50 protein-coding genes are annotated in these 42,562 nt (G+C 63.2%); 21 read left to right on the top strand and 29 right to left on the bottom strand.

Annotation, left to right across the window (positions count from 1 at the left end; genetic code table 11):
- The first annotated feature begins 242 nt into the window (after nucleotides 1-242).
- Both QZ266_RS05365 and QZ266_RS05360 read left to right on the top strand, forming a co-directional pair.
- Nucleotides 243-767: a hypothetical protein gene (locus tag QZ266_RS05365; protein ID WP_295692316.1), complete on the top strand. Its 525-nt coding sequence runs from the start codon at nucleotides 243-245 to the stop codon at nucleotides 765-767.
- 420 nt (nucleotides 768-1,187) lie between these two features.
- Nucleotides 1,188-1,502 carry a hypothetical protein gene (locus QZ266_RS05360; RefSeq protein WP_295692313.1) on the top strand — a complete coding sequence of 105 codons (315 nt, stop codon included), beginning with the start codon at nucleotides 1,188-1,190 and terminating at the stop codon, nucleotides 1,500-1,502.
- 4 nt (nucleotides 1,503-1,506) lie between these two features.
- Here the strand turns inward: QZ266_RS05360 and QZ266_RS05355 are convergent, their stop codons facing one another.
- From QZ266_RS05355 to QZ266_RS05340, 4 genes are all read right to left on the bottom strand, one after another.
- Nucleotides 1,507-1,854 carry an I78 family peptidase inhibitor gene (locus QZ266_RS05355; protein ID WP_295692310.1) on the bottom strand — a complete coding sequence of 116 codons (348 nt, stop codon included), beginning with the start codon at nucleotides 1,852-1,854 and terminating at the stop codon, nucleotides 1,507-1,509.
- A 13-nt stretch (nucleotides 1,855-1,867) separates the two neighbouring features.
- Entirely contained in the window at nucleotides 1,868-2,203 is a 336-nt protein-coding gene (locus QZ266_RS05350) for an I78 family peptidase inhibitor (RefSeq protein WP_295692308.1), read from the bottom strand.
- On the bottom strand, nucleotides 2,200-2,652 hold the full coding sequence (locus QZ266_RS05345; RefSeq protein WP_295692305.1) for a DNA polymerase III subunit chi: 453 nt from the start codon (nucleotides 2,650-2,652) through the stop codon (nucleotides 2,200-2,202). The genes QZ266_RS05350 and QZ266_RS05345 overlap by 4 nt, the downstream gene beginning before the upstream one ends.
- A gap of 63 nt (nucleotides 2,653-2,715) precedes the next feature.
- The gene (locus QZ266_RS05340) at nucleotides 2,716-4,200 is read right to left on the bottom strand and encodes a leucyl aminopeptidase (protein ID WP_295692302.1); all 1,485 of its coding nucleotides are present in this window, start codon (nucleotides 4,198-4,200) and stop codon (nucleotides 2,716-2,718) included.
- A gap of 143 nt (nucleotides 4,201-4,343) precedes the next feature.
- On the opposite strand from QZ266_RS05340, the gene QZ266_RS05335 reads away from it, so the two are divergent.
- From QZ266_RS05335 to rsmA, 6 genes are all read left to right on the top strand, one after another.
- Nucleotides 4,344-5,465, top strand: a complete 1,122-nt coding sequence (locus QZ266_RS05335; protein ID WP_295692298.1) for an LptF/LptG family permease — start codon at nucleotides 4,344-4,346, stop codon at nucleotides 5,463-5,465.
- Nucleotides 5,462-6,559 carry an LptF/LptG family permease gene (locus tag QZ266_RS05330; protein WP_295692296.1) on the top strand — a complete coding sequence of 366 codons (1,098 nt, stop codon included), beginning with the start codon at nucleotides 5,462-5,464 and terminating at the stop codon, nucleotides 6,557-6,559. Before QZ266_RS05335 ends, QZ266_RS05330 begins: the two co-directional genes overlap by 4 nt.
- 83 nt (nucleotides 6,560-6,642) lie before the next feature.
- Complete coding sequence (locus QZ266_RS05325; protein ID WP_295692294.1) at nucleotides 6,643-8,817, top strand: LPS assembly protein LptD; 2,175 nt, start codon at nucleotides 6,643-6,645, stop codon at nucleotides 8,815-8,817.
- Between the two features lie 88 nt (nucleotides 8,818-8,905).
- A complete protein-coding gene (locus QZ266_RS05320; RefSeq protein ID WP_295692292.1) occupies nucleotides 8,906-10,174 on the top strand; it encodes a peptidylprolyl isomerase in 1,269 nt (422 codons plus the stop codon).
- Nucleotides 10,174-11,196: a 4-hydroxythreonine-4-phosphate dehydrogenase PdxA gene (pdxA, locus tag QZ266_RS05315; RefSeq protein ID WP_295692289.1), complete on the top strand. Its 1,023-nt coding sequence runs from the start codon at nucleotides 10,174-10,176 to the stop codon at nucleotides 11,194-11,196. The genes QZ266_RS05320 and pdxA overlap by 1 nt, the downstream gene beginning before the upstream one ends.
- Complete coding sequence (gene rsmA / locus QZ266_RS05310) at nucleotides 11,193-12,062, top strand: 16S rRNA (adenine(1518)-N(6)/adenine(1519)-N(6))-dimethyltransferase RsmA (protein ID WP_295692287.1); 870 nt, start codon at nucleotides 11,193-11,195, stop codon at nucleotides 12,060-12,062. Before pdxA ends, rsmA begins: the two co-directional genes overlap by 4 nt.
- Nucleotides 12,063-12,074: 12 nt before the next feature.
- On the opposite strand, the gene gmk is transcribed toward rsmA, so the two are convergent.
- The 8 genes from gmk to fabD all read right to left on the bottom strand — a co-directional run bounded on the left by gmk (nucleotide 12,075) and on the right by fabD (nucleotide 18,355).
- The gene (gene gmk, locus QZ266_RS05305) at nucleotides 12,075-12,731 is read right to left on the bottom strand and encodes a guanylate kinase (protein WP_295692284.1); all 657 of its coding nucleotides are present in this window, start codon (nucleotides 12,729-12,731) and stop codon (nucleotides 12,075-12,077) included.
- Complete coding sequence (locus QZ266_RS05300) at nucleotides 12,721-13,602, bottom strand: YicC/YloC family endoribonuclease (RefSeq protein WP_295692281.1); 882 nt, start codon at nucleotides 13,600-13,602, stop codon at nucleotides 12,721-12,723. The genes gmk and QZ266_RS05300 overlap by 11 nt, the downstream gene beginning before the upstream one ends.
- 1 nt (nucleotide 13,603) lies before the next feature.
- Complete coding sequence (mltG, locus tag QZ266_RS05295) at nucleotides 13,604-14,650, bottom strand: endolytic transglycosylase MltG (RefSeq protein WP_295692278.1); 1,047 nt, start codon at nucleotides 14,648-14,650, stop codon at nucleotides 13,604-13,606.
- A gap of 21 nt (nucleotides 14,651-14,671) precedes the next feature.
- Entirely contained in the window at nucleotides 14,672-15,955 is a 1,284-nt protein-coding gene (fabF, locus tag QZ266_RS05290; protein ID WP_295692276.1) for a beta-ketoacyl-ACP synthase II, read from the bottom strand.
- 9 nt (nucleotides 15,956-15,964) lie between these two features.
- Nucleotides 15,965-16,201 carry an acyl carrier protein gene (locus QZ266_RS05285; protein WP_121212052.1) on the bottom strand — a complete coding sequence of 79 codons (237 nt, stop codon included), beginning with the start codon at nucleotides 16,199-16,201 and terminating at the stop codon, nucleotides 15,965-15,967.
- A gap of 159 nt (nucleotides 16,202-16,360) precedes the next feature.
- Nucleotides 16,361-17,098 carry a 3-oxoacyl-[acyl-carrier-protein] reductase gene (gene fabG / locus QZ266_RS05280; RefSeq protein WP_295692273.1) on the bottom strand — a complete coding sequence of 246 codons (738 nt, stop codon included), beginning with the start codon at nucleotides 17,096-17,098 and terminating at the stop codon, nucleotides 16,361-16,363.
- 15 nt (nucleotides 17,099-17,113) lie between these two features.
- The gene (locus QZ266_RS05275) at nucleotides 17,114-17,398 is read right to left on the bottom strand and encodes a hypothetical protein (protein WP_295692271.1); all 285 of its coding nucleotides are present in this window, start codon (nucleotides 17,396-17,398) and stop codon (nucleotides 17,114-17,116) included.
- 3 nt (nucleotides 17,399-17,401) lie between these two features.
- The gene (gene fabD / locus QZ266_RS05270) at nucleotides 17,402-18,355 is read right to left on the bottom strand and encodes an ACP S-malonyltransferase (protein WP_295692269.1); all 954 of its coding nucleotides are present in this window, start codon (nucleotides 18,353-18,355) and stop codon (nucleotides 17,402-17,404) included.
- 241 nt (nucleotides 18,356-18,596) lie between these two features.
- Between fabD and rpsF the strand changes: the two genes are divergently transcribed.
- The 10 genes from rpsF to QZ266_RS05220 all read left to right on the top strand — a co-directional run bounded on the left by rpsF (nucleotide 18,597) and on the right by QZ266_RS05220 (nucleotide 27,615).
- Nucleotides 18,597-18,950 (top strand): 30S ribosomal protein S6, encoded by a 354-nt coding sequence (gene rpsF, locus QZ266_RS05265; protein ID WP_011643152.1) that lies wholly within the window; start codon nucleotides 18,597-18,599, stop codon nucleotides 18,948-18,950.
- 11 nt (nucleotides 18,951-18,961) lie between these two features.
- A complete protein-coding gene (rpsR, locus tag QZ266_RS05260) occupies nucleotides 18,962-19,216 on the top strand; it encodes a 30S ribosomal protein S18 (RefSeq protein WP_011643151.1) in 255 nt (84 codons plus the stop codon).
- A 12-nt stretch (nucleotides 19,217-19,228) separates the two neighbouring features.
- On the top strand, nucleotides 19,229-19,864 hold the full coding sequence (gene rplI / locus QZ266_RS05255; protein WP_295692264.1) for a 50S ribosomal protein L9: 636 nt from the start codon (nucleotides 19,229-19,231) through the stop codon (nucleotides 19,862-19,864).
- Nucleotides 19,865-20,046: 182 nt separating this feature from the next.
- The gene (locus tag QZ266_RS05250; protein ID WP_295692262.1) at nucleotides 20,047-21,531 is read left to right on the top strand and encodes a replicative DNA helicase; all 1,485 of its coding nucleotides are present in this window, start codon (nucleotides 20,047-20,049) and stop codon (nucleotides 21,529-21,531) included.
- On the top strand, nucleotides 21,512-22,624 hold the full coding sequence (gene alr, locus QZ266_RS05245; RefSeq protein WP_295692259.1) for an alanine racemase: 1,113 nt from the start codon (nucleotides 21,512-21,514) through the stop codon (nucleotides 22,622-22,624). Before QZ266_RS05250 ends, alr begins: the two co-directional genes overlap by 20 nt.
- A gap of 127 nt (nucleotides 22,625-22,751) precedes the next feature.
- Nucleotides 22,752-23,315, top strand: a complete 564-nt coding sequence (locus tag QZ266_RS05240; RefSeq protein ID WP_295692257.1) for a hypothetical protein — start codon at nucleotides 22,752-22,754, stop codon at nucleotides 23,313-23,315.
- A gap of 73 nt (nucleotides 23,316-23,388) precedes the next feature.
- Nucleotides 23,389-24,765, top strand: a complete 1,377-nt coding sequence (gene radA, locus QZ266_RS05235; RefSeq protein ID WP_295692253.1) for a DNA repair protein RadA — start codon at nucleotides 23,389-23,391, stop codon at nucleotides 24,763-24,765.
- A gap of 14 nt (nucleotides 24,766-24,779) precedes the next feature.
- Nucleotides 24,780-25,424, top strand: a complete 645-nt coding sequence (locus tag QZ266_RS05230) for a CvpA family protein (protein ID WP_295692251.1) — start codon at nucleotides 24,780-24,782, stop codon at nucleotides 25,422-25,424.
- Nucleotides 25,421-26,902 (top strand): amidophosphoribosyltransferase, encoded by a 1,482-nt coding sequence (purF, locus tag QZ266_RS05225; RefSeq protein ID WP_295692248.1) that lies wholly within the window; start codon nucleotides 25,421-25,423, stop codon nucleotides 26,900-26,902. The genes QZ266_RS05230 and purF overlap by 4 nt, the downstream gene beginning before the upstream one ends.
- A complete protein-coding gene (locus tag QZ266_RS05220; protein WP_295692246.1) occupies nucleotides 26,899-27,615 on the top strand; it encodes an SDR family NAD(P)-dependent oxidoreductase in 717 nt (238 codons plus the stop codon). Before purF ends, QZ266_RS05220 begins: the two co-directional genes overlap by 4 nt.
- 12 nt (nucleotides 27,616-27,627) lie before the next feature.
- Here the strand turns inward: QZ266_RS05220 and der are convergent, their stop codons facing one another.
- The 13 genes from der to QZ266_RS05155 form a co-directional block, all read right to left on the bottom strand.
- Nucleotides 27,628-29,109: a ribosome biogenesis GTPase Der gene (gene der, locus QZ266_RS05215; RefSeq protein ID WP_295692244.1), complete on the bottom strand. Its 1,482-nt coding sequence runs from the start codon at nucleotides 29,107-29,109 to the stop codon at nucleotides 27,628-27,630.
- A 10-nt stretch (nucleotides 29,110-29,119) separates the two neighbouring features.
- The gene (locus QZ266_RS05210; protein WP_295692242.1) at nucleotides 29,120-30,490 is read right to left on the bottom strand and encodes a PQQ-like beta-propeller repeat protein; all 1,371 of its coding nucleotides are present in this window, start codon (nucleotides 30,488-30,490) and stop codon (nucleotides 29,120-29,122) included.
- Nucleotides 30,483-31,286: a tetratricopeptide repeat protein gene (locus QZ266_RS05205; RefSeq protein WP_295692239.1), complete on the bottom strand. Its 804-nt coding sequence runs from the start codon at nucleotides 31,284-31,286 to the stop codon at nucleotides 30,483-30,485. The genes QZ266_RS05210 and QZ266_RS05205 overlap by 8 nt, the downstream gene beginning before the upstream one ends.
- A 72-nt stretch (nucleotides 31,287-31,358) precedes the next feature.
- Nucleotides 31,359-32,186, bottom strand: coding sequence for a 3-methyl-2-oxobutanoate hydroxymethyltransferase (panB, locus tag QZ266_RS05200; protein WP_295692237.1), 828 nt, complete (start codon nucleotides 32,184-32,186; stop codon nucleotides 31,359-31,361).
- 74 nt (nucleotides 32,187-32,260) lie between these two features.
- A complete protein-coding gene (locus QZ266_RS05195) occupies nucleotides 32,261-32,602 on the bottom strand; it encodes a hypothetical protein (RefSeq protein ID WP_295692234.1) in 342 nt (113 codons plus the stop codon).
- Nucleotides 32,599-33,141: a sigma-70 family RNA polymerase sigma factor gene (locus QZ266_RS05190; protein WP_295692232.1), complete on the bottom strand. Its 543-nt coding sequence runs from the start codon at nucleotides 33,139-33,141 to the stop codon at nucleotides 32,599-32,601. Before QZ266_RS05190 ends, QZ266_RS05195 begins: the two co-directional genes overlap by 4 nt.
- A 13-nt stretch (nucleotides 33,142-33,154) precedes the next feature.
- Nucleotides 33,155-33,538 (bottom strand): DUF6249 domain-containing protein, encoded by a 384-nt coding sequence (locus tag QZ266_RS05185; protein WP_295692230.1) that lies wholly within the window; start codon nucleotides 33,536-33,538, stop codon nucleotides 33,155-33,157.
- An 87-nt stretch (nucleotides 33,539-33,625) separates the two neighbouring features.
- Entirely contained in the window at nucleotides 33,626-34,183 is a 558-nt protein-coding gene (locus tag QZ266_RS05180; protein ID WP_295692228.1) for an NnrU family protein, read from the bottom strand.
- Nucleotides 34,184-34,267: 84 nt separating this feature from the next.
- Nucleotides 34,268-34,591, bottom strand: coding sequence for a hypothetical protein (locus tag QZ266_RS05175; protein WP_295692225.1), 324 nt, complete (start codon nucleotides 34,589-34,591; stop codon nucleotides 34,268-34,270).
- Complete coding sequence (locus tag QZ266_RS05170; RefSeq protein WP_295692222.1) at nucleotides 34,588-35,118, bottom strand: sigma-70 family RNA polymerase sigma factor; 531 nt, start codon at nucleotides 35,116-35,118, stop codon at nucleotides 34,588-34,590. The genes QZ266_RS05175 and QZ266_RS05170 overlap by 4 nt, the downstream gene beginning before the upstream one ends.
- A 9-nt stretch (nucleotides 35,119-35,127) precedes the next feature.
- Nucleotides 35,128-35,544 (bottom strand): hypothetical protein, encoded by a 417-nt coding sequence (locus QZ266_RS05165; protein ID WP_295692219.1) that lies wholly within the window; start codon nucleotides 35,542-35,544, stop codon nucleotides 35,128-35,130.
- Between the two features lie 133 nt (nucleotides 35,545-35,677).
- Nucleotides 35,678-36,538, bottom strand: coding sequence for a GyrI-like domain-containing protein (locus QZ266_RS05160; protein WP_295692217.1), 861 nt, complete (start codon nucleotides 36,536-36,538; stop codon nucleotides 35,678-35,680).
- A 113-nt stretch (nucleotides 36,539-36,651) separates the two neighbouring features.
- Nucleotides 36,652-38,136 carry an alpha/beta fold hydrolase gene (locus QZ266_RS05155; protein ID WP_295692215.1) on the bottom strand — a complete coding sequence of 495 codons (1,485 nt, stop codon included), beginning with the start codon at nucleotides 38,134-38,136 and terminating at the stop codon, nucleotides 36,652-36,654.
- A gap of 146 nt (nucleotides 38,137-38,282) precedes the next feature.
- Between QZ266_RS05155 and QZ266_RS05150 the strand changes: the two genes are divergently transcribed.
- Together QZ266_RS05150 and QZ266_RS05145 are read left to right on the top strand one after the other, a co-directional pair.
- On the top strand, nucleotides 38,283-39,863 hold the full coding sequence (locus QZ266_RS05150) for a LytTR family DNA-binding domain-containing protein (RefSeq protein ID WP_295692213.1): 1,581 nt from the start codon (nucleotides 38,283-38,285) through the stop codon (nucleotides 39,861-39,863).
- Between the two features lie 64 nt (nucleotides 39,864-39,927).
- Nucleotides 39,928-40,263 carry a hypothetical protein gene (locus QZ266_RS05145; protein ID WP_295692210.1) on the top strand — a complete coding sequence of 112 codons (336 nt, stop codon included), beginning with the start codon at nucleotides 39,928-39,930 and terminating at the stop codon, nucleotides 40,261-40,263.
- 15 nt (nucleotides 40,264-40,278) lie between these two features.
- Here QZ266_RS05145 and QZ266_RS05140 read toward each other — a convergent pair whose 3' ends face one another.
- The gene (locus tag QZ266_RS05140; RefSeq protein WP_295692208.1) at nucleotides 40,279-40,497 is read right to left on the bottom strand and encodes a SlyX family protein; all 219 of its coding nucleotides are present in this window, start codon (nucleotides 40,495-40,497) and stop codon (nucleotides 40,279-40,281) included.
- A gap of 96 nt (nucleotides 40,498-40,593) precedes the next feature.
- On the opposite strand from QZ266_RS05140, the gene QZ266_RS05135 reads away from it, so the two are divergent.
- On the top strand, nucleotides 40,594-41,073 hold the full coding sequence (locus QZ266_RS05135) for a glutathione peroxidase (RefSeq protein WP_295692206.1): 480 nt from the start codon (nucleotides 40,594-40,596) through the stop codon (nucleotides 41,071-41,073).
- On the opposite strand, the gene QZ266_RS05130 is transcribed toward QZ266_RS05135, so the two are convergent.
- From QZ266_RS05130 to QZ266_RS05120, 3 genes are all read right to left on the bottom strand, one after another.
- The gene (locus QZ266_RS05130; protein ID WP_295692204.1) at nucleotides 41,070-41,336 is read right to left on the bottom strand and encodes a hypothetical protein; all 267 of its coding nucleotides are present in this window, start codon (nucleotides 41,334-41,336) and stop codon (nucleotides 41,070-41,072) included. The two genes, QZ266_RS05135 and QZ266_RS05130, sit on opposite strands and share 4 nt — an antisense overlap.
- Before the next feature lie 127 nt (nucleotides 41,337-41,463).
- Complete coding sequence (locus QZ266_RS05125; protein WP_295692202.1) at nucleotides 41,464-41,673, bottom strand: cold-shock protein; 210 nt, start codon at nucleotides 41,671-41,673, stop codon at nucleotides 41,464-41,466.
- Between the two features lie 263 nt (nucleotides 41,674-41,936).
- A partial coding sequence (locus QZ266_RS05120; RefSeq protein ID WP_295692199.1) for an NAD(P)H-dependent oxidoreductase occupies nucleotides 41,937-42,562 on the bottom strand: 626 nt, incomplete at its 5' end.

The following is a 42,562-nucleotide window of genomic DNA, read 5'->3' as shown; positions in this document are numbered from 1 at the left end:
GCCGCGCCCGGCCTCTACCAGAAAGACCCCAAGACCGCGACCGACCTCCAGATCAAGCGCGCCAAGGCGGTGGAGTTGCTGGACACGGCCGAAATGAGCTGGCTGGAAGCGGAAGAGAAGCTGGAAGCGGCGCAGGCGGGGGCGTAGGTGAACTTAGGAGATCGTTCTCGCCTGGAGCGGCGAACTAGATCGAGACTCCATTAGCGACCTATAATGATTCCAATGCAGACTTGGACTTGTTGATGCCATTCCTTTTCGCATTCTGGCTTGCCCTGACCGCAGATGAGCCAGCCCACCCAGCGTGGCTTTTCGGGCAACTCCGGCAGTCCTATTGGACGATCGCCCAGGACGTAGAGTGGGGAACCGACCGCTCCGACACTTTCGTTGTTCTCTGGACCGAGCTTGAGTTGCAGCTACTGGCAGACGCGAACGCCTCAAACCGTCCCGAACGAGATGCTGAACTCGCCATTATGGCCGGCGAGTTTGGATTCTTGATGGAAAGCGATCATGCCGGCTACACGCTTCCCGGATTGAGATGCGCGGATGTCACTGCAGTTTCCGACATCCCCAGGCGCGATAGCTTCGGATTATCAGACGTGGATTGGAGCGGTGACCTGGCCTCGCTGCAGCGGGCACACGCGCTTGAGCTGACCACATACGCCTCTCGCTACAATGCCAAGCTTGTCGCAGACGAAAGTCACCCTCTTTCCGGACAGTGCCAAGCGATCTCGGAAAGCGATCTCGCAAGCTCATTCGAACGAGGATAGGCCGCGTTCTAGTCCGCCATTCCGCACCCAAGCCCGCTTTCCCATCCCTGATGGATAGCCGTGCGCATGCCCGAACTGGCGACCTGCCTGACCAAAGGGCCTTCTAACGCAGCGCATTCAGCCAGGATGGCAATCATGCGATGTGTAGCACCCTGTCAGTTGCCCGACAAAACCTCAACCTTTCCAAACCCCTCCGCGCACCCGGTCGCGTTAACTAACCATTTGTACTTCTGCTCATATAATATGAGCTCCTTAGAACAAGGTGGATGGATCAATGAGATCCGCAGGCGCGCTGCCGGGCGTCATCTACCAGAAGGATGACTGGCCGGCGGTAGATAAGCTGGCTGATATGGCCAAGGCCGGACCGTCATGGTCCGGCGCTTTTCCTGCACGGGTGACAATCCGTGGCGGAGGCCTGTCATGAAGATCGATGCGGTTCCGTCGACGCGCCCGCTTCCGGCTCGCAAGACCGGCTCGCCCCCGTCACCAAAACAACCCGCCCCACATGCCGATGACAGCTTCCACAGTCCGGACGAGATCCGGGTGGATGTCGTTCTGCCGTCCGATCCGGATTCGCATGAGGCACCCGACCAGCCCGAAGCGCCGGACGGGGATTTGCTCAATCGTGAGGCTGCGCTCGCGACTGCGCATGAACTCGGCGCCTGGCTGGCTGTGCATACACGCTCATTGACCAGCCATCACGCGGCTCGCCTGCAGCATCTTTTCATCGCCTAGGCGATCAACCGCAGGCCAAGCTTTCGACCATGTCATTCTCATCCACGCGGATGGTCAGACGGTCCGGGCGATAATCCATCGTCACAACCGAATTGGGACCAACGACCCGATAATTCTCCGGCATCGCGGTGCGCGGTACGCTGACACGCGGCCGACCGACGAAATGCTGCACATCCTCCATGCCGCATGTCCCGGTGATCGGTGCGCGAACCTCGCCGCCATCCACATCCTCGGCCGCGCCCAGGGGCGGCAGGCCTCCGGCACCGCCAGGCTGGGGGCTCGGTTCAGGGCCTCGCGTGGTCAGCGCGCAACCCGCCACAAGACAGCTCAAAAGGATCACACGCATTTTCATGGCAATCACTCGTTTAACCGCACCAGGGCCGCAGGATGACACCGGCTTCGGAGAGGTCAAGATTGAGCCGCTCGCGGCGATAATCGCGGGTCACGGCAGTGTCGGGATAGATCAGGCGAATATTGCCGTGAAGACTATCCAGGTCGACTTCGTCGACCGACTGGCCAACGAGGTAGTTCATCGCATTGGCACCGCAAAAAGCGTCCGGGTCGGTGGGCTCGGGGCTGTCGGCCTCGTCGGAGAAAACCGGCTCCGGCATCATCGTCTCGCCACCATCGATCGGATGGCCGCCCGTGCTACAGGCCGCAACCGAGAGGCCTGCCAGTGCGATCAGCAGATAACGTGTCATGCCTTCTTCTCCCATCGACCTTCCGGCGATTGTCGCCAGTAGGATACGCTACAGCCCTGCGCCGAGGACGTCTTCCACAGCGCGCGGGCATCGGTCACCGCCATCTCGTCCTGCCCGTCAAACATGACGATCATGCGTTCGAAGGATGACGGTTTTTCGGGTTCGGCGCCATCCAGCAGGAAGAGGCACTGAGCCTGGTTGGGATTGGCCTCGTCCTCGGCAATCAGGACCGGCTGGCGCTCGGCATCGCCAGCCTCGACCTGGCCATGTGGCAGGAAACTGTCGGGGCGCCAGGTCCATAACAGCTGGTCGAGCGCTTCGCGGCGCTTGGCGTCGGGCGAGCGGACCAGGGCACGCCATCCGCGCGCCAGGGTCTTTTCCAGCAATTCCGGCAGGACCTCGTCCAGCGAGGATCGCTCGAGATGGTAGAACCAGAGATCGCCGCTCATGCGCTCACCTGTCGCCTGACACGAAAAGGGCGGCCGTTCGGGCCGCCCTCGTCACCTAAGGGCCTAGCCCTCGTAATTGTCACGGACAAAGCGGTCCAGGATACGCACACCCCAGCCCGTGCCCCAGCTCGGCTGGCGCGGATCGTCCTTGCCACCCATTCCGCCCATGGCCGTACCGGCGATATCGATGTGACACCACGGCTTGTCATTGACGAAGCATTTGAGGAATTCCGCGGCCGAAATCGACCCGGCCAGGCGACCTTCGCCAACATTCTTGATGTCGGCATTCTTCGTCTCGATATGCTTTTCATAGTCCGGGCCCAGCGGCATCCGCCAGACCGGCTCGTCCGAGGAATCACCCGCCGAAGACAGCTGGGCCGCGATATCGTCCGAGTTCGTGAAAATGCCGGCGCGGGTATTGCCGAGGCCGATCAGGATCGCACCGGTCAGCGTCGCCAGGTCGATGATCAACTTGGGATCAAAGCGCTCCTGGCTGTACCAGAGCACGTCGGCCAGCACGAGGCGGCCTTCGGCATCAGTGTTGAGGATTTCGATCGTGGTGCCGGACATCGCCGTGACGATGTCGCCCGGACGCTGGGCATTGCCGTCCGGCATGTTCTCGACCAGGCCGACAATACCGATCGCATTGACCTTGGCCTTGCGGCCGGAAAGGGCGCGCATCAGGCCGACAACCGCCGCGGAACCGCCCATGTCACCGCGCATCTCGTCCATGCCGGCACCCGGCTTGAGCGAGATACCGCCACTGTCAAAGGTCAGGCCCTTTCCGACGAAAAGGAGCGGTTTTTCACCTTCCGGTCCGCCATTCCACTTCATGATGGCGATCTTGCTCTCGAACTCCGAGGCCTGACCGACACCGAGAAGCGCGCCCATGCCCAGCTCGGTCATCTGGACCTCGTCGAGGATCTCGATCTCCAGGCCATGCTCGGCCATGCCCTCGATCTTCTTGGCGTAGGTTTCCGGGTTCAGGATATTCGGCGGCAGATTGGTAACTTCGCGGGCCAGGTCGACGCCGTCGGCCACCGCACCCCAGGCCTGCCAGGCAGCCTTGGCGCCATCGACATCATTGACGGCGATTGTCAGCTCGGTCAGGGACGGCTTCTGCTCGGCCTTCAGCTTGGTGCGGAACTGGTCATAGCGGTAGGAAGCCAGACGTGCGCCGAGGCCCGAGCGCGCAGCGCCCTCACCATCTGTCTCGCCATCGAACTGGATCGACAGGGTCGTCTCACCGCTCAACAAGAGCTTTGCAACCACGGCCGCAGCTGCCTTTTCCAGGGTCGAACCGGTACGCTTGTCCTTGGCACCGAGCCCAAAGAGGACAACGCGACTGGCTTCGCTGCCGGCCGGCGCGATGATGTCCAGCGTCTGGGACGGCTTGCCGCTAAAGCGCGAGCCTGCGATGGCGCGCTTGATTGCGCCATTCGAGGCCGTATCGAGCGCCGCAGCGGCCGGCGACAGGGCGGCGTCAGCATACACCGGCACGGCGATCGCGCCGGCGGTGTTCGGAGCGGCAGCGAATTCGATTTTCATGGTCTTCCCTCTCATCCAGTCACATGGGGTAGCAGTCCGGCGGTCCACAAATGCGCACCCGGTGCCAAAAAACTTGTGTTGCGGAAGTGGTATCCGATCACGACGTGAGATAGAAGGCTGAACGCGCAGCACAGCCCGGCTCCATGATTCTCGTTCAGCGGTACTTCTTCAATCAGTTACTCTGGCCGTTCATGACGGCGACAGCCGCCTTTGCCGGCCTGGCTTTGCTGACGCAGAGCCTGTCGAATGTTGACCTGGTTTCGGGGTATTCCGAGACCGCTCTGACCTTCATCAAGGTCACGGCGCTGGCCCTGCCCCATCTCACCGCCCTTCTGGTCCCGATTGCGCTTTTTGTTGCCGTATTGTCCGGGCTCAACCGCCTGACAAGCGACAGTGAGACCGTCATCGCTTCGGCTGCCGGTGTGAGCCGTTTCGGCCTGCTCTCCCCCGTGATGCGCCTGGGCGTCTATGTCGTGCTGGCCAATCTCCTGGTGAATTTGCTCGTGCAGCCGGTCGCCTACCGCGAAATGCGGCGCTCGCTTCACGACCTTCGCTCGGACGTCGCTGCGAGCCTCGTCACGCCAGGCGCCTTTTCCCAGCTCGGCCAGGGCGTCACGATCTATGCGCGCGAGCGTGGCCGGGACGGGCGCATGCAGGACATCATGATCCATGACAGCCGCGGCCAGGACGACGCCTCGACCTATTCGGCCCGTGAAGGCGTGGTCGTACGGTCGGGCGACCGGTCGGCCATGGTGCTGATTGACGGCAACCTCCAGCAGATTGATTCGGCCGGCGAGCTCTATTACGCGAATTTTGATCGCTATGAGTTCGACCTCGGAGAATTCGTCGGCCCCGCCGATGCGATGTTCTTCAAGGAATCCGACCGTTTCCTGCATGAACTCCTCTGGCCTTCCGCCGCCGAAATTGCGCGAACCAATGGTCCCGAACGCGCCTGGGCCGAGGCGCATTACCGCCTGTCTGCACCGCTCTATAATCTGGCTTTTGCGCTGATAGCGGCCGCGGCCTTCCTCGCCGGTGACCATTCGCGCATGGGCTATGGGCGCCGCGTGATGGTGGCTGTGGCAGCGGGTCTCACCCTTCGCCTCGCCGGCTTCGCCATGCAGTCGGCGAGCGCCGATGATGCCGCCATGAATATCGCGCAATACCTGGTCCCGATCATCGGCATGATCGCCGCCATCGCCGTCATTTACTGGCCGGCACGATCCCGCCCCAAACGACTCGAGCTCCGGGAGGCCGGCACATGATGGGGGGCCGCCTCAACCGCTATATGGCGAGCCAGACGGCCGGCGGGCTGACGCTGGCCTTCCTGACGATCGCCACCGTGATCATCCTGGTCGATTTCGTGGAACAATCGCGGGCAGTCGGGACGCGGGTTGATGTATCCACGCTTGACCTGCTCGGTCTCACCCTGCTGCGGGCACCGTCTCTGCTGGAAAGCACCCTGCCCTTCGTCTTCCTGTTCGGCACACTGACCTCGCTCTTCCGTCTCAATCGGTCCTCCGAGCTGATCGTGATGCGTGCTTCCGGCGTGTCCGCCTGGCGCATTCTGACCGCGCCCATGGTGCTGGCTGTGACAGTCGGCATTATCGGCGCAGCCGGGCTCAACCCGCTCGCCGCCAATCTCAATGCCGAGTTTGAAGCGCGCCGGGACAATCTGATGAATGTGCGACGCGTCGAGGGCGCGGAACAGCCGGTCTGGCTGCGCGAAACCAATATTGACGGATTCACCGTGATTGCGGCCAACCAGCTCGAGGAACAGCGCCAGGTCCTGCAGGACCCGATTTTCTTCCAGTTCGCGGTCGGTGCCGACGGCACGCCTCGTCTGGAACGCCGGATTGACGCCGCCACCGCCGAATTGCGCGCCGGGTTCTGGGAAGTGACCGGAGCCGTCGAGCGCACACCCACGCCATCACGCCTCGATCTGGGCACGATCACCATGCCGACCTCGATCAATCGTCAAGCCCTGTTCGAACGCGCGCGTTCAGCCGAGGGGGTAGCCTTCTGGGACCTGCCGCGCCTGATCAGCTCGGCCCGCGAGGCCGGCCTTGCCACCCAGCGCTATGAATTGCGGCTGCACGGATTGCTGGCCCTGCCACTGACCCTCCTGGCCGCGACCCTGATCGCGGCGGCGGCGACCTTGCGCCTGCACCGCCTGGGCGGTGCGGCTGCCTTTGCGATGGCCGGCGGAATCGCCGGTTTCGTGATGTTCTTCTTCCAGGAGATGCTGAGTTCGTTCGGCGTCTCCGGGGCGCTGCCGCCAGCCACGGCAGCCTGGTCTGCGCCAGCGCTCACCGCGCTGCTCGCCCTGATCTATATTGCCTCTACCGAAGACGGTTGATGGCGTGGACGCCGCCGCCGGCTTCGGCTAGTCATGAGTGCAACGCGCCTGCGGGGGCCGGTAAACGAGAGGGAGTGACGCGCATGGCGTCGCAGTTTCGCCGCTTAGCGGCAGTGTTGCTGAGTACATCGGCACTCGCCTTGACGGCACCGGCTCTGGGACAGGAGACCGCGAGCGAAGAGGCCCCGATCTATCTGGAAGCCGACCAGGTCGAGGATATCGCTGGCGGGACCGGTTATATTGCCCGCGGCAATGTCCGGGTCCGTCAGGAGCCCCGCACCCTGCTCGCCGACGAGATCGAGTATCACCCGGACGAGAACCGTGTCGTGGCGCGCGGGCATGTCATCATTCTTGGCCAGGGCCCCTTCCCGCAATATGCCGACGAGGTCGAGCTCGACAGTCAGCTGGCCTCCGGCGTGGCGCTGGGTTTTGCCAGCATGCTCGAGAATAATGGCCGGGTCGCCGCCGGCGCCGCAATCCGGCGCGAGAACGGGTCACTTCATCTGGAAGATGCCTATTACACGGCCTGTGAGCTCTGCGAGGATGGCGAGGGAGAGCCGACCTGGCGATTGCGCGCCCGTGAGGTGGTCCAGGATGCCGATGACCAGATGATCTACTACCGCGATGCGCGGCTGGAGATTGGTGGTGTTCCGGTTCTTTATGCCCCGGTCTTCGCCCATGCGGATCCGTCTTCCGAACGCCGGTCTGGCTTCCTTTTCCCCAAGGTGGGCGTTTCATCCCGATTGGGCTTCATCTATCAACAGCCCTATTACTGGACGATATCGCCTTCGCAGGATGCGGTCATCGCCCCTCGTATCATGGGCAACGTTAATCCGCTGGTTTACGGCGAGTACCGCAAGCGTTTCTGGTCCGGTTTCATGGAGCTGGAAGGCAGCTACACCCGCGAATTCGATATCGACAGCGACGGCGAACGCTTCGGCGAGGAGACGGACCGGTGGCACATCTTCGGCGGTGGCGAGTGGTCGATCACCCCGGACTGGCGTTGGGGCTTTGGTGTCCAGCGGACCTCCGACAATCTCCATTTGCGACGTTATGATTTCAGCGAGGAAGACAAGGACCGCGGAGCGCCAATAGCGCCACAGCGCCGCCAATTAGTCAGTCAATTATACATCGACGGTAGGACTCAACATTCGTCCGGCCTTTTCGCGATCGCTAACTTTCAAACGCTCGCGACCGACGCCGACGACGATACCGTGCCGGCGATAGCCCCGATCGCGCACTATTCGCGAGTCTTCACTGGCCCAGAGGGCTGGGGCCGGGTCGAAACGAGTTTCGACGCAGCAAGCCTTAGGCGAGACATCGGTTTCGATTATGATCGGGCATCGGCGAGCGTCGACTGGCGCACGCGCTGGACGTTGCCGGCCGGGATCCTCATCTCGCCCTTTGCGCAAGCCCGGAGCGACGCTTACAGGTTCGAAGACGAATTGGCCGGCACCTCGGACACGGTTTATCGTTCGCTTGGCCTCGCCGGCACCGACATAAGCTGGCCCTTCTTCCGGTCTGGCGAAACGGTCGACATGATCGTTGAACCGGTGATTTCCTATGTGTCCGCCTCCGATGATGAAGAGGCAGCGCGGATTATCAATGAGGACAGCCTGTCGGTCGACCTCGACGAAGGCATGCTTTTCCAGCCCGTACGGGCGCCGGGATTCGATATCTGGGAAGATGGCCAACGCCTTAGCTACGGGATTCGAGCCACGGCCTTCTGGGGCCGCTCCGGACAGGCTCGCCTCTTCCTGGGTCAAAGCGAACGCCTCGACGGTTCAGCGGTCTACAACGCGTCGAGTGGACTGCTTGCGGACCAATCTGACTACGTCGTTGCCGGCTCCATTGAGATCGCAGGTTTTGACGCTGAAATATCGGCACGGATCGACCCTGAAAGCCGCGACACAAACCGGCTCGACGTCGCGCTTGGCTATTCTGGAGACCGTTTCTCCGCAGACCTTCGTTATCTGGATATCAGCGATGCCAATGTCACACGCGGAGCCCAGCGCGAACTATCCGGGGATTTCGAGATGGATCTCACCGGACACTGGAGCGCTATTGGCCGTGTTCAGCGAGACTTGGACCGCGAAATCACGCGGCGCCAGGAAATCGGCATACGCTTCGAGGACGACTGCTCCCAGTTTGATATTGTGTATCAACGCGAGGATCTTGGTATCCGTGACCTAGGCCCCTCCGAGTCCATCCAGTTCCGTGTTACGCTCTTCACACTGGGAAGTGTGTCGCCTGAATAAAAAGCCGCCAGCCAAGTTACGGTGTCCGGCGATTGCGCCGGGGCCGAGTTTGGGTAATGTTCCGCGCCGAACCGATATGCGAATGCTGATGACCTGCGCCAAAAGAATTGTCTTTTCCCTGCTTGCCTGTGCCCTGACACTGGGTACCGCCTCGGCGTACGCCCAGACCACCGAAGGCGTGGCCGCCCTGGTCAATGACCAGCCGATCACAACCGTTGATGTGCGCAATCGCATGCGCCTCATCATCGCCTCGACCGGCATGTCCCAGATCGATGAGGGCACGCTGGTGCGGATCCAGGACCAGGCCATGCGCGGCCTGATCGACGAGCATCTGCAGCTGCAGGCGGCCGCGGAATACGAGATCGAGGTCTCGGACGAAGAGATCGCCAACTCGCTGCTCGACCTGGCTGACCGCAACAGCACCACGGTCGATGTCATCGTTCAGGACCTGCGGGATTCCGGCGTTGATGTGTCGACACTTCGCCATCAGCTGGAAGCGGAAATCGCCTGGCAGATCATCGTCAATGGCCGCTATGGCTCGCGCATCCGGATTTCCGAGCAGCAGATCGAACTCGCCCTCGAGCGTCTCGCTGCCAGCGCCTCGCAGCCGCAATATCGCATTTTCGAAATGCTGTTCGAAGTGACAGCGGCCGGCCAGGAAGAACAGACCGTCCAGCGTGTCATCACCGTGATGAACCAGCTGCAGCAGGGTGCGACCTTCCCTGAGTTGGCCCGCCAGTTCTCCGACGCACCATCCGCGGCCAATGGCGGCGATATCGGCTGGATCACGGCCTCCGAGCTTCAGCCGGAAGTCTCGGCCATCATGCCGCAAATGCGTCAGCAATATCAGCAGAGTGGTGGCCGCGGCGCCCTGTCGAACCCGATCGAGGTTCCCGGTGGTTTCATGGTCATTGCCCTCGTCGGTGCCCGCGACGGCACGACCACGCTGCAATATGACCTGGTCCAGATCACGGTCCCGACCAGCGCCATCACCGACACAACCCGCCCGGATTTCGAACGCGAACTGGCCGCCAACCCGACTTGCGTGCAAGCGGAAGCACTGGCCGGCCGGATCAGTGGCGCAATCTACACCCCGCTCGGCAGCATTTCCGCCGATGCGGTCCTGCCAGCCATTCGCGATGCGCTGCAGCCGCTGGATGAGGGCGAGAATACCGGCGTCCTGCAATCCGGAGTCGGCCTGCAAGCCCTGATCGTCTGCGACCGCGCCATCGCCGGTCCCGGCGTTCCGACGCGGGATGACCTGGAAGGTCAGCTGCGTGGCCAGCAATTATCATTGCTCTCGCGCCGCTGGCTGCGGGACCTGCGCCGGGACTCCACGGTCGAGATCCGCAACTGATGAGCCACCCATCACCCGTCGTCATGTCGATGGGTGATCCGGCTGGTATCGGCCCCGAGATCATCCTCAAGGCATGGAATACATGGCGCGATCGCGCGGGCGCTCCGCCAGTGCTGGCGCTCGGCGATACAGCGCTCTTTGAGGCGACGGCCCGCGCCTTGGACATGCCGGAACCGATCAAGGTCGCAGCCCCTGCAGACGCCGCCCATGCCCAGTCCAGCGGACTTCCCGTCTTCGATGTCGGCCCCGGTCTCGACGCTCCGGCCATCCCCGGTCAGCCGGACCCCGCCAATGCCGCCTCTATCAAGGCTGCGATCGAGGCCGGCGTAGGTCTTTGCCTGGACGGTCAGGCGCGCGCCCTGGTCACCGCCCCTATCGCCAAGTCAGTAATGTATGACGCCGGCTTCAGCTTTCCCGGCCATACCGAGTTTCTCGCCGAACTGTGCGCAGAACAGCCCATGGACCTGCCACGCGGTCCGGCCATGATGCTGGCCGGCGGCGGGTTGCGGGTTGTGCTCGTCACCATCCACGAGCCGCTGGCCCGTGCCATCTCCCTGATCACACCGGACCGCGTGGAAGCCATTGCCCGCCTCACCCATTCTGCCCTGCAGCGCGATTTTGGCATTGCACGGCCGCGTCTGGCTCTGGCTGGCCTCAATCCGCACGCCGGCGAAGACGGCGCTCTGGGCAATGAAGAGCGCGACATGCTCAACCCGCTGGCCGAGCGGCTGCGCGGTGACGGGCTCGCCATCACAGACGCCCTGCCACCCGACACGTTGTTCCATGCCGAGGCCCGCGCGGGCTATGATGCCGCTATCTGCCTCTATCATGATCAGGGCCTGATCCCGGTGAAGACACTCGATTTCCACGGCGGCGTGAACATCACGCTTGGCCTGCCCATCGTGCGCACCTCGCCCGATCATGGCACGGCTTTCAACATCGCCGGGCGCGGCGAGGCCCGGCCGGACAGCCTTCTGGCTGCCCTCGAACAGGCCTGCGCCATTGCCGAGTGCCGCCAATGACGCTCGAAGACCTGCCTCCCCTGCGTGATGTCATCACCAGCCATGAGCTCGGCGCCAAGAAGGCCTTCGGGCAGCACTTTCTCCTCGACCTCAATCTGACGGCTAAGATTGCCCGCCTGGCTGGCGATATGAGCCAGGACCAGGCGATAGAGGTCGGCCCCGGCCCGGGCGGTCTGACGCGCGCCATCCTGTCGGAAGGCGCGGCATCCCTTCTGGCCGTCGAGAAGGATGGCCGCTTTCTTGACGCCCTGTCCGAGATCAATTCGGCGTCAGGTGGGCGCCTGACCGTTGAACAGGCCGACGCTTTGGACGTCAACGAAGCCTCCCTGCTGACCGGCCCGGGGGACAAGGTCATCCTGTCCAATCTGCCTTATAATGTGGGCACGCAATTGCTGATCAAATGGCTGCAGGCCGAGCCAATCTGGTGGCGGCGGGCTGTGTTGATGTTCCAGCGCGAAGTCGCGGATCGGGTCGTCGCCCGGCCCGGTGACAAGGCTTATGGCCGTCTCGCCGTGATTGCCCAGTCACGTTGCAGCGCGCACCTGGCCCTCAAGATTCCGGCCCGTGCCTTCACGCCGCCGCCCAAGGTGGAATCGGCGGTTGTGGTGCTCGACCCCTTGCCGGAAGCGCAGCAGTTCAAGGACGTGATCGCTCTGGAGCGGATCACCGCTTCGGCTTTTGGCCAGCGTCGCAAGACCTTGCGTCGGAGCCTCGCCCAGGCTGCAGGCCAGGCGTCGACCAGCGCCGATGCGCTGCTTGAAACCGCCGGCATCGATCCCGGCGCACGCGCAGAAGTGATTGATATTGCTGGATTCCAGACGCTCGCCACGGCCTGGCGGAGTGCGTATCAGACAGACAGATCCTGAGCCCGGCGGGGCCTATTGGTCCATGATGGCGTCGACGAATTCTTCCAGCCAGGGATGCCTCTGGCGCTTGAGGCGTTCGGCGTGCAGGATCTCGTTCAGCTTCTCCAGTGCCCGCGCGAAGTCATCATTGACGATGACATAGTCGTACTCATGCCAGTGCGAAATCTCGTCCTTGGACCGCGCCATGCGGTCCTTGATGATATCCGGAGTGTCCTGCCCGCGCTTGCGCAGACGGTCCTCCAGCAGCGCCAGTGAGGGCGGCAGGATGAAGACACGCACCGCATCCTCCGGTGCCGCAGCGGCAAGCGCCTGGGCGCCTTGCCAGTCGATATCGAAAACAACGTCACGACCGTCTTCGACCGCTTCCATCACCGGGGTCTTGGGGGTGCCGTAATAGCGACCAAAGACCTCGGCCCATTCGAAGAATTCGTCTTCCTCGATCTTGGCCTTGAATTCCTCGACCGAGATGAAGTGGTAGTCCTGGCCGTCGACCTCGCCCGGACGAGGCTTGCGCGTGGTCGCGGAGACGGAGAGGACGACGTCCGGATTCTGGCTCAGCAGGCGCTTGGACAGCGTTGTCTTGCCGGCCCCGGACGGGCTGGACAGGGCGAGAAGAACACCGCGGCGACGGCCACGAAAGATAGGCGCGTTATAGCCGTCACTCGACATTCTGTATTTGCTCCCTGAACTGGTCGACCGTGTTCTTGAGCGAAAGCCCGATCGCGGTCAGCGAAGAATCGGCGGACTTCGAGCATAATGTGTTCGCCTCGCGATTAAACTCCTGTGACAGGAAGTCGAGCTTGCGGCCAACAGGCGAGCCTTGGGCGAGCAGGTCACGGGCGGACGCGATATGCGCGTCGAGGCGGTCGAGTTCCTCACGGACATCGAGCTTCACGGCGATGGCCGCGGCCTCGGTCGCAAGGCGGTCGGCATCAAGCCCCTGGGGTAGAAGTTCGGCGAATTTTGCAGCCACGCGGTCACGAATCGACTCGGTCCGGGTCGCGGCGTGGGCCGTGGCCTCGCCGGTCAGGCGCATGATCTCGTCCATATGACCGGACAGGACCGCGGTCAAAGCCCTGCCCTCCTCGCGCCGCGCGGCGGTCAAGGCATCAAGTGCCGCGCCAAGACTGTCGAGCAACGCCGTGTCGAGCGCCTTGCTGTCGTCAGCATTATCCGCCTGCTCACTATCGATCATGCCTGGCAGGGCGAGCAAACCATCAAGCGATGGCCGCGTGACCTCACTGCTGTCCAGAAGCGGGGCGGCCTGATCGAGCAGGCTGCGCAAGCGCACCATATCGATCCGCGCGCCTCCCGCTTCAGTCTCACGGCGCAGATTGAGCGTGGCATTGACATTGCCGCGGGCGAAACGGGCCTTGGCCAGCTCGCGGGCCTTCACTTCGAGACGCTCGAAGCCGGTCGGCAGACGGAAGCGCGCCTCCAGCCCCTTGCCATTGACGCTGCGGGCTTCCCAGGTCCAGCACCAGCCCGGCGCCTGGCCGTCGGTGCGCGCGAACCCGGTCATGCCCGACAGGACGCCCATCTCAATTGCCCCCATTGCGCCGCTGGCGCTCGATCCGGCGCCAGATGGCAACATTGCGCTGGTGCTCGGCATAGGTGTCGGCAAAGGCATGCCCGCCTGACCCGTCAGCGACAAAGAAGAGCGCGCTGCCCTCGGCCGGGTTCAGGACTGCGGCGATCGATTCCGAGCCGGGATTGGCGATCGGCGTCGGTGGCAGACGCGGGATTTGATAGGTGTTCCAGGCATTCTCGGCATTGTCGATTTCCGAGCGGCGCAGACCCCGCCCAAGCGGCTCGCCCTGTGAGATCCCGTAGATAATGGTCGGATCGCTCTCCAGGCGCATGCCGCGGCGCAGGCGATTGACGAAGACGGACGCCACTTCCGGACGCTCCGAACCGACGCCCGTTTCCTTCTCGACCACGGAAGCGAGAATGATGGCCTCTTCGCGTGTCTCGACGGGCAAGTTTTCGGCGCGGCCTTCCCAGAGCGCATCGAGCAGCGCATCCTGGGCGTCAGCCATGCGGTCGAGCACGTCCTGGCGCGACGTGCCACGCGTGACGAGATAGGTCTCCGGCAGCAGCGTGCCTTCGGCCGGAATGGACGTGATCTCTCCGGTCAGGACCTCCACCGCGTTCAGCGTGTCGACGATCATGGCGCTGGTCAGGCCCTCGGCGAGGGTGACCGGATACTGCACGGTCTGTCCAACCCGCAATTGCTCATAGATCTGCGCCATGGAAGCGCCGGCGGGGATGCTGTACTCGCCGGCCCGCAAGACCCCCTCGCCGCCATCCAGTGTGACGGCCGCGCGGAAGATCCGGCGATCCGAGATCAGCCCTTCCCTTTCGAGCTGACCGGCGATCGAGATCAGGCCGGCACCGCGCGGCAGGAGGATAACCGTGTCTTCGGCAGCCGGGCCGGGCGCGGCGAACTCGGCCTGCATCCACTTATAGCCCCCATAGACTGTCCCGGCGGCGGCAAGGGCCAGCACAAACAGGACGACGACAAGCCAGAGAAGGATGCGAAGCAGGCCGGATTTGGCCTTGGGCGCGGGTGCAGGCGCGTCGCTCATGATGGAATCCCCGAATACGCGTTACTCAGCCGCGACAAATACCACGGAGGCATTGGTGCCGCCGAATCCGAATGAGTTCGACAACGCTGCCTTGACCGGACGAGTCACGGCCTCGCGGGCGGCAAGGTCGAGCGCAGTGTCCACGGACGGATTGTCGAGATTGAGGGTCGGCGGGCATTTCCCGTCGCGAATCGCGAGAATGGAGAAAATCGCTTCGACCGCGCCGGCCGCCCCCAGAAGGTGGCCGATTGCCGATTTCGTGGATGACATGACAGTGCCGCTGGCTGCATCGCCGAACAGGCGTTCCACGGCGCGCAATTCGATTTCGTCACCCAGCGGGGTCGAGGTGCCGTGCGCGTTGACATAGTCGATATCGGCAGGCGTCAGGCCGGCATCCTTGAGCGCGGCCGACATGGAACGGAAACCGCCATCACCATCCTCGGCCGGAGCCGTGATGTGATAGGCGTCGCCCGACAGGCCATAGCCCTTGACCTCCGCATAGATGGTCGCGCCGCGTGCCTTCGCGTGTTCATACTCTTCCAGAACGACCACGCCCGCGCCTTCGCCCATGACGAAGCCGTCACGGTCCTTGTCATAGGGACGCGAGGCGCGCTCCGGCGTGTCATTGAAACCTGTGGATAACGCCTTGCAGGCGATGAAGGCGGCAACACCGAGACGGCAGACCGTGGCTTCGGCACCGCCGGCGACCATCAGATCCGCATCACCGCGCGAGACCAGGCGCGCCGCATCGCCAATGGCGTGCGCCCCGGTCGAACAGGCCGTCACCACGGCGTGATTGGGGCCCTTCAGGCCGTGCTTGATCGAGACCTGGCCAGAGGCGAGATTGATCAGCATGCCCGGAATGACAAAGGGAGAAAGGCGCCGTGGCCCCTTCTCGTGCAACAGGACCGAGGCCTCATAGGTGGTCTCAAGACCGCCTATGCCCGACCCGATCATGACGCCGGCCCGATACTTGTCCTCTTCGGACTTCGGGACCCAGCCGGAATCGGCAATGGCCTCGTCGGCCGCCGCGATCCCGTAGAGGATGAAGTCATCCACCCGGCGCTGATCGCGCGCGCTCATGACGGTGTCGGGGTCAAAGACCCCGGCCTCGCCTGCGCGCCCGCCGCCACGACCGTCCTTGCGCGGAACCAGCCCTGCCACACGGCAAGCCAGATCCTCCGTTTCGAAATGCTCGATAGACCCCAGACCGGACTGACCGGCGAGAAGACGTTCCCAGACGACTTCCCGCCCGCAGCCCAGCGGCGTGACGAGCCCGATACCGGTGACGACGACGCGGCGCATGAGGGGGTGTTAGCCCACCTTCTCGGAGATGAACTTCACGGCATCACCGACCGTCTGGATGTGCTCAGCAGCGTCATCCGGAATTTCGATGTCGAATTCTTCTTCGAACGCCATAACGAGTTCGACATTATCCAGGGAGTCGGCGCCCAGATCGTCGATGAAGCTGGCTTTGTCGGTGACCTTTTCGGCCTCGACATCAAGATGCTCAATGACAATTTTGGTAACGCGCTCGAGAACGTCAGACATTTCAGACCCTCATAGTGATTCACCGCGCCATAATAGCGGTGCAGGACAGGACGGGAAGCGGCGAAACAGTGGGCCATTCCCGGGATGCGCGGGCAGTTAGCATGTTTCCCCCGGCAAGACCAGAATGGGAAACCACACCCGCAGGTTCAAGTTCGACAGTTAAATCATCGCCATGCCGCCATTCACATGCAGCGTCTGGCCGGTGACGTAACCGGCTTCTGCACTGGCAAGATAAACAACAGCATTGGCAATATCATCGCCCGAGCCCAGGTCACCGGCCGGAATTTTGGCCAGGATGGTCGCGCGTTGATCTTCATTGAGCACATCGGTCATCGGCGAGGCGATGAAGCCGGGTGCCACACAATTCACGGTGACGCCGCGTGCGGCGACTTCCTGGGCCAGCGACTTGGAGAAGCCGATCATGCCAGCCTTGGAGGCGCAGTAATTGGTCTGGCCCGGATTGCCGGTCACGCCAACCACCGAGGTGATGCCGACAATGCGGCCCCACCGTGCCTTCATCATGCCGCGCAGGGCGGCACGGGTGAGACGGAAATAGCTTTCCAGATTGACCTTGATGACCGTGTCCCAGTCCTCATCCTTCATGCGCATGAGAAGCTGATCCTTGGTGATGCCGGCATTGGCGACCAGGATATCCATCGACCCCATCGCTTCCACCGCCTGCTTCGGCAGGGCATCGACAGCCGCCGCATCGGACAGGTTGCAGGGCAGGACATGGGCGCGCTCGCCCAGATCATCGGCCAGCTCCTGAAGCACGTTTTCACGCGTGCCGGACAGCGCCACCGTCGCGCCCTGGGCATGCAGCTTGCGCGCAATCGCATTGCCCAGCCCACCGGTCGCTCCGGTCACGAGGGCATTCTTGCCAGTCAGATCGAACATTCGATTTCCCTCCACTCAGGGCGTATTAAAGAACAGAAACAGCATCGGCACGACGATGAAACCCAGAAGTGCCGCCAGATAACCCCAACCGATCAGCGTGGGCACCCGAACCGCGAAGCGCGCGCCTACGAAGACGAGGATTGACACCAGAGTCCAGCCAAAGGCGATCAGGACAAAGATCGCGACTGTATCCAGGGCCCAACCCAACCAGACGATCTCGCCATCACGCGCCTTTCGCGCCTGGCGCAGCCGATCGAGGATCGCGCTCTTGGAATAGTCCCTGGGCTCGCTCTCGCTCAAGCCTCAGGCCTCCGCCTTGAGGCTGGCCGCGAAGGCTTCCAGCCCGGCCGCTGCATTCAGCGGCACGCCGGTCGCATCCTTGGTCGTCCGCTTGAGCATGGTCGAGAGCACCTTGCCCGAACCGGCTTCGGCGAGCGTGGTGATGCCGGCCTCCTCGACCATCCACAACACGCTTTCGCGCCAGCGGACGCGGCCGGTGACCTGTTCGACCAGCTGATTGCGGATCGTCTCGACCTCCGAGGTCGGGCGTGCGGTGACATTGGCGACAACCGGCACCGACGGCGCGTTGATGGTTGCGGCGGCAAGCGCTTCGGCCATGGCGTCGGCGGCGGCCTGCATCATCGGGCAATGGAAGGGCGCGGAGACCGGCAGCTTCATCGCTTTTTTCAGTCCCAGCTCGCCGGCCTTGGCGATCGCAGCGTCAATCGCGGCGGTGGACCCGGAGATCACGATCTGGCCCGGAGCATTGTCATTGGCAATCGCGCACACGCCGGCGTCGGCGCCGGCCGCAACCGCGGCGGCGGCCAGTTCCTCGTCAGCGCCCAGGAGCGCGGCCATGGTGCCCTCACCGACCGGAACAGCCTTCTGCATGGCAAGGCCACGCAGTCTGAGCAGTTTGGCAGCATCGGTGATCGACAGGGCGCCGGCAGCGGCCAGGGCCGAATACTCGCCAAGACTGTGACCGGCCACGAAGTCGGCCGCGTTGACGTTTACGTCAAACTCGCGCTCCAGCACCGCCATCACGGCGAGGCTCGACGCCATCAAGGCCGGCTGGGCATTCTCTGTCAGGGTGAGGGTCTCGATCGGCCCCTCGGCCATCAGCGCGCTGAGTTTCTGGTCCAGCGCGGCATCGACCTCGTCAAGCACAGCGCGAGCGCTGGCGAACTGTCCGGCCAGTTCCTGCGCCATGCCGACGGCCTGGCTGCCCTGTCCGGGAAAGACAAAAGCAAGTTTCATGGCGATCCCTCCCCCATGAAGATTTGTGTTGAGGCTGACTAGCCCCTGTCACGGGCCGTGCGCAAGGGCTGATGCGGCTTGCACATGCAGGTCGTATGGGCTATGGCCCGCGCTTCGCTTGGTTGCGGTCTCCCGTTCATGGCGATGAAGCATGGTGTTTCATCCGAATTGGAGAGCCGCCGCGGACCTGCCCGACCCTTCGGCATGGTGTGCGCCGCAACCGTTATCGAAGGGAGCCATCATGGCACTTTACGAGCACATCTTCATCGTGCGCCCGGACGTTTCTCCGGCGCAGATGGAATCTCTTCTCGAAGAGACCAAAGCCCTTATCGAAGAAAAGGGCGGCAAGACCGGCAAGATCGAATACTGGGGTCTTCGCAACCTGTCCTACCGCATCAACAAGTCGCGCAAGGGTCATTACGGCCTGATCGACATTGACGCGGAAGCAGACGTCATCAACGAACTCGAGCGCCTCCAGCGCCTGTCCGAAGATGTCATCCGTCACATGACGCTGCGCGTTGAAGCCCACACCGAAGAGCCGTCGGCCATCCTCACCAAAAAGGATGATCGCCGCGGTCGTCGCGAGCGGAACTAGGAGAACGAACGATGTCATCAGGCAATATTTCAAACCTGCCCGCGCGCCGTCCGTTCATGCGTCGTCGCAAGGTCTGCCCGTTCTCCGGTGAAAATGCACCGGCGATCGATTTCAAGGACCCCAAGCTCCTGCTTCGCTACATGTCCGAGCGTGGCAAGATCGTCCCGTCCCGCATCACAGCTGTCTCGGCCAAAAAGCAGCGTGAACTGGCCCGTGCCATCAAGCGTGCGCGTCAGCTGGCCCTGCTCCCCTATGTGGTCGATTAAGGAGAACTGACGATGAAACTGGTTCTCTTGGAACGTGTTGAAAATCTCGGCGTCATCGGTGACGTCGTGACCGTGCGCCCCGGCTTCGCGCGCAACTTCCTGCTGCCGCAAGGCAAGGCACTGCGCGCAACCGAAGCCAACATGGCGCGCTTTGAAGTCGAGCGCGAGCTCCTCGAAAAGCGCAATGCCGAACGGGCTGCGGAAGCTGCTGAATCCGGCAAGACGATTGATGGCGAAAGCTTCGTCATGATCCGCCAGGCCGGCGAAAGTGGCCAGCTCTACGGTTCTGTCACCTCGCGTGACATTGCCGAGACCGTGTCTGAAAGCGGCACCAAGGTCGTCCGTTCGCAGGTCGCCCTGAACGCGCCGATCAAGACGCTGGGTCTTCACGAGCTGAAGATCAAGCTGCACGCCGACGTGTCCGTGACCGTGACGATCAACATCGCCCGGTCGGAAGACGAAGCCGAACGCCAGGCTGCTGGTGAAGACGTGATCGCGGCCCAGGCCGACGAAGATCGCGCCATCGCCGAAGCCCAGGCGGCTGAACTCTTTGAAGCCAGCGAGGAAGGCCAGGAACTGGCTGCCCAGCGCGACGGTGAAGAAGAGGCCGCCACCGGCGCAGAGGAAAGCGAAGAGACCGAAGCCTAAGCTTCCGTCATTTCAATGCTTTTACGGGAAACGGGCGGGCCGCAAGGTCCGCCCTTTTTCTTGTCCGGCAGTCGCCGGGTTATCCACACTTGTCCACAGGGCGGCCATTCAGTTGTGGGCAATGGCAGCCTGCGCGGTTTCAGGGGGGTGTATCGCCGGCCCGCCTTTAGTATCCCAGAGCCATGACCACAGCGCTCCTGCCATATGAAGACGAAACTTCCGTCGCCGAGCTCGAATCGGCTCCGCACAATCTGGACGCCGAACAGGCCTTCCTGGGGGCGCTGCTGTATGACAATGAGATGTATCACCGGGTCGCCGACTGGCTGAAGGTCGAGCATTTCTATGATCCGGTGCATGGCCGCATATTCGAGACTGCCACCGACCTGATCGGGCGCGGCTCGCTCGCCGATGCGGTCGTCCTGAAAAGCCTGTTTGATCGCGATGACGGCCTGAAGGATATCGGCGGCACGACCTATCTCGCCGTCCTGATGGAAGGCGCAGCCACCGGCAATGCCGCGGTCGAATATGCCAAGATCATCTATGAGCTGGCGCTGCGCCGCGAACTGATCCGGATCGGCAATGACCTGTCCAACTCGGCCACCGCGGATACCGACGTCCATGCCCGCGAGCTGATCCAGGGGATCGAGCAGAAGCTTTTCAACCTGGCCGAGGAAGGCTCCGTGTCGCGCGGCTTCGTCTCGTTCAAACAGGCGCTGACCGAATCCGTCGAGTCCGCGGCGGCCGCCTATGAACGCGATGGGGGCCTCGCCGGTGTCTCCTCCGGGCTGATGGAGCTCGACCGCAAGCTCGGTGGCATGCATCCCTCCGACCTCATCATCCTGGCCGGCCGTCCCTCCATGGGTAAAACCTCATTGGCGACCAATATCGCCTTCAACGTGGCCAAGGCCTATGAGTACGAGACCCAGCCGGACGGTACGAAGAAGACCACCAAGGGCGGTGTCGTCGGCTTCTACTCCCTGGAAATGTCAGCGGAACAGCTGGCCACGCGTCTGATCGCGGACCACACCTCCATTCCGGGCTACATGATCCGCCAGGGCACGATCGACGCCACCCAGTACGAGGAAATCCGCGACGGCGTGCTGGAAATCCAGGGCTTGCCGCTCTTCATCGACGACACGGGCGGCCTGCCCATTTCGGCGCTCGCCGCGCGCGCGCGCCGCCTCAAGCGAACGCACGGCCTCGACCTGATCGTGGTCGACTATCTCCAGCTCATCACCTCGACCAAGGCCGGCAGTGGCGGGTCGCGGGTGGAAGAGGTTTCCGAGGTCACCCAGAATCTCAAGGCGCTGGCCAAGGAATTGTCTGTCCCTGTGGTCGCCCTTTCCCAGCTCTCCCGTCAGGTTGAGAACCGCGAAGACAAGAAGCCGCAATTGTCCGATCTGCGTGAATCCGGCTCGATCGAGCAGGACGCCGACGTCGTGCTCTTTGTCTATCGCGAAGCCTATTACAAGGAACGCGAGAAGCCGCGCGAAGACACGCCGGAATATCTTGCATGGGAAGAGGAATTCCGCCGCATCGAACGCGTTGCCGAAGTCATTATCGGCAAGCAGCGCCACGGTCCGATCGGCACCGCGAAACTCGCCTTCGACGGCATGCTGACCAAGTTCACCGATCTGGAAACCCGCTTTGACGACCCGCACGAGTGAGGCCATGCCGGCCTCGGGCCGGGCTCATCCGGGACCGCGCCTGATCATCAGTCTCGCTGCGGTCCAGCGTAATTATGCCCGGTTGCAGGCGCTCGCGCCCGACGCCCAGGTCGGCGCTGTGGTAAAAGCCAATGCCTATGCCCTGGGTGCCACCGAGGTGGTTCCGGCCCTGGCCAGGGTCGGTTGCCGGCATTTCTACACGGCCCATACCGCCGAAGGCGTGGAAGCCCGCGAAGCGCTCGACGGGCACGCGGCCGAGATTTATGTCTTCAATGGTTTCTGGCCGTCGGAACTGCCAGCCCTGCGCGGGGCGCAGCTCATTCCGGTGGTGAATACGCTCGCGCAACTGGACAGTCTGCGTGAACACGCGCCGGACCTGCCCTGTGCCATTCATCTCGATACCGGCATGAACCGGCTCGGCCTCGACAGCGCCGAGATCGAAACGCTGATTGCCAATCCCTCGCGGCTTGACGGGCTGGATGTCCGCCAGATCATGAGTCATCTCGCCTGCGGTGATGATCCCGACCATCCCCAGAATGCCCGGCAACTCGCGCGGTTCGCCCGCAGCCGCGCGGCTTTCCCGGACATTCCGGCCAGTCTTGCCAATTCCGCCGGTATTCTTCTGGGACCGGATTATCATTTCGACGTGCTACGGCCTGGCCTCGCCCTCTATGGCGGCAATCCTGCGCCGGGACATGACGCGCCGGTTGAGCCTGTGGTTCGGGTCGACGCGCCCATCCTGCAGATCCGCGAACTCGAGGCCGGCGACACGCTGGGTTATGGCGCAACCTGGCAGGCGGACCGCCCCATGCGCATCGCGACCGTCGCGGCGGGCTATGCTGATGGCCTGCTCTGGGCGAGTTCCGGAGGCGGCGCCGGATATATCGGCGCGATCCGTACCCCCATCCTGGGCCGCGTCTCGATGGACCTGATCGCGGTTGACCTCAGTGACGTCAATGATGCGGTGGAAGCGGGCGACTGCGTCAGCTTCCTCGGCGAGCATCTCGACGAAATCGCGCAGGCAGCCGGGACGATTTCCTATGAGTTTCTCGTCCGCCTCGGCATTCGCTTTGACCGGGTCTATCAGCGCTGACTTGCAAGGGGCTGGGCGGGAGCAAAGCCCGCCTTCATCACTCGCCCAACCGCGTTCATCCCACCGCGCTTGTCCGACCGGCGCTCGCCGCCTCTCCTGCCACGACACCACGCAGCGAGAGGCCGATATGAAATACGCCCTGATCATTCTGCTATTCGCCACGGGCCTGTGTGCGCCAGCCAGCGCTCAGGAACCGTCCGGGGACACAGTTCAAGCGCTCGACTTCTTTCTCGGAGTCTGGCGCACCGAAGGCGGCATTCCGCTCGAGGATGGTAGCTGGTCCCGCAATTCGGGAATTCTGACCGGCGAACGCGCATTTCGAGGCAGCGACACAGCGTCCGTCCTGGTCCGGACCCAGAGCGTTCCCGACTCGGCCGACACAGGCAGTCCTTTTGACATCCGCTATTTCGAGGACATAACCGTCTATGTGCGTGAACCGGCGACCGGCCAATGGCGCGGGATTGCCCACAACACGCTTGGCAATCGCAAATGGCGCGACGTCACGGTCGCCGCGGACAGTGTCAGCTTCATTCAGCGCGGTGAACTCTTCCAGGCCAGTCAGGGAGACGTTCGTTTCACCTATTACAATATCACGGCCGACCGGTTCGAGATGCGGGTGGACTATCGTCCTGACACGGAAACAGACTGGCAGCTCGGCACGTATCGAATGACCGCGACCCGGATCGGGTGAGACCGTAAACACCCCTTGCACACGCCCGAAAGTTCCGGTTTTGTTTCGCCGAAGCTATCCGGGGCCGATTCGCATGGCACGTGCCGAGAATACCTATGTCTGCCAGTCCTGTGGCGCCGTGCACCCGAAATGGGCAGGACGTTGTGACGCGTGCGGGCAGTGGAATACGCTGGTCGAGGAAACCCCGTCAGCCCCGCTCGGAACGCAGGCCAGCAAGACCAAGCGAAGCGGGCGTGGGGCCCGTCTCGATCTCGTGGATCTCGGCTCCGAAAGCCCGGAACCCGCCCGGCTTCAATCGGGCATCAGCGAGCTCGACCGGGTCTGCGGCGGCGGCCTGGTCCCCGGCTCGGCCATCCTGGTGGGCGGAGACCCCGGGATCGGGAAATCCACCCTGCTCCTGCAGATGATGGCCCAGATCGCCCGCTCGGATGCGCGGACAATCTACGTATCCGGTGAGGAAGCGATCGACCAGGTGCGACGCCGCGCCAAGCGGCTCGGACTTGCAGACGCGCCGGTCTCGCTCGCCTCGGAAACCTCGCTGAACAATATTCTCGACGGGCTGAAGTCGGAAAGGCCGGACATTGTCGTCATCGACTCAATCCAGACGGTCTGGTCCGACCAGCTGGCAGCCGCGCCCGGCACAGTCGCCCAGGTCCGTGCCTGCGCCCAGGAACTTGTCCGCTTCGCCAAAAAGAGCCATTGCACCGTCATCCTGGTCGGCCATGTCACCAAGGACGGCCAGATCGCCGGACCGCGCGTGGTCGAGCACATGGTTGACGCCGTCCTCTATTTTGAGGGCGAGCGATCGCACCAGTTCCGCATTCTCCGCGCGGTCAAGAATCGCTTCGGCCCGACCGATGAGATCGGCGTCTTCGAGATGGGTGACAAGGGGTTGGCCGAGGTCACGAACCCGTCCTCGCTTTTTCTCGACGGACGCGGCGGTGACACGCCCGGTGCGGCAGTCTTCGCCGGTATGGAAGGCACACGGCCCGTTCTTTCGGAAATCCAGGCCCTGGTCGCACCGGCAGCCTTCGGTACGCCCAGACGGGCCGTGGTTGGCTGGGATAGTGGCCGCCTGGCCATGGTGCTTGCCGTGCTGGAAGCCCGGTGTGGAGTCGAACTGGCGGGACGCGACATCTTCCTCAATGTCGCCGGCGGGCTGAAAATCTCCGAGCCGGCCGCTGATCTTGCGGTCGCCGCGGCGATCGTCTCCTCGGCGCTGGACGTTGCCCTGCCGGCAGATGGCGTTGTTTACGGAGAAATCAGTCTTTCCGGCGATGTTCGTCCGGTCGGACGCAGTGATTCGCGCCTCAAGGAAGCCGCCAAACTCGGCTTCACGCGGGCCATCGCCCCCCAGGCTGCTGCCGACGAGACCGCTCCGGTCCGGGTCGATGGCGTGGCCACCGCGCTCGAATTGGTGCAGACTCTCAGGGCAATGGCGGGCGAATAGGGAGTGTCGCGCCCATGGAATCATCACTGACCGCCTTTGACGGCATCGGTCTGACCATTCTTCTGGCTTCCGGTCTTCTGGCCCTGGTCCGTGGTTTCGTGCGCGAAGCCCTGTCGGTGACTGCCTTTGTGGCGGCATCGCTGGCGACCCTGTGGGCCCTGCCCGCCTTCATCGGACCGGCGCGCGACATGATCGATCCGGACTGGCTGGCACCGCTGGCCATCGGGGCCATCGTCTTCATCATCATCTATCTGGCGGTGACCTTCGTCACGAGCTCGCTCTCGCGCGGCCTTGCCAAGGGCGAGGACGTGAATGTGGTCGACCGGACGCTGGGCTTCGCCTTCGGCCTGGTCCGCGGACTTGTCCTGCTGGGACTGGTCGTCATCTTCATGGCAGCCACATTCGGCGAGAATGGCCGCCCGCCCGAGAGCATCACCCAGGCCCGCATCTATCCGCTGGTGAATGCGACCGCACGTGCCCTGCAGACCCTGGCGCCGGAGAGTTCGCGCATCGGTTCCAGTGCGCCCCTGCCGGGCAGCACAAATGACCCGATTGCAGAAACAATAAGAAATAATGACACGTCCTATGGCAGACGCGACCGAAACCGACTAGATGACCTCATCGGTTCGACCACGGATGACCAGGAAGACGATGGATGAGCGACCACAGCGCCATTCCCGCCACACTGACTTACGATCCGGAGAGTGATCGCCCCCAGGAAGAATGCGGCGTCTTTGCCGTATATGGCGCCGATGACGCCGCCATCCTGACGGCGCTCGGCCTCCATGCCCTCCAGCATCGAGGCCAGGAAGCGTGCGGAATCGCGACCCATGACGGGTCGCGTTTTCATATTGAGCGCTATCTCGGCCTGGTCGGTGAGAATTTCACCTCACCCGATCTCCCGCAGCGCCTGCCCGGCCGCGTCGCAATCGGACATGCCCGCTACTCGACGCAGGGCGCATCGGTTCTGCGCAATGTGCAGCCCCTCTTCTCGGATGTGCGCGGCGGCGGCATCGCCCTCGCCCATAATGGCAATCTGACCAATGCCCGCGTCCTGCGCGAGGAATTGGTCAATCACGGCCAGATCTTCCAGTCGACCTCGGACAGCGAAGTGGTTCTCCATCTCGCTGCCCTGTCGAAAAAGAACAAGCTGACCAACCGCGTGCTCTCGGCCCTGAAACAGGTCCAGGGCGCGTTCGCCTTCGTCGCCGTCGTCAATGACCGGCTGATCGTGGCGCGTGACCCTTATGGTATCCGTCCGCTGGTCATGGGCCGGCTGGATGACGCCTATATCTTCGCTTCGGAGACCTGCGCCCTCGACATGGTCGGCGCGACCTTTGTGCGCGAGATCGAGCCCGGCGAAGCGCTGGTGGTGAATGAGCAGGGTGTGCGGTCCGAGCGTTTCGCACCGGCCCGCACAGCCCAGCCCTGCGCCTTTGAATACATCTATTTCGCCCGTCCCGACTCGGTCATTGAAGGCCGCAGCGTCTATGAGGCGCGCAAGGAGATGGGTCGCCAGCTGGCGCTGGAAACACCGGCCGATGTCGATGTCATCATCCCGGTGCCCGACAGCGGTGTGCCCGCGGCCATTGGCTATTCGGAAGCCTCCGGCATTCCCTTCGAGCTCGGCATTATCCGGTCCCATTTCGTCGGACGGACCTTTATCCAGCCGACCCAGGACCGGCGCGACCTGTCGGTTCGCCGCAAGCACGCCGCCAATGCCGCCGTTGTGCGCGGCAAGCGCGTCCTGCTGATTGATGATTCAATCGTCCGCGGCACGACCTCGCTCAAGATTGTCCGCATGATGCGCGAAGCCGGTGCTTCGGAAGTCCATTTCCGCTCCGCCTGCCCGCCGATCAAATTCCCGGACTTCTACGGGATCGACATGGCCGGTCAGAAGGAATTGATCGCCGCCAACATGTCGGTCGAGGAAATGGCCGCCAGACTCGAGGCTGACAGTCTCGGCTTCCTCACGGTCAATGGTCTCTACCAGGCCGTGATCGGCGCGCCGCGCAATGACGAGGCGCCACAATTGGCAGACCACTATTTCACGGGTGAATACCCGACCATCCTGGCCGATCATGACCGTGATCTCTCGGCCAAGGAATTCCAGCTCTCCTTCCTGGTGGACGCATGACCCAGATCGATCTTCAAGGCCGCCTCGCTCTGGTGAGCGGGGCGTCGCGCGGTATTGGCCGTGCCATGGCTCTCGAACTCGCCAAGGCGGGCGCGCATGTCATTGCGACGGCGCGCACCACGGGCGGGCTGGAAGAACTCGATGATGACATCACGTCTGCCGGCGGCAGCTGCACCCTCGTCCCGCTCGACCTGATGAGCCAGGACGGGATCGAGAAGCTCGGCGGCATTATCACCGAGCGCTGGGAAAAGCTGGACATCCTGCTCGCCAATGCCGGGGCGCTCGGCGTGCTGACGCCGGCCTCGCAGGTAAAGTCCAAGACCTGGCATGAAGTGATCGGGGTCAATCTGATGGCGCCGGCCCGCATGATCCGTGCGTTCGAGCCGCTGCTTCTGGCCTCTGACGCCGGACGAGCCGTCTTCATCTCCTCAGGTGCCGCGGCCTCACGCCGGGCCTTCTGGGGGCCCTATGCCGCCTCCAAGGCCGCCCTGGACGCCCTGGTCGAGAGCTGGGCCAATGAGCATGTGAACAATCCGAAGCTTCGGATCAATACGGTGTATCCAGGCGTGCTGCGCACCCAGATGCGGGCCAAGGCCTTCCCGGGCGAAAACCCGCAAGACCTTTCAGAGCCCGGCGCTCTTTGGCCAACGATTGCGGACCTGGTGAGTCCGGACTGCACGCGGCACGGCGAAATCGTGAAATTTGACGGCTGACGACCGCGGTCGTTACGGCTTGCGGGCTGCGGCCCGGCCCTTGGCCTGGTGCTGCCCCTTGGGCGGCTTGACCGGACGATTGGGCCGCTCGGGCTTGCCAGCTTTCGACGCCTTGTCGCCCGGACCACTGCCACCACGATCGCCATCGACATACGGATTCTTGCCGGCCTTGACGATCAGTCGTATCGGCACGCCGGGAAGGTCAAACGACTCCCGCAAGCCATTGACCAGATAGCGTTTATAGCTCTCCGGCAAGTCCGATGCCCGCGAACACATCAAGACAAAGGTTGGCGGACGCCCCTTGGTCTGGGTCATGTAGCGCGGCTTGATCCGGCGACCATTGACGGCAGGCGGCGGGTGCCGCTCGGTCATCTCGTGCAGCCAGTCATTGAGATCGCGCGTCTTGACCTTGGCGTCCCAATTCTCGTGCAGCTTGGCCAGGGTCGGCATGATGGCATCCAACCCTTTCTTCTTGAGCGCAGAGATGGGCAGCAGGGGCGCCCCGGTCATCTGCGGGAGAAGGCGTTCAAACTCGAGCCGGATTTCCTTGAGATAGGCCTCGCGATTGGGCACCAGATCCATCTTGGACACGCAGATCGCGACGGCACGGCCCTCCTTGTAGGCCATGTCGGCCAGATGGAGGTCCTGTTTCTCGAGCGGGTGATCGGCATCCATGAGGAGCAGGACGACTTCGGCAAACTTGACCGCGCGCAGCGTGTCCGCCGCACTCATCCGTTCAAGCCGGTCGGCAACCTTGCCGCGCTTGCGCAAGCCGGCCGTGTCATGCAGGCGCACACGGCGCCCATCCCAGACCCAATCCACCGAAATGGCGTCGCGGGTGATACCCGCTTCCGGTCCCGTGATCAGGCGTTCGTCACCGATCAATGTATTGATCAGCGTCGACTTGCCGGCATTCGGGCGGCCGATAACAGCAATCCGCAGGGGTGGGTCGCCCTCATCCTTGGTACGGCGGCGCGCGGCCTTGGCCATCGTACCGAGCGCTTCGATCATGGCGTCATAGAGGTCACCGATACCGGCGCCATGCGCTGCGGAGAATGCAATCGGCTCGCCCATGCCCAGTTCGAACGCATCCATCAGGCCGGATTCGCCCGCCTTGCCCTCGCACTTATTGGCCAGCAACAGGACAGGCTTTCCCGACTTGCGGATGACGTCAGCGAAGACAACATCGAGCGGCGTCACACCCGCGCGGGCATCGATCAGGAGAAGGCAGAGATCGGCATCATGGATGGCCATTTCGGTCTGGGTGCGCATCTCCGCATCCAGGCCATCCTTCTCGGCATCGTCATATCCGGCCGTATCAATCAGCAGGAGGGGCAGGTCGCCCAGACGCCCACGCGCCTCACGCCGGTCCCGGGTAACACCGGGCCGGTCATCGACAATAGCCAGGGGTTTCCCGGCCAAGCGATTGAACAAGGTCGATTTTCCCACATTCGGCCGTCCTACGACAGCGATGCGGGGCAAGTGAGCAGTCATGCGTTTGCGCCTAGCGGAGCGCGATCATCCGCGCGTCATCGGTGACGACATATACGGTTTCATTGGCAATGACAGGGGGGATGAACACATCGCCGGGCAAATCGCTTTGCGACATGATCGTCCCGTCATAGGCGTTGAGCACCCGCATATCGCCGCGGCTGGAGGCCACAATGATACGGCCGCCGGCCATCACCGGCCCTGTCCAGGCGAGCCGGTTCTTGCGCTCGCTGGCATTCTCGAACAGGTCGAGCTGGGTGATCCAGTACACTTCACCGTCCAGGCGATTGATGCAGACAATCTCCGCCTCGCTTGTCGTGACATAGAGGAAGTCACCGGCCACCCAGGGGGCGTGCAGTCCACCGGCAGGCTGGCTCCACAGGCGCTCACCCGTCCGCAGGGAGATTGCCGCGAGCAGGCCGGAATGGCTCATCGCATACACGGTATTGTCGACGACGACCGGGCTTCCGGCGACATCATTGATCTCCGACATGGCTGTCAGACCACCCGCGCGGGTCAGGCTGTCCTGCCAGATCGGATTGCCGTTCTGGACCCGCAACGCAATCAGCTCGCCCGAGGCAAAGGGTGCCACGACGATATCACCCAGCACGGCCGGGCTTGGCGCGGTCAGGAGGCGCGCGGATTCAACAATGCCCTGATAGGTCCACAACACCTGGCCGCTATCGGTATCCAAGGCGAGCAGTTCGTTGTCGTCGCTCGACACGAAGACGCGGCCATCGGCGACCGTCGGCGCGCCATGGAAAGGCACCAGCGTCTCGGAGCGCCACAATTCCGCGCCGCTTGCGGAATCCAGGGCGACAAAGAAATTCAGGCCGGAATGGACGTAGATACGACCGCCATCAAAGGCCAGGCCACCGCCGAACGACATGCGGTCATAGCGGTGCGTCGCTTCGATCTGGTGACGCCAGACCGTCGCGCCCGTGTCCGCATTCATCGCCACGACCTCGCCGCTGGCGTCGATCGCATAGATATTGCCCGCCGCGATGACCGGACGGGCATTGATGCGGCGGCTATTGTCGGAGCCGGCGCCAAAGCCTTCACGCCAGGCGATGTCCAGCGGACCGGATGCCTGGGTGTGCTGGACGGCATTGGTGGGATAGCCACCCGGCTGCGGCCAGACCGTGTTCACATAGGCAGTCGGCAACTCGACGACGCCGGCGCTTTCGCCATCAAGGCGCAGGCCCTGCTCGAAATTGAGGATGGAGACGCGACCATCGGTCGGTGCGTCACCATTCAGATTATTGTCGTCGTCATTGCCGCGCCCCGGGATCATGTCCAGCGGGTTGGGCACCGACGAACAGGCGGCCAGCGGGGCGATCAGGGCCACACCCAGAAGGGTGCGGATACGCTTTACATCAATCATTGCCTGCATCCCCGGCATCAGGAGTTTCTTCGGTCTCGGCGGCTGTCTCTTCGGCCACAGCATCGTCAGCCGCAGCAGCATCGTCCACCGGGGCATCATCCGTCGCCATGGTGTCGGCTGACACGTCATCGGCAGAGGGCTCGGCCGGCCCGGCGCGCTGGGCAATCAGGGCCAGGGCTTCGCGTGCCCGGGCGGAGACACCCGCAGGCGCGTCATTGGCAAAGGCCAGGAATTGGTACTGGGTCCGGGCCCGCTCGTAATTGTCAGCGCGCAAAGCCGCAGAGGCGATCGTCTCGCGCGCCAGATGGCGGAAGGGCGATTCCCCGTTCACAAGCCGGCTCAGGCGCAGATCGATATCGGAGAAGGACAGTGTGTCCCAAGCAGCCCAGACCGCGCGGATTTCCGCCATGTCGCCCAGCAGCGGGTCACTGGCAGCAGCAGCGGCCTGCTCGAAGAAATCGGCAGCGGCAGCATTATCGCCCTGTTCGAGCGCGACATTGCCGCGCTGGATAAGCGCAAGCGGGACATATCCGGCCGTGCCCTGGCCGGCGAGAGTCTCGAGACTGGCAGCTGCGAGCGGCAATTGCCCGGCCTCGACCTGCGTCATCGCCGCAGCATAGGAATCGGACGCCGCCTCACGGCCCGAGGTCTGCCAGGCATCAAATCCCTGCCAGGCCACCGTACCCACAATGATGGCGAGTGCGCCGCCAAGCGCCCACGGTCCATATTTGCGAAGCAATTCCTGATACTTGTCGCGACTAAGTGCTTCGTCGACTTCTTCAAAAATATCGACCACGTCGGGGCGGCTCCGTAAATCCATTCAATGAGCGCGGACCCTAGCGTTACTCCCCCCCTGCCGCAACCGAGGTCAGCCGTCAGAGCGCTTCATCGTGTAGACCTCGCGTGGCGAGGGAAAGCTGCGATCCCGGACTTCCCGGGCATAGCGCGCAACAGCCTCATCGGTCCGCTCCGCCATATTGTCGTAGCGCTTGACGAATTTGGGCGTCCAGTCGAACACGCCGAGCATGTCCTGGGTGACCAGAACCTGGCCGTCACAGGTCGCCGAGGCCCCGATCCCGATGGTCGGGACAGCGACAGTCTCCGTGATCTCGCGCGCAAGGTCTTCCGCAACACCTTCAATGACAAGGGCGAAGGCGCCCGCCTCTGCGGTCGCCACGGCCTCGTCGATCACGCGCTGGCGCTCACTGTCCGTGCGCCCCTTGGCCTTGAAGCCGCCATCGGCCAGGGCCGCCTGCGGGCGCAGTCCGACATGGCCGATGACCGGAATGGAGCGGGCCGCCATGAAGCGGATCGTCTCGGCCGCATAGGTGCCGCTCTCGATCTTGATCGCCTGGCATCCGGTCTCCGCCATGATGCGCGCCGCATTGGCAAACGCCTGCTCCGGGGACGCTTCATAACTCCCGAACGGCATGTCGACGGCGACCAGGGCGCGTTTGGCGCCGCGCATGACCGCCTGGCCATGCAGGATCATCATGTCGAGCGTGACGCCGATCGTTGAATCGAGCCCGTGCACCACCATGCCGACGCTGTCGCCAACGAGGAGAAGGTCACAATGCGGATCGAGAATGCGCGCCATCGGCGCGTCATAGGCGGTCAGGCAGACGATCGGCTCACCGCCCTTGCGGGCACGAATATCCGGCGCGGTGATGCGCCGGATCTGGGTTTGGGCTGACATGAAACAGGCCTTTTCAATACGGGTGGCCGGACCCTAGCGCAGCATGCTGCGCTGCAAAAGCCTTGGACGGTGGCTCAGGCGATGCGGCGCGGCAAGACCGTCGCGACAATGCCAACCGCCACAGCCATGGCACCGGCCGCCATGACTTCCGGACTCATCAGGAAGCCGATATTCGCCATCAGGCCTTCCGTCGGCACCTGGACCTGGCCGAGCAGGCCTTCAAGCTGGGTGCCGGCAATCGCCGACCCGGTTGACCCGGCACCGCCGAGCAGCAGGATCCGCTTGCGATCCGGATTGGACAATTGCTTGACCACGCGGTGCGAGAAGGCATCGGCCTCACGCTCCGCCTCAAGCGGCTCGGCTGCCTGAGCGAAGGCGGCCTTGAGCCGGGCATCGAATGCATCATTCATCGTCATGACGCCATCACCTCCGCGTCCGTAAAGAACGCCTGCAATTTGGCCCGGCCGCGATTGACGTGCGACTTGACCGTTCCCAGTGGCATACCGGTCGCCTCAGCGGCTTCCGAGTGTGACATGCCACACGAATAACATAGCACGACCGCGATCCGTTCTTCATCCTTCAATGTGGCAAGGCCGCGATCGAGATCAACCACATTGCCCATATCACGGGGCGCTTCGGATTCTTCCATGCCGCTCTGGAACTTCTCCAGCACCCGGTCCGCCGCCTTGCGCTTGCGCGCTGACATCAGGAATTGGGTGTAGGCGATGGAACAGAGCCAGGACTTGAAGGAGCCCGTGCCCTTGAAACTTCCGACCTTCTCGAACGCCTTGATGAAGGCATCCTGAGCCAGGTCATCCGCGAGGGCGTGGTTGCGACACATGCGGTGCAGCATGCCGCGAACCAGGCCCTGATGACGCCGGACCAGTTCCCCGAAGGCCGCCGGGTTCTTTGTGGCGACCACCAGGGCTGTGAGTTCTTCGTCCGACGCCTTCATCAGCTTGCTCCGATTACTCGGCGCCCTCTTTCTTGCGACCCAGCAGGCCGAACCCGACAAGGACCAGACCGATAAAGCCCGGGAAGGCGGCGATGGCTGGCATCATGTACATGGCCTCTTCTTCGCCGCTGACGACTCCGGCCGCCCAGCCAAGCACGACAAAGCCAGCAGCAACGGCAACCAGGATGAGACCCGACTTCAAGTCACCATTGCTATCCTTGCGCGGCATGCCCAACGCCCGGATGGTGTCCGGCGTCATGGTCTGCCCGCCCTTGATGGCTTCTTCCACCACCCTGAGCGTCGCGGTTCGACGTTCCGTTTGGGCACGAAGCGAGAACCAAACGATCGAGGCGACCATTACAAACGGCGCCAGTGCTACAAATACCCAAGGGTTCATTTCAAATCTCCTTCACTAGGGCCAGGCTCCGTTTTCGCGTCGCCTTTGACCCTGAGATGCGGCGATATCTCTGTTTGGATGCAGAAATTATCCGATTACTGCGACACCAAACAGATACATGTGAAAATTCAATAGGATAAGCGCTGCGATGAGACCAAGGACAATCGCGGTGAGATCGCCACCCCACCCCTTTACCACGGGCGGGGGCGTCTCGCGGAAGCAGGCGGCGATGAAGGTGATCAGCGACCAGACGAAGAAACTGCCGAACAAAAGAACGGCCGAAGCCTCGCTATTGGCCAGCAGGTGCGCCCCTGACCAGACCACGACACCGGCCAGCATCGGGTGGCGCACCCAGCGGCGGATATGGCCCGGCGCATAGGCCGACGTCAGGAGAATGATCCCCAGCGGCACGGCGAACAGGGCCAGATGACGTCCCCACTCCGGAGCCTCCCAGACGACGGGCGTTGGATGGGCAATGATCTTGCCGTAGATAATGAGGACAAAGCCGACCAGCGAAATCGCCGTATAGGTCAGCTTGTAGGGCGTCGCGCCAAGACGGGCCTGCAAACCATCCCGAACGCCGGGCACAACTCGCAGGAGATGAACGCCCAGAAACAGAACCAGTCCAACAGACAGCAGCAGCATGCGCGCCTCCCCCTTGCAAACACGACTATAGGCGATTCATGGCGATGTCGCCGTGCAATTCCACGTGGAGTGCCAATAATCTGCTCAGAAAAAGCGCAGGTGTGGCAGGCGCAAAACGGGCTTTCGGGTCAACCAGAAATGACCCAGATAGGCCACCAGGCCGGCTGCCAGCATGACCAGCAGAACCTGGGACAAATCCTGCCCGAGCAATTGGGCGAAACGCTGCAGCACCGGTGAGATCAGGGCAACGCCGACAAAAAGCAGAAGCGTGGCCAGGCTGCGAAGTGCGAGCTCGACGCGCAGGCGGCGCCGGGCGACCTGTTCCATCACGGCCATGCGAAAGCCGCGATCCACCGCCGGGGCAGCGTCCGCAGCAAAGAAATCGGCAAGCGGGTCAGGCTGGCTCATGAATCCACTCCCAGAATCTCCACAAGGCGCGTTCGGCCTCGCAGCACATGTGATTTTACAGTACCCAGCGGCATATCCAAGACCCCGGCCGCGTCGGCATGGGTCCAGCCGTCTCCCAGGCAGAGCGATACCGCCGCGCGCTGGTCCGGCGGCAATTGCGCCAGGGCCTGGTGCAAGGCGATCGCCCGCTCCGTCTCCGGCGTCTCGCAATCCGGGCGAATTTCCTGCCAGTCATGATCGCGCTGCCGGTTGCGCGCCATCGTCCGGGCCTCGCCCTTGGCCTTGCGCCAGGCAATCGAGAACAGCCAGGACTTGAGTCGCGCCGGCTCGCGCAGGCCGCGCAGCTCGGTCCAGCCGGTCAGGAAGGTTTCCTGGGCCAGATCGTCGGCATCGGATGTGTACGGCCCCAGGCGTCGCAGAAATGTGCGGATCGGACCCTGATACCGGTCGACGATCCGCGCAAAGGCTGCGTCTGAGCCCGAGCGGGCCGCCGCGACCAGCGCGGCGTCCGTCGGTGGCGTGCTCATGGCTCAGTCCTAGGACTTGCGCTTGAAGAAGGACGCTACGAAGAAGGACGCCGACAACACGACGAAGATCAGGGCCACGAAATAGGCCACCTCGCCCATGCCGATCAGGCCACGATAGCCCTCATAGGCAAAGACCGCCGCGAAGCCGGCAAAGAGAATGACGAGAAAGGCGTTGGAACCGGTGCCATGGCTGTCCCGCCGATCATCGTCGCCATCCAGGTCAGACCAGTCGGCCCGCCCGTCTCCCGGCTTGTCGAGACTGGCGATCAGGTCCGCCGGCGGCTCCTTGCCCGATGCGGCATAGGTCTTCAGCAGGTCGATCTTCGCCTGGGTCCGCTTGTAGCGCATGAAGCTTCCCCAACCGGCTGCCAGAAAAAAGGCCAGCGGGAAGAGCAGCCACCAGTAATCGTCAAATATCTCGGCCATCGCGTGTGTCTCCTGTCGATCGCGTCCGTTTGGGCCGCACCCTGCAGCCTTTGACCCTATGTCGCCGCCGAAGCGGCATTTGGATGCAAGGGGCTGTCATACGCCTGTCCGGAGTGCAGGCCGCCACCCTGCCCTAACCCGGCGCGAGTGGCAGAAAAATATCCGAGCGCCATTCCGCTTCGGGCCGGCTTTCCGGATCATCGACATAATGCACGAAGAGCGGTTGATCGCCGATCTCGTCCGCCTCGCGGGTCAGAATGGCCGCGTAGAGCCGGTCGATACTGTCATGCAGGGTCTGGTAACTGCCGACATGGCGCAGGCGGGCGTGACGACCACCGGCCAGGGCCAGGACCTCAATGCCATCGGGAGGGGCCAGATCCCCGACAGCGATCGCGCAGTCAAAATGCAGGGCCGTCGCCTCGGTGAAGCGTGGGTCTTCGTGCCAGATGCCGTAAATCCCGGCCAGGGCCTCCATCGGGTGGTGAGTGAAGACGCGCTCGAACAGGCGTTCATAGGTCTCGTTGAGTTCGGAATAGGCGCCGATATTCCGGATTGCGAGCAAGCGAAGCGGATCCGTTGAAACAATCTCCACCGCCATCGGGCTTTGCGCCGACTGCTCCGGAGCGGGCCGCAGGAGACGCGCCATCAATTCACTTCGCCCGGCCCGCAGCTCGCTGGCCGACCCACCCGTGGCGGCCTTGAAGGCCCGCGCATAGGACTGGCTGGAACCATAGCCCGCGCCAGCGGCAGCCCGCGTCACCGTCTCGTCGGGATTGGCCAGATCAGGCAGGGAGCGCGCCAGCCTCACGCGGCGCACTGTCTCGGCAAGGGTCTCGCCGGTCATCAGTCGAAACACGCGGTGAAAATGGAAGGGCGAAAGGCAGGCAATGGAAGCCAGCCTGTCCAGTGACAGCTCGCCCTCGTCTGCGGCTTCAATATGCGCGAGGACGCGCTCGATCCGCTCGGCATGGCGAACCCGGTTATCCGGCATCATGGTCGTGTCTCCTCCACGGTGAACCATGAAACCGGTTTAGCGATGGCGGCAAGCCCGCGCGGTCCCGATCTTGCGATCTTTACCACGCGGGCCCTGACGATCCGGGGCTGGCCCTAGCGCTCGAACGGGTTGGCCAGGAAGTCGGGCAGATCGATCACGATCTCCGTGTCGTCGATCGGCTCGTCCCGCATGAAGCGGTGCATGACCTCACCAACCTCGGGCGTTGTCATGAAGAGGTTATGGCCGGCATTGCGCACGACGACCCGGGTCACATCGCTCAGATCTGCGACCGCCTCACGCTGGCTTTGCGGATAGGTCCGGCCGTCCAGCGTACCGGTCAGCAGCAGGACAGGCGTGTCGCCGGTCGGGCCGGTGCGGAAGTCTGCGCCGAGATCCAGGCCGTCCACCGCGTCATTGAGCTGTGGCATGGGGAAATTGAGATAGAGGCCCAGAAGACTGGTCTCCGCCTGCGCCTCCACCGCGGCAAGACGATCGGCATCAATCCCGGAGGCAATATCCATCGCAGTCGACATGGCATTGAGTGAAAGCGGCTCGCCCGGTGTCCAGAAGAAGCCGAGCAGACGGGTCGCCAATGTGGTGTCGCCCTGCTCGAGACTGGCATAGAGCGCAGGCAACAGGCCGGCATTGGCGGGATCGGCAATCAGGCCCGAGGAGAATTGCTGCACGTTGTGGCGTTGCAGAAGGAAGGGGATTGCCGGTCCGTCTTCCTGTGGCACCTGGATCAGGATCGGCTCCGCTTCCAGCTGTGCATGCACCCGGCGCATCAGGCCCGCAATGTCCGGATAGAGCGCAGCCGCGGCCGGCTGCGTGTCGATCGCCGCCTGCAGGCGCGCAATATAGGCGTCGGTGCGGGCGGGGTATTTCACGGTCTGGTCGAGACCTTCCGCGCTGGCGATGATGACCCGCTCGATCTCGTCCGGGATTGCGTCGAGGGCCGCCAGGGCGAGATGGCTGCCATAGGAAATGCCCCAGAGCGACATCGCGTCCGCACCCAGATGGGCACGCAGGTCTGACAGGTCGGCGACACTTTCGCGCGTCGTATAGCCGAGCAGGTCGACGCCCTCGGCCTGCCAGAAGCCCACACACTCGGCGAGGGCCGCCTGATAGGCCGCCACGATGTCCGCATCGCTGACCCGAGCGGCGCTATCAATCTGCTGGCTGCTGGCGCAACGCGGCGGGCGCTGGCTCTGGCCTGTGCCCCTCTGGTCGAAGGCAATCACATCCGCATGCTGGCGCATGGCCATGAAAAGCGGGAAGCGACGCCCCTGCGCCGTTCCGGACCCGGAACCGCCCGGGCCTCCTGCGAGATAGACAATGGGCGGACCGGCTGTCTCGCCGGTCGCGGGAAAGCGGACATAGCTGATCGTGATCATCCGGCTGTCCGGGTCGGCCCGGTTTTCCGGCACCTGGAATTCACCGCGATAGGCCTCGACAGTGTCGCCGCTCTGGGCGGTAAAGGTGATTTCGCTCTCACCGTCGCCCTGGGCAAGGGCCTGCGGCGCGGGCCCGGCCAGAAGGCCGGCGAGCAAGGCCGTGCCGGCCAGCAGGCTGGCGCGTGCGATCTGGGTGAGTGTCATGACTGCATCTCCGAATTGGCTTGCCCCCCGGGCATGCCGTGATCAGACCGCGTCCGGCGTCGCGTCACACCCGGAATTCGGCCAGCGGTGCCGATCAACCGACAAGCGGCGGGACGCCCCGGACCGCAACCGCTAATCTGGCAAACATGACCGTTCGTCCGATCCCGCCCCACGTCCTCGCCGCCGGCTTTCGAGCCAGCCTGCTTGCCCTGCTTGCCCTGCTTGCCCTGGTCGCGTTCGCAACGGGCGCTGGCGCCCAGCGAACCACCCATGTTGCCATCGAGGACGTGATTGTCTGCCCGGCGCGCGATAGCGACATCGCGCCGCCGGACTTCACCGCCGCCGACTGCGAGACGGTCGCTCTTTACAATCTCGACCCGCAAGGTCGCCATATCTGGGTCCGGCTGCGGCTGCCCCTGACCAATGGCGAATGGCAGGGCACAGGCCCCTGGGGTCTGATGGTCATGGGCAAGATGTCGAGCGAGGTCTATTTCAACGGTAGCCGGATCGGCGCCAACGGCCTCCCGGCGGACACTTCCAGGGCCGAGGAGGCGGGCCGCATCGATGCCAGCCTGTTCGTGCCGCACACATTGGTCCGGGCTGGCGATAATGTGATCGACATGCGCCTCTCCAGCCATCATGGCTGGCTGCGCCTCGTCTCGCCCATCCACGCCATCCAGTTCAGCCGTTTTCAGAACCCGACCACTTTCATCATAACCGGCTATTGGCCCAGCCTGATCACTTTCGGGGTCTTCCTGATCGGGCTCGTCTTCTTCGGGGTTACCGCGTGGCGCAATGAGGACCGGGAAGCCTCCCTTTTCCTCGCCTGCGCCTCCCTCTTTGCCGGTACTGAACTCTTCGTGGAATCAGCGCGCGGCCTCGTCGCCTATCCCTACCCCTTCCACGACACGCGACTTGTCCTGATCACGGTGTGCGCCGCCGGCTTCATGCTCTGCCTGCTGGCATGGCTGATGCTGCGCATGACATCGCTGGATTGGCGGTCTCGCCTGGCGCGCCTGTCCGTTGTGGCTCTGGCCATGGCCATCGTGATTGCTCTCATTCCCGGCTTCGACGGCAAGACGGCGGGTGTCATGATGACCGGTTGCGGCGCCGGTCTCCTGCTCTCACTCGGCTGGGCCGCCCGCAAACAGCGCGGCGCCCTCATACTCGCCGGCCTGTTCATTCTGGGACTTCTCGCGGTCTTTCATTTCGGGTCCCGCTTTCTCGATGTCGGCTATTTCCACGCGGCCGCCGGCGTGCTCGCCTTCGGAATCTACCAACAGGCCCAGCTTCTTGTTCAGGAACGCCGGCAACGCAGGCTGGAAACCGGGCGTGCCCTGCAACTGGAGACCGCCCTCGCCCAGGCCCGCCAGAAGTCAGCGCCGGAACAGATCCAGCTCGTGAGCGCCGGCCGCGTCGACTATGTCTCGACCGATCGCATCGTCCAGCTCAAGGCCGCGGGCGATTATGTCGAACTGCACTTCGAGGACGGGGCGACCACGCTCTATACGGGCACGCTGGGCGGGCTGGAGGATCAGCTCCCGGCCGCCTTCCTGCGCGTCCACCGCTCGCACATCGTCAATACGCTTTTCGTCTCCGCGCTGGAGCGTGAAGCGAGCGGGACAGGCCGGCTCCTATTGTCCAATGCCAGTGAAGGACCGGTCAGTCGCCGCATCATGCCGGCGGTCCGCTCGGCGCTGGCGGAGAAGACTGTGGAAACCGGGTGATACCGCCTTGCCGGGGCGTCGCCCTGCCCGCTAGCCTGCAACCTGGCATAAGCAGGGGGATATCATGCGACTCAGGACACGCAATGGACAGCTCTCACTCGGCAGTATCTACAAGCTGGTTGTGGTGGGCTGGACCTTTACCTGGACGTTGCTCTTCGCCTTCATCTTCGTCCTGATGATACTGAGGTCCCTGTCAGGCGCGCCCCTGACCGTGAATGGAGAGGCCGCCTACGGCGTCGGCGCATTTCTCGCGGGCGCCTTGCCCGTGATGATTTTCTTCCCGGTCGTTGCCTTTATCCAGGCCTTGATCTTTGGCGGCTTTTTCGTGCTCGCCATGATGATCTACCGGATGTTCCGCCCGATCACCGTGGAGACGGAATCGGCGAGCGTGTTCAGCTGACCGCAGCCCCCGGCATCAATAATGCGGCGGCTTGGTCACTTCCGGGGCCGGTGCGGCGGCTTCGAGCTCATCGATCTGCGACATCATGCGATTGATGCGACGCGTCAGCCGATCGAGTTCCTCGCGCTGGGCGAGGATGACGCCATTGAGGTCCTCAACCGTCGCATCCTGATGGGCGACATGGATTTCCAGCGCCTCAATGCGGGCCTGCAGCGTATCGGTCATCATGGTCATCCCGGCTCTTCCTCGGCGGCAAACTAGCGCAATCTGAACGCTTGTCTCGCATCGCGATCACACCACATATGATCGCAGGAGACAGAGGAGATTTCCATGAGCCGCATTCACGACTTCACGGCCACCGACATCAGCGGGGACGAGGTTTCACTGTCCAGCTATGAGGGCCAGGTGATGCTGATCGTCAATACCGCCAGCAAGTGCGGCTTCACGCCCCAGTATGAGGGCCTGGAGACCCTGCATTCGGAGCTCGCCGACAAGGGGCTCGCTGTCCTCGGCTTTCCCTGCAACCAGTTCGGCAAGCAGGAGCCCGGCGATGCCGCAGAAATCGCCAATTTCTGCACACTCACCTATGACGTGAAATTTCCGATGTTCGAAAAGATCCAGGTCAACGGACCAGACGCCCACCCGCTCTATGACTGGCTGAAATCACAAGCCAGGGGATTGATGGGTTCGACGTCGATCAAGTGGAATTTCACCAAATTCCTGGTCGATCGCGAGGGCCGGGTCGTCAAGCGCTTCGGCCCCCAGGACACGCCGGAGAAGATCCGCGGCGAGATCGAAGCCCTGCTCTAGGACTGATTGGCGAATTTCGGCGGCTTGGCGCGGCGCTTTTTCGGCGCGGCGGGCTCGGCCTCGGCCGCAGCCTTGGCCTGCATGGCCAGGCGCGCCTTGCGCAGGGTCTGAACCTTGGCCAGGCGCAGATCGGCTTCTTCCTGCAGAAGATCAAGAACGGAGTTCTGGGCCGGCACGGCCTTGACCGGCTCAGCGTCCTGTTCCGGATCCAGCTTGGGATCGGGCTTCAGGCGCAGCTGGTCACCATTGAACAATGTAGCCATCGGATCGGACTCCTTCTGCAGTTGTCGTTTCGGGTCGTTCAGAAACAAAAAGGCCGGGCGAATGCCCGGCCTCTCTGTGCGTCACCTATCCGTCCGTTAGCGGGACGTCAGGCAAGCCGGAAGCCGCTTACGCGACTTCCAGGTTCTCGGCAGCATTCTTGCCAGAACGCTTGTCCTGGACGACTTCGAAGTTCAGCTTCTGACCTTCGGTGATCGTGGTCAGGCCGGAACGCTCGACAGCAGAGATGTGGACGAAAACGTCCGTAGAGCCGTCTTCCGGCTGAATGAAACCAAAACCTTTGGTGGTGTTGAAGAATTTAACGATACCAGTAGCCATGACGATGTCCTTTCAATCAGGCACGTTGTTGTGGGCCCAACCGACCGCGTGTCAGCTGATGCCCGAAGTGTCGAAATTTGAAAGGGAAGAGCGTCGGGGGGGCAAAACTCGCCCCCAGAAGATTCGGCAATCAAGATCGAGTGACCGCTATATGGGCGATCGACGCGATTTTGGCAAGGCAAATCGGCGCGTCGAACCAAATAGCCGGCTGAGATACGGGCCCGGCAAAGCGCAGACGCGACTCAAGGCCGCCCCATTCATGCTCAATCGGTCATCAGGTCCGCCAGATAGGCATCAAACCGCTCCAGATCAGCTGCAATCCGTGAATTCTTGGCGACATCATGGGCCACGAAACCGGGCCGTTGTGCCAGACCGAAAAAGGCAAAATTAATGTGCAAGGGGGCCAACAGATCATCAACCGACCGCCCCTTGAACAAGGGCGCGTCGGGATCGTCGAACGCCCCGCGCGGCGCATTCATGGTCAGTGAGAGCGCATAGGATCGCCCCTGCATCCGCCCGCCCGAGCCATAAGGCCGTGACGGGTCTGACCGGGTGCGCCCATCGCCGCGCGCCAGCCGGCCATCCATGCCGGCCGTGAAAACCTCGTCGAGATAGCGCTTCAATGACCAGGGCGGCCCCATCGAGTTGAGCGGAAACTGATAGAGAACGAAATCCGCCCAGAGCTGCAGCCCGATCTGCGTCTCCACATCCCACGCATCCGCCACAGCCACGCTCTCCACTTCAGCCCTGCCCGCCAGGAAGGCCTGGCGCGCCCGCTCGGTGAAGGTCGCATTGAGCCGCCCCGGAGACGAGGGAAAGGGCTGATGCCCATTGACGAGAAGAATCTTGCGCATGACCGGAGTGTGGGGTTGCGCCCGCCAGAGCTCAA

This window comes from uncultured Maricaulis sp. (assembly GCF_905480005.1).
Classification (GTDB): Bacteria; Pseudomonadota; Alphaproteobacteria; order Caulobacterales; family Maricaulaceae; genus Maricaulis.
This window is presented reverse-complemented; position numbering and strand designations above follow the sequence as displayed.

Excerpts from the sequence above, each read along its gene's own strand:
- QZ266_RS05325 (WP_295692294.1), top strand. The coding sequence starts at position 6,643 with ATGGCGTCGCAGTTTCGCCGCTTAGCGGCAGTGTTGCTGAGTACATCG.
- QZ266_RS05190 (WP_295692232.1), bottom strand. The coding sequence starts at position 33,141 with ATGAAGGCGTCGGACGAAGAACTCACAGCCCTGGTGGTCGCCACAAAG.
- QZ266_RS05180 (WP_295692228.1), bottom strand. The coding sequence starts at position 34,183 with ATGCTGCTGCTGTCTGTTGGACTGGTTCTGTTTCTGGGCGTTCATCTC.
- QZ266_RS05155 (WP_295692215.1), bottom strand. The coding sequence starts at position 38,136 with ATGACACTCACCCAGATCGCACGCGCCAGCCTGCTGGCCGGCACGGCC.
- QZ266_RS05220 (WP_295692246.1), top strand. The coding sequence starts at position 26,899 with ATGACCCAGATCGATCTTCAAGGCCGCCTCGCTCTGGTGAGCGGGGCG.
- QZ266_RS05330 (WP_295692296.1), top strand. The coding sequence starts at position 5,462 with ATGATGGGGGGCCGCCTCAACCGCTATATGGCGAGCCAGACGGCCGGC.
- rpsR (WP_011643151.1), top strand. The coding sequence starts at position 18,962 with ATGTCATCAGGCAATATTTCAAACCTGCCCGCGCGCCGTCCGTTCATG.
- QZ266_RS05130 (WP_295692204.1), bottom strand. The coding sequence starts at position 41,336 with ATGGCTACATTGTTCAATGGTGACCAGCTGCGCCTGAAGCCCGATCCC.
- radA (WP_295692253.1), top strand. The coding sequence starts at position 23,389 with ATGGCACGTGCCGAGAATACCTATGTCTGCCAGTCCTGTGGCGCCGTG.
- gmk (WP_295692284.1), bottom strand. The coding sequence starts at position 12,731 with ATGTCGAGTGACGGCTATAACGCGCCTATCTTTCGTGGCCGTCGCCGC.
- pdxA (WP_295692289.1), top strand. The coding sequence starts at position 10,174 with ATGAGCCACCCATCACCCGTCGTCATGTCGATGGGTGATCCGGCTGGT.
- QZ266_RS05340 (WP_295692302.1), bottom strand. The coding sequence starts at position 4,200 with ATGAAAATCGAATTCGCTGCCGCTCCGAACACCGCCGGCGCGATCGCC.
- QZ266_RS05365 (WP_295692316.1), top strand. The coding sequence starts at position 243 with ATGCCATTCCTTTTCGCATTCTGGCTTGCCCTGACCGCAGATGAGCCA.
- purF (WP_295692248.1), top strand. The coding sequence starts at position 25,421 with ATGAGCGACCACAGCGCCATTCCCGCCACACTGACTTACGATCCGGAG.
- QZ266_RS05320 (WP_295692292.1), top strand. The coding sequence starts at position 8,906 with ATGACCTGCGCCAAAAGAATTGTCTTTTCCCTGCTTGCCTGTGCCCTG.
- QZ266_RS05170 (WP_295692222.1), bottom strand. The coding sequence starts at position 35,118 with ATGAGCACGCCACCGACGGACGCCGCGCTGGTCGCGGCGGCCCGCTCG.
- QZ266_RS05250 (WP_295692262.1), top strand. The coding sequence starts at position 20,047 with ATGACCACAGCGCTCCTGCCATATGAAGACGAAACTTCCGTCGCCGAG.
- QZ266_RS05160 (WP_295692217.1), bottom strand. The coding sequence starts at position 36,538 with ATGATGCCGGATAACCGGGTTCGCCATGCCGAGCGGATCGAGCGCGTC.
- panB (WP_295692237.1), bottom strand. The coding sequence starts at position 32,186 with ATGTCAGCCCAAACCCAGATCCGGCGCATCACCGCGCCGGATATTCGT.
- QZ266_RS05285 (WP_121212052.1), bottom strand. The coding sequence starts at position 16,201 with ATGTCTGACGTTCTCGAGCGCGTTACCAAAATTGTCATTGAGCATCTT.
- rpsF (WP_011643152.1), top strand. The coding sequence starts at position 18,597 with ATGGCACTTTACGAGCACATCTTCATCGTGCGCCCGGACGTTTCTCCG.
- mltG (WP_295692278.1), bottom strand. The coding sequence starts at position 14,650 with ATGAGCGACGCGCCTGCACCCGCGCCCAAGGCCAAATCCGGCCTGCTT.
- rplI (WP_295692264.1), top strand. The coding sequence starts at position 19,229 with ATGAAACTGGTTCTCTTGGAACGTGTTGAAAATCTCGGCGTCATCGGT.
- QZ266_RS05145 (WP_295692210.1), top strand. The coding sequence starts at position 39,928 with ATGCGACTCAGGACACGCAATGGACAGCTCTCACTCGGCAGTATCTAC.
- QZ266_RS05335 (WP_295692298.1), top strand. The coding sequence starts at position 4,344 with ATGATTCTCGTTCAGCGGTACTTCTTCAATCAGTTACTCTGGCCGTTC.
- QZ266_RS05185 (WP_295692230.1), bottom strand. The coding sequence starts at position 33,538 with ATGAACCCTTGGGTATTTGTAGCACTGGCGCCGTTTGTAATGGTCGCC.
- QZ266_RS05355 (WP_295692310.1), bottom strand. The coding sequence starts at position 1,854 with ATGAAAATGCGTGTGATCCTTTTGAGCTGTCTTGTGGCGGGTTGCGCG.
- QZ266_RS05300 (WP_295692281.1), bottom strand. The coding sequence starts at position 13,602 with ATGGGCGTCCTGTCGGGCATGACCGGGTTCGCGCGCACCGACGGCCAG.
- QZ266_RS05360 (WP_295692313.1), top strand. The coding sequence starts at position 1,188 with ATGAAGATCGATGCGGTTCCGTCGACGCGCCCGCTTCCGGCTCGCAAG.
- QZ266_RS05125 (WP_295692202.1), bottom strand. The coding sequence starts at position 41,673 with ATGGCTACTGGTATCGTTAAATTCTTCAACACCACCAAAGGTTTTGGT.
- QZ266_RS05350 (WP_295692308.1), bottom strand. The coding sequence starts at position 2,203 with ATGACACGTTATCTGCTGATCGCACTGGCAGGCCTCTCGGTTGCGGCC.
- QZ266_RS05240 (WP_295692257.1), top strand. The coding sequence starts at position 22,752 with ATGAAATACGCCCTGATCATTCTGCTATTCGCCACGGGCCTGTGTGCG.
- rsmA (WP_295692287.1), top strand. The coding sequence starts at position 11,193 with ATGACGCTCGAAGACCTGCCTCCCCTGCGTGATGTCATCACCAGCCAT.
- QZ266_RS05135 (WP_295692206.1), top strand. The coding sequence starts at position 40,594 with ATGAGCCGCATTCACGACTTCACGGCCACCGACATCAGCGGGGACGAG.
- fabD (WP_295692269.1), bottom strand. The coding sequence starts at position 18,355 with ATGAAACTTGCTTTTGTCTTTCCCGGACAGGGCAGCCAGGCCGTCGGC.
- fabG (WP_295692273.1), bottom strand. The coding sequence starts at position 17,098 with ATGTTCGATCTGACTGGCAAGAATGCCCTCGTGACCGGAGCGACCGGT.
- QZ266_RS05345 (WP_295692305.1), bottom strand. The coding sequence starts at position 2,652 with ATGAGCGGCGATCTCTGGTTCTACCATCTCGAGCGATCCTCGCTGGAC.
- QZ266_RS05150 (WP_295692213.1), top strand. The coding sequence starts at position 38,283 with ATGACCGTTCGTCCGATCCCGCCCCACGTCCTCGCCGCCGGCTTTCGA.
- QZ266_RS05210 (WP_295692242.1), bottom strand. The coding sequence starts at position 30,490 with ATGATTGATGTAAAGCGTATCCGCACCCTTCTGGGTGTGGCCCTGATC.
- QZ266_RS05195 (WP_295692234.1), bottom strand. The coding sequence starts at position 32,602 with ATGACGATGAATGATGCATTCGATGCCCGGCTCAAGGCCGCCTTCGCT.
- QZ266_RS05230 (WP_295692251.1), top strand. The coding sequence starts at position 24,780 with ATGGAATCATCACTGACCGCCTTTGACGGCATCGGTCTGACCATTCTT.
- fabF (WP_295692276.1), bottom strand. The coding sequence starts at position 15,955 with ATGCGCCGCGTCGTCGTCACCGGTATCGGGCTCGTCACGCCGCTGGGC.
- QZ266_RS05140 (WP_295692208.1), bottom strand. The coding sequence starts at position 40,497 with ATGACCATGATGACCGATACGCTGCAGGCCCGCATTGAGGCGCTGGAA.
- der (WP_295692244.1), bottom strand. The coding sequence starts at position 29,109 with ATGACTGCTCACTTGCCCCGCATCGCTGTCGTAGGACGGCCGAATGTG.
- QZ266_RS05165 (WP_295692219.1), bottom strand. The coding sequence starts at position 35,544 with ATGGCCGAGATATTTGACGATTACTGGTGGCTGCTCTTCCCGCTGGCC.
- QZ266_RS05175 (WP_295692225.1), bottom strand. The coding sequence starts at position 34,591 with ATGAGCCAGCCTGACCCGCTTGCCGATTTCTTTGCTGCGGACGCTGCC.